The organism is Prevotella sp. P6B4, from assembly GCF_000619985.1.
Lineage (GTDB): Bacteria > Bacteroidota > Bacteroidia > Bacteroidales > Bacteroidaceae > Prevotella.
The window spans coordinates 1-57,671 of record NZ_JHVE01000003.1 but is presented as its reverse complement, the minus strand read 5'-3'; the positions used below and the strand labels follow the sequence as shown (position 1 = coordinate 57,671).

47 protein-coding genes, 2 tRNA genes and 1 rRNA gene (1 of these 50 running past the window's edge) are annotated in these 57,671 nt (G+C 47.1%); 19 read left to right on the top strand and 31 right to left on the bottom strand.

Annotation, left to right across the window (positions count from 1 at the left end; translation table 11 throughout):
• From aat to lptB, 16 genes are all read right to left on the bottom strand, one after another.
• Nucleotides 1-179: the 5' portion of a leucyl/phenylalanyl-tRNA--protein transferase gene (aat, locus tag T491_RS0102605; RefSeq protein WP_028902491.1), read on the bottom strand. It extends 475 nt beyond the left edge of the window; the window shows 179 of its 654 coding nt (coding positions 1-179); it begins with the start codon at nucleotides 177-179; the stop codon falls past the left edge of the window.
• The gene (gene clpA / locus T491_RS0102600; protein WP_051522928.1) at nucleotides 157-2,370 is read right to left on the bottom strand and encodes an ATP-dependent Clp protease ATP-binding subunit ClpA; all 2,214 of its coding nucleotides are present in this window, start codon (nucleotides 2,368-2,370) and stop codon (nucleotides 157-159) included. Before clpA ends, aat begins: the two co-directional genes overlap by 23 nt.
• 2 nt (nucleotides 2,371-2,372) lie before the next feature.
• The gene (locus tag T491_RS0102595; RefSeq protein WP_028902489.1) at nucleotides 2,373-2,681 is read right to left on the bottom strand and encodes an ATP-dependent Clp protease adaptor ClpS; all 309 of its coding nucleotides are present in this window, start codon (nucleotides 2,679-2,681) and stop codon (nucleotides 2,373-2,375) included.
• 617 nt (nucleotides 2,682-3,298) lie between these two features.
• The gene (locus tag T491_RS0102590) at nucleotides 3,299-4,687 is read right to left on the bottom strand and encodes an MATE family efflux transporter (protein ID WP_028902488.1); all 1,389 of its coding nucleotides are present in this window, start codon (nucleotides 4,685-4,687) and stop codon (nucleotides 3,299-3,301) included.
• A 57-nt stretch (nucleotides 4,688-4,744) separates the two neighbouring features.
• Nucleotides 4,745-4,819, bottom strand: a tRNA-Val gene (locus T491_RS0102585).
• 95 nt (nucleotides 4,820-4,914) lie between these two features.
• A complete protein-coding gene (mutL, locus tag T491_RS0102580) occupies nucleotides 4,915-6,747 on the bottom strand; it encodes a DNA mismatch repair endonuclease MutL (protein ID WP_028902487.1) in 1,833 nt (610 codons plus the stop codon).
• Nucleotides 6,744-8,324 (bottom strand): OstA-like protein, encoded by a 1,581-nt coding sequence (locus T491_RS0102575; protein ID WP_231480164.1) that lies wholly within the window; start codon nucleotides 8,322-8,324, stop codon nucleotides 6,744-6,746. The genes mutL and T491_RS0102575 overlap by 4 nt, the downstream gene beginning before the upstream one ends.
• Nucleotides 8,321-9,652 (bottom strand): peptidylprolyl isomerase, encoded by a 1,332-nt coding sequence (locus tag T491_RS0102570; RefSeq protein WP_231480171.1) that lies wholly within the window; start codon nucleotides 9,650-9,652, stop codon nucleotides 8,321-8,323. The genes T491_RS0102575 and T491_RS0102570 overlap by 4 nt, the downstream gene beginning before the upstream one ends.
• A gap of 44 nt (nucleotides 9,653-9,696) precedes the next feature.
• Nucleotides 9,697-11,133 carry a peptidylprolyl isomerase gene (locus T491_RS0102565; protein WP_028902484.1) on the bottom strand — a complete coding sequence of 479 codons (1,437 nt, stop codon included), beginning with the start codon at nucleotides 11,131-11,133 and terminating at the stop codon, nucleotides 9,697-9,699.
• Nucleotides 11,134-11,135: 2 nt separating this feature from the next.
• Nucleotides 11,136-12,617, bottom strand: a complete 1,482-nt coding sequence (guaB, locus tag T491_RS0102560; protein ID WP_028902483.1) for an IMP dehydrogenase — start codon at nucleotides 12,615-12,617, stop codon at nucleotides 11,136-11,138.
• An 85-nt stretch (nucleotides 12,618-12,702) separates the two neighbouring features.
• Nucleotides 12,703-13,746: a hypothetical protein gene (locus T491_RS0102555; RefSeq protein WP_155949999.1), complete on the bottom strand. Its 1,044-nt coding sequence runs from the start codon at nucleotides 13,744-13,746 to the stop codon at nucleotides 12,703-12,705.
• A gap of 13 nt (nucleotides 13,747-13,759) precedes the next feature.
• Nucleotides 13,760-15,940, bottom strand: coding sequence for a DNA helicase RecQ (gene recQ, locus T491_RS0102550; protein ID WP_028902481.1), 2,181 nt, complete (start codon nucleotides 15,938-15,940; stop codon nucleotides 13,760-13,762).
• Between the two features lie 12 nt (nucleotides 15,941-15,952).
• Complete coding sequence (clpX, locus tag T491_RS0102545; RefSeq protein ID WP_028902480.1) at nucleotides 15,953-17,191, bottom strand: ATP-dependent Clp protease ATP-binding subunit ClpX; 1,239 nt, start codon at nucleotides 17,189-17,191, stop codon at nucleotides 15,953-15,955.
• Between the two features lie 12 nt (nucleotides 17,192-17,203).
• The gene (clpP, locus tag T491_RS0102540) at nucleotides 17,204-17,872 is read right to left on the bottom strand and encodes an ATP-dependent Clp endopeptidase proteolytic subunit ClpP (RefSeq protein WP_028902479.1); all 669 of its coding nucleotides are present in this window, start codon (nucleotides 17,870-17,872) and stop codon (nucleotides 17,204-17,206) included.
• Nucleotides 17,873-17,998: 126 nt separating this feature from the next.
• A complete protein-coding gene (gene tig / locus T491_RS0102535; protein ID WP_028902478.1) occupies nucleotides 17,999-19,360 on the bottom strand; it encodes a trigger factor in 1,362 nt (453 codons plus the stop codon).
• Nucleotides 19,361-19,444: 84 nt separating this feature from the next.
• A complete protein-coding gene (gene lptB / locus T491_RS0102530) occupies nucleotides 19,445-20,248 on the bottom strand; it encodes an LPS export ABC transporter ATP-binding protein (RefSeq protein ID WP_028902477.1) in 804 nt (267 codons plus the stop codon).
• 149 nt (nucleotides 20,249-20,397) lie between these two features.
• Between lptB and T491_RS0102525 the strand changes: the two genes are divergently transcribed.
• The 5 genes from T491_RS0102525 to T491_RS0102505 all read left to right on the top strand — a co-directional run bounded on the left by T491_RS0102525 (nucleotide 20,398) and on the right by T491_RS0102505 (nucleotide 23,716).
• A complete protein-coding gene (locus T491_RS0102525) occupies nucleotides 20,398-21,144 on the top strand; it encodes an ABC transporter permease (RefSeq protein ID WP_028902476.1) in 747 nt (248 codons plus the stop codon).
• Entirely contained in the window at nucleotides 21,141-21,914 is a 774-nt protein-coding gene (locus T491_RS0102520) for an ABC transporter ATP-binding protein (protein WP_028902475.1), read from the top strand. Before T491_RS0102525 ends, T491_RS0102520 begins: the two co-directional genes overlap by 4 nt.
• 122 nt (nucleotides 21,915-22,036) lie before the next feature.
• Nucleotides 22,037-22,456, top strand: a complete 420-nt coding sequence (locus T491_RS0102515) for an ATP-binding protein (RefSeq protein ID WP_028902474.1) — start codon at nucleotides 22,037-22,039, stop codon at nucleotides 22,454-22,456.
• A gap of 24 nt (nucleotides 22,457-22,480) precedes the next feature.
• Nucleotides 22,481-22,792: an STAS domain-containing protein gene (locus T491_RS0102510; protein ID WP_028902473.1), complete on the top strand. Its 312-nt coding sequence runs from the start codon at nucleotides 22,481-22,483 to the stop codon at nucleotides 22,790-22,792.
• Between the two features lie 3 nt (nucleotides 22,793-22,795).
• On the top strand, nucleotides 22,796-23,716 hold the full coding sequence (locus T491_RS0102505) for a sensor histidine kinase KdpD (RefSeq protein ID WP_081773205.1): 921 nt from the start codon (nucleotides 22,796-22,798) through the stop codon (nucleotides 23,714-23,716).
• A gap of 121 nt (nucleotides 23,717-23,837) precedes the next feature.
• Here the strand turns inward: T491_RS0102505 and T491_RS0102500 are convergent, their stop codons facing one another.
• From T491_RS0102500 to surE, 4 genes are read right to left on the bottom strand one after another with little or no spacing between them, the layout of a single operon-like run.
• Nucleotides 23,838-24,554, bottom strand: coding sequence for a DUF5020 family protein (locus T491_RS0102500; protein ID WP_028902471.1), 717 nt, complete (start codon nucleotides 24,552-24,554; stop codon nucleotides 23,838-23,840).
• A gap of 2 nt (nucleotides 24,555-24,556) precedes the next feature.
• A complete protein-coding gene (locus T491_RS0102495) occupies nucleotides 24,557-25,864 on the bottom strand; it encodes an NCS2 family permease (protein WP_028902470.1) in 1,308 nt (435 codons plus the stop codon).
• 15 nt (nucleotides 25,865-25,879) lie between these two features.
• On the bottom strand, nucleotides 25,880-26,995 hold the full coding sequence (gene lpxB / locus T491_RS0102490) for a lipid-A-disaccharide synthase (RefSeq protein WP_028902469.1): 1,116 nt from the start codon (nucleotides 26,993-26,995) through the stop codon (nucleotides 25,880-25,882).
• On the bottom strand, nucleotides 26,992-27,759 hold the full coding sequence (gene surE / locus T491_RS0102485; RefSeq protein ID WP_028902468.1) for a 5'/3'-nucleotidase SurE: 768 nt from the start codon (nucleotides 27,757-27,759) through the stop codon (nucleotides 26,992-26,994). Before surE ends, lpxB begins: the two co-directional genes overlap by 4 nt.
• Nucleotides 27,760-27,880: 121 nt before the next feature.
• Here surE and T491_RS0102480 point away from each other — a divergent pair, with 121 nt between their 5' ends.
• The 7 genes from T491_RS0102480 to T491_RS0102450 are packed head-to-tail and all read left to right on the top strand — an operon-like array spanning nucleotide 27,881 to nucleotide 38,097.
• Complete coding sequence (locus T491_RS0102480; protein WP_028902467.1) at nucleotides 27,881-28,648, top strand: ParA family protein; 768 nt, start codon at nucleotides 27,881-27,883, stop codon at nucleotides 28,646-28,648.
• A 2-nt stretch (nucleotides 28,649-28,650) separates the two neighbouring features.
• Nucleotides 28,651-29,580, top strand: a complete 930-nt coding sequence (locus T491_RS0102475) for a ParB/RepB/Spo0J family partition protein (protein ID WP_028902466.1) — start codon at nucleotides 28,651-28,653, stop codon at nucleotides 29,578-29,580.
• A complete protein-coding gene (locus T491_RS0102470; protein WP_028902465.1) occupies nucleotides 29,577-30,257 on the top strand; it encodes a DUF5683 domain-containing protein in 681 nt (226 codons plus the stop codon). Before T491_RS0102475 ends, T491_RS0102470 begins: the two co-directional genes overlap by 4 nt.
• Nucleotides 30,258-30,260: 3 nt before the next feature.
• A complete protein-coding gene (locus T491_RS15510; protein ID WP_081773204.1) occupies nucleotides 30,261-31,568 on the top strand; it encodes a lytic transglycosylase domain-containing protein in 1,308 nt (435 codons plus the stop codon).
• 16 nt (nucleotides 31,569-31,584) lie between these two features.
• Nucleotides 31,585-33,858: a RelA/SpoT family protein gene (locus T491_RS0102460; protein WP_028902464.1), complete on the top strand. Its 2,274-nt coding sequence runs from the start codon at nucleotides 31,585-31,587 to the stop codon at nucleotides 33,856-33,858.
• A 14-nt stretch (nucleotides 33,859-33,872) separates the two neighbouring features.
• Complete coding sequence (locus T491_RS0102455) at nucleotides 33,873-34,850, top strand: pectinesterase family protein (RefSeq protein WP_028902463.1); 978 nt, start codon at nucleotides 33,873-33,875, stop codon at nucleotides 34,848-34,850.
• A gap of 49 nt (nucleotides 34,851-34,899) precedes the next feature.
• Entirely contained in the window at nucleotides 34,900-38,097 is a 3,198-nt protein-coding gene (locus T491_RS0102450; RefSeq protein WP_028902462.1) for a DPP IV N-terminal domain-containing protein, read from the top strand.
• Nucleotides 38,098-38,152: 55 nt separating this feature from the next.
• Here T491_RS0102450 and T491_RS0102445 read toward each other — a convergent pair whose 3' ends face one another.
• Nucleotides 38,153-38,500: a MerR family transcriptional regulator gene (locus T491_RS0102445; protein ID WP_028902461.1), complete on the bottom strand. Its 348-nt coding sequence runs from the start codon at nucleotides 38,498-38,500 to the stop codon at nucleotides 38,153-38,155.
• A 101-nt stretch (nucleotides 38,501-38,601) separates the two neighbouring features.
• On the bottom strand, nucleotides 38,602-41,265 hold the full coding sequence (gene alaS / locus T491_RS0102440; protein ID WP_028902460.1) for an alanine--tRNA ligase: 2,664 nt from the start codon (nucleotides 41,263-41,265) through the stop codon (nucleotides 38,602-38,604).
• A 160-nt stretch (nucleotides 41,266-41,425) separates the two neighbouring features.
• On the opposite strand from alaS, the gene T491_RS0102435 reads away from it, so the two are divergent.
• The 7 genes from T491_RS0102435 (at nucleotide 41,426) to T491_RS0102405 (ending at nucleotide 50,598) form a co-directional block, all read left to right on the top strand.
• Nucleotides 41,426-44,095, top strand: coding sequence for a DNA gyrase/topoisomerase IV subunit A (locus T491_RS0102435; protein ID WP_028902459.1), 2,670 nt, complete (start codon nucleotides 41,426-41,428; stop codon nucleotides 44,093-44,095).
• The gene (locus T491_RS0102430) at nucleotides 44,079-44,846 is read left to right on the top strand and encodes a DUF3316 domain-containing protein (protein ID WP_036915164.1); all 768 of its coding nucleotides are present in this window, start codon (nucleotides 44,079-44,081) and stop codon (nucleotides 44,844-44,846) included. The genes T491_RS0102435 and T491_RS0102430 overlap by 17 nt, the downstream gene beginning before the upstream one ends.
• Complete coding sequence (locus T491_RS0102425) at nucleotides 44,843-45,835, top strand: S41 family peptidase (RefSeq protein ID WP_028902457.1); 993 nt, start codon at nucleotides 44,843-44,845, stop codon at nucleotides 45,833-45,835. Before T491_RS0102430 ends, T491_RS0102425 begins: the two co-directional genes overlap by 4 nt.
• A gap of 97 nt (nucleotides 45,836-45,932) precedes the next feature.
• Nucleotides 45,933-46,013 (top strand) — tRNA-Leu (locus T491_RS0102420).
• 210 nt (nucleotides 46,014-46,223) lie between these two features.
• Complete coding sequence (locus T491_RS0102415; protein ID WP_028902456.1) at nucleotides 46,224-48,212, top strand: hypothetical protein; 1,989 nt, start codon at nucleotides 46,224-46,226, stop codon at nucleotides 48,210-48,212.
• A gap of 41 nt (nucleotides 48,213-48,253) precedes the next feature.
• The gene (locus T491_RS0102410) at nucleotides 48,254-49,387 is read left to right on the top strand and encodes an OmpA family protein (RefSeq protein ID WP_369699736.1); all 1,134 of its coding nucleotides are present in this window, start codon (nucleotides 48,254-48,256) and stop codon (nucleotides 49,385-49,387) included.
• An 80-nt stretch (nucleotides 49,388-49,467) separates the two neighbouring features.
• On the top strand, nucleotides 49,468-50,598 hold the full coding sequence (locus T491_RS0102405) for a hypothetical protein (RefSeq protein ID WP_028902454.1): 1,131 nt from the start codon (nucleotides 49,468-49,470) through the stop codon (nucleotides 50,596-50,598).
• 95 nt (nucleotides 50,599-50,693) lie between these two features.
• On the opposite strand, the gene T491_RS15505 is transcribed toward T491_RS0102405, so the two are convergent.
• The 9 genes from T491_RS15505 to rrf all read right to left on the bottom strand — a co-directional run bounded on the left by T491_RS15505 (nucleotide 50,694) and on the right by rrf (nucleotide 57,576).
• Entirely contained in the window at nucleotides 50,694-51,764 is a 1,071-nt protein-coding gene (locus T491_RS15505; protein ID WP_155949998.1) for a hypothetical protein, read from the bottom strand.
• 23 nt (nucleotides 51,765-51,787) lie between these two features.
• On the bottom strand, nucleotides 51,788-52,171 hold the full coding sequence (locus tag T491_RS0102395) for a hypothetical protein (protein ID WP_028902453.1): 384 nt from the start codon (nucleotides 52,169-52,171) through the stop codon (nucleotides 51,788-51,790).
• Entirely contained in the window at nucleotides 52,171-53,484 is a 1,314-nt protein-coding gene (gene der, locus T491_RS0102390; RefSeq protein ID WP_028902452.1) for a ribosome biogenesis GTPase Der, read from the bottom strand. Before der ends, T491_RS0102395 begins: the two co-directional genes overlap by 1 nt.
• Before the next feature lie 9 nt (nucleotides 53,485-53,493).
• On the bottom strand, nucleotides 53,494-54,381 hold the full coding sequence (gene era / locus T491_RS0102385) for a GTPase Era (protein ID WP_028902451.1): 888 nt from the start codon (nucleotides 54,379-54,381) through the stop codon (nucleotides 53,494-53,496).
• Between the two features lie 31 nt (nucleotides 54,382-54,412).
• Nucleotides 54,413-55,417, bottom strand: a complete 1,005-nt coding sequence (locus T491_RS0102380; protein WP_028902450.1) for a beta-ketoacyl-ACP synthase III — start codon at nucleotides 55,415-55,417, stop codon at nucleotides 54,413-54,415.
• Nucleotides 55,417-55,608, bottom strand: coding sequence for a 50S ribosomal protein L32 (gene rpmF / locus T491_RS0102375; RefSeq protein ID WP_028902449.1), 192 nt, complete (start codon nucleotides 55,606-55,608; stop codon nucleotides 55,417-55,419). Before rpmF ends, T491_RS0102380 begins: the two co-directional genes overlap by 1 nt.
• A 45-nt stretch (nucleotides 55,609-55,653) precedes the next feature.
• The gene (locus T491_RS0102370; protein ID WP_028902448.1) at nucleotides 55,654-56,175 is read right to left on the bottom strand and encodes a DUF177 domain-containing protein; all 522 of its coding nucleotides are present in this window, start codon (nucleotides 56,173-56,175) and stop codon (nucleotides 55,654-55,656) included.
• 113 nt (nucleotides 56,176-56,288) lie between these two features.
• The gene (locus T491_RS0102365; protein WP_028902447.1) at nucleotides 56,289-57,404 is read right to left on the bottom strand and encodes a PAS domain-containing sensor histidine kinase; all 1,116 of its coding nucleotides are present in this window, start codon (nucleotides 57,402-57,404) and stop codon (nucleotides 56,289-56,291) included.
• A gap of 59 nt (nucleotides 57,405-57,463) precedes the next feature.
• Nucleotides 57,464-57,576, bottom strand: a 5S ribosomal RNA gene (gene rrf / locus T491_RS0102360).
• Nucleotides 57,577-57,671 lie beyond the last annotated feature (95 nt).

The following is a 57,671-nucleotide window of genomic DNA, read 5'->3' as shown; positions in this document are numbered from 1 at the left end:
GGACAATACCATAGAGGCTCGTCTTGATGTTTAAACGAAAACCAAGGGAAAAAACCATTGGAATAGGCCAATATCAAGCGATCGACCGATAAGTCACCGCCAATAGCCACCAGTCCATCTTCCTCACCCAAATGCGGGTCAGGGAACCACAAATCGTTATCCAATTGATAAACTGCCATCGCGCGTACCTATTATAACTGAGCCACCTTGTTTCAGACTGCCAAACAGTATCTCGCGCATTAGCAACGGTTTCAGCCGCTGGGCTATCACACGATCCATCTCGCGAGCACCATACTCGCGGGTATAGCCTTCTTTGAGTAACAACTGGAAGGCGTCGTCGCTCAGCGTCATCTCCACCTGCTTGGCAGTCAGTTTCTCCTGTAGTTCACCCAGTTTCTTACGCAGAATCAGGGTCGCCATTTCACGATCCATATCGTTGAACACCACAGTTCCGGTCAAGCGATTGATGAATTCAGGTTTGAACAACCGCTTCACCTGCTTCAACATAGCTTCGCCGCGCGTGGTACTGCCAACAAAGCCGATATTGGCCTGACCAGCATATTGGGCACCGGCATTCGAGGTCATAATCAAAATGACATTACGGAAGTCGGCCTTACGTCCCTTGTTGTCTGTCAGCCGGGCATAATCCATTACCTGCAACAGAATATTGTAGATGTCCTGATGGGCCTTTTCAATTTCGTCGAGCAGTAGCACACAATTAGGCGTCTTACGGATAGCATCGGTCAGCAATCCACCGTCCTCGTAGCCCACATAGCCTGCTGGCGAGCCTATCAGCTTAGCCACGGTGTGCTTCTCAGTATATTCACTCATGTCGAATCGTAGCAGGGCAATACCTAACTCCGTAGCCAGAACACGAGCCACCTCAGTCTTACCCACACCGGTAGGTCCTACAAATAGCAGCGATGCCAAGGGTTTATTGTCGTCGAGCAGTCCAGCCTTCGATAGCTGTACCGACTCTACCACCTGACGGATAGCCTCATCTTGACCATAAATCTTCGATAACAGACGTGGAGCCAACGTCTCCAACTGACTATTATCGTCATCCTCAGTCATTACCATCGCTTCAACCTTGCAGGTCTTTGCCAACACATCCGAGATATCAGTCTTCGTGACACGCCCCTCATTAGTATTACTTCTTACTTCTGCCATAGCACCAGCCTCGTCAATGAGGTCGATAGCCTTGTCGGGCAGATAGCGGTCGTTTACATATTTAAAGCTGGCATCCACGGCAAAGTCGAGTGCCGCCTCATCGTAGATCACATGATGAAACGTTTCGTACTGTCCGCGCAGCTGTCGCAGGATGTGTTTGGTCTCCTCGGGTGTAGGCTCAGTGATGTCAATCTGCTGGAAACGACGTACCAATCCTTTCGAGCGAGAGAAATGACGATTGTATTCCTCGTAGGTAGTCGACCCGATAAAACGGATACTACCACTCTCCAGATAGGGTTTCAACATATTCGAGGCATCCATAGAACTATCACCGATAGCGCCCGCTCCTACCAGCGTATGTATCTCGTCGATGTACACGATATTTCGATCAGACTCTTCCTGAATGCCATCCATAATGAGCTTGATTCGATTCTCAAAATCACCACGATACTGTGTACCAGCCAACAGGGTTCCTATATCGAGCTGGTAGATCCGGCTACCCTTCAGTCTGTCAGGCACGTTACCTTCGGCTATCAGTCTGGCCAGTCCCCAAACCAGAGCGGTCTTGCCAACACCAGGTTCGCCAACATGCAACGGGTTATTCTTATCCTTGCGACACAGCACCTGGATAGTGCGCTGCAGTTCAGACTCACGTCCTATCAACGGATTGTGCTGATGATACAGATCGTTCATACAGGTCACCAGACGTCGCCATGCACCTTCTTGCCGGTTCGCGCCAGTCTCAAGTTCCAGATGGTCAGCCACCTCGTAGGCGCTAATCAGTTCGCTCATAAAATCGCTCTCGTTATCACCCAACGCATCTTTTAGCAGATAGGCTGCCCATGACTCCTTGAGTTGTAACAGTCCCATGGTCAGATGCGGAGCATCGAGGGCTGTGGCTGAGCTATTGACAACCTGTAAGCAGGCCAACTCCAGCAGCTGGCCCATTTGTACAGAAGTCTCTGGCTCATAATCACATTCCTCGGGCACCATTTCGATTTTCTCCAAACAATCCTCTAAACGGTCCTGAAACAGATCGGCCGAGTAATAGGTATCGAAGGTTTGATTGAACTCATAATCATCCAACAGCACCATCAACAGATGCTCTGGCATCAGGAACTCATGACGATAGCCCTTACAGCATTTCAGACTGTTATGCAACAGTTTGATAGCGCGAGGTGATTGCTGTATTTCTGCCATATTTATGCCTCCTCTGGTTCTACTGTCAGTCTAAGCGGGAATCCCTCTTCGCGAGCCATATTGCTAGCCTTGCGCACCTTCGAGGTTGCTACATCGTAACTATAAATGCCCACCACTGCTTTATCAGAATGATGCACCTGCAACATCAGCGCCTCGGCCTCAGCCTCACTCTTGAAAAACACCTGGGTCAGAATCTTCACCACAAACTCCATCGTCGTGAAGTCATCATTATAGATGGTCACCTTATATCGCTGAGGCTCACGCAGATCAGTGCGCTGCCGCTCTTTTGTAGCCGATTGTTGCTTTGCCATACACTCTAAACCATTTTGGCTGCAAAGATACACAATAATTTCCAATATACAAAATGAATACCCACAATACAATCTAAAGGTGTATTCTATATATAAATAGGTATAATAGAATACGTAGGTGTTTTTAAGACTTTTGTGAAGAAGTGTCAAAACTACCCGTTTTCGCACACAATTTGATTGTGTTCGCACACAATGACTTGATGTATATCAAAAGAAGGGCACTTTTTTTAGGAAAATAGAGCATAAGTATTGCGAGATTGCAAAAATCGTCGTACCTTTGCAACGTCAAAAGACAACAAGAGTTCTTCAATAGAAGCATAGAAAGATAATACAGAGGTATTAGTTAAGGTAAAATAAAGATTGATTGATTTAGGTTTTAGTTAGAGTTAATAGTTAGTTAGAATTTGGTTTTAGGTTTATTAGTTAGTTAAATTGGAGATAGGTATTTCTAAGGTGTTAGAAAAGATTTGTTAGTAAGGATAACAAAGACGCAGTGGTGACACTCCGTTTTTTCTCAGAAAAAGGTTTTTAGTTATTCATAGATTGTTGGTGCCGCCCTCGAGTCGTTGATGACCCTTGAGCGGCTTTTTTTATGTCTATACACTATAAATCTTATACTATTTGGTTTTTAATTTCAACTTATCGGCCCAGCTACCACGGAACAGTCGTACCAGAAAAATCATGCCACGGAATGTCAGTTCGATGGCCATAGCCGTCCATACACCGCGTAACCCCCACTTAGGTGCCAGAGAGGCTGCTAATGTGAGCCTGACGCCCCACATCGAAGCCAGACTCATGATGGCAGGGATGATGGTATCGCCCGCTCCCACAAAGATGCCGTTGATTACGATGGCAGCCGCAAACATGGGTTCGGCCCAAGCCTCAATGCGCAGCACCTGTACCCCTAAAGCAATTACCTCGTCGACAGGCGACATGATAGCCATCAGTTGAGGAGCAAAAACCCACATCATCACACCCATCAGTGACATAACGGCAATACCCAAGCCCACAGACATGCGGGCAAACGAGCGAGTGAGCTGACGCTGACCAGCACCAATCCCCTGTCCTACCAGCGTGGTGGCAGCCTCAGCAATGCCAAAGCCTGGCATATAGCAGAGACTCTCGACCGTGATACCCAATGAGTGGGCAGCGATAGCTATCGTACCCAAAGGGGCCACAATGAGCGTGCTTACCATCTGAGCCGATCCCATCAGAAGGTGTTGCAGCCCCATGGGAGCACCGATCCTAAAAGCATTACCAATAGTGTCAGCCTTAGGCTTGAATGATCCAGGACGCCCCACCAACGATAACATCTTCGACTTGACCAGCAGAAAATACAGCATCAGACTGGCCGTAACCAGCATAGCCATACCCGTACCGATAGCAGCCCCCATTACCCCCAAACCTAGAATATATATAAAGAGGAAGTTAAAAACAACATCCATCACACACATTCCTATATTCAGCACGGAGGGTATCTTCATGTTGCCAGAACACTTTAACATGGATCCGGCCAGACCTTCCATCTGGAAGAAGATACCACAGGCACCGAAAATAGCAAAATAGAGCGAAGCATCGCGCGCTATTTCGGCAGATCCTCCCATCCAGTAAGGCAGAAAAGGACTAATGGCAAGCGAGGTAAGGGATATGAACAACGCCCAAAGCAGACAACACACTAAAGCCTGTCGCAATACCCGGCGCGCAGCTTCAAAATCGTTGGCACCGATAAAATGTGCCACCTGAACCGAGAATCCCATGTTAGCAGCAGAGGCCAAACCGCCCAACAACCAACCAGTGGTCTCAACCAATCCGATAGATGCCGACGCATTAGCCCCCAGATGGCCCACCATTGAGGCATCAATAAAAAACATGACCGTTGCGGAAATCTGTGCTAAAATAGAAGGTATACTCAAACTAACGATTAACCAAAGCTTCTCCCTTTGGGTCATCGTTCGGCCCTCGCGTATGTACGAAAGCAGCAGTTCGCTGTTCTTAACCTTCTTCATACAGACTTTCTTAAACTAAAAAAGGATGTGATTTCTCACATCCTAACTCTGTTTTCGTGGGCGTTGACGGATTCGAACCGCCGACCCTCTGCTTGTAAGGCAGATGCTCTAAACCAGCTGAGCTAAACGCCCTCATTTCTTGTAAGCGGGTGCAAAGGTAAGAAGATTTTTTGAGACCGCCGCATGTTTTATCAAAAAACTGTCAAATTTTAACACTCATTCACTATTTAACCCAATAAATGTTCGATATCACCTTGCGGAAGGATGCAAAGAATAGCTTTTCCGTCGGGTGTATAATTCACATTCGAGCAGGTAAAAAGATCATTAATCATACCTTCCATCTCGTCGTTATTCAGAATCTGGCCATAAGGAATGGCAGCACTCTGTGCCAACCGCAATGCTAATGACGAGTGAATAGATGATAACGACTCGTTAGCATTTGTACCCGAAACCATTTCGTGAAGTAACGATTGGGGACTGAGTCCTTCAAGTCCTGAAGGCATACCATTCACTGCATAAGTATTACCACCAAGATCACTCAGATCAAATCCAATAGCCGACAACTCAGGAAGTAGTTGCTGCATAGTTACCGCATCGGCTGGTGAAAACTGAATAGTCTCTGGGAAAAGCAGCTTCTGCGTGCTGATAACACGACTATCGAACTGACTCATATAACGATCGTAGAGTACGCGCACACTGGCACGATGCTGGTCAATAATCATCAGTCCAGACTTAACGGCAGTCATCAGATACTTGCCTTTATACTGATAATGGGCAGGCGACTTCTCAGAGAGAATCTCAGTGGCCGACTGCGGCTCTACCGTATTATCATCCTCGAACATCAAGGACTGCTGGGCAGGTTCTTCGCGGAAACTTCCATGTTCCAACCCATCATAAAGTGTTTCCCACTGAGAAGCCACAGTTCTACTACCACCACTACTCTGCTTGAATGGGTTGTACTCTGGATTATAATTGACACGAGGTGACGAATAGCTCTCATGCACATTAGAATTGTCGAAGACTGGAATATCGGGCTGTCCTTGGGTATCAAAGTCTATTGAAGGAACCTCGCAGAACTTCCCAATACCATCACGCACAGCAGCTGCCAATATCTGCCAGATGGCCTGTTCATTCTCGAACTTAATCTCAGTTTTGGTAGGATGGATGTTAACATCAATCTCACTAGGTTCAACCTTTATATATAAGAAATAAGGTATAGACATACCCTCGGGCACCAGGCGATCATAAGCTTTCATCACCGCCTTGTGGAAATAAGCATGCCTCATGAAGCGACCATTGACGAAAAAATAGTCACAGCCACTCTTCTTACGTGCAGCCTCGGGCTTACCCACAAAACCGCTGACATCACACATGGCTGTATGCACTTCAACGGGCAACAAATCCTGACTATACTGCTTACCAAACACATCTGCAATACGCTGGCGCAGACTGCCTGCACGCAGATTCAGCATCTCTACTCCATTGTGATGCAAGGTAAAATGGATATCAGGATAGACAAGCACGATACGCTCAAATGCCGTGAGGATATTATTAAGCTCGGTAGCATTGGTCTTGAGGAACTTACGACGGGCAGGCACATTGAAGAACAGGTTATCAACCTTGAAATTACTACCCACCGGACACGACACTGGTTCCTGCCCGGTAACCCTCGATCCCGCAATAGTGAGCTTAGTACCAACCTCATCTTCCTGCCGACGTGACTGCAGCTCTACCTGAGCGACAGCAGCTATCGAGGCCAGTGCCTCACCGCGGAATCCCATCGTACGCAAGGCAAACAAATCGTCAGCCTGCGAGATCTTCGAAGTAGCATGACGCTCAAACGACAAACGGGCATCAGTAGGACTCATACCCTTACCATCGTCGATAACCTGAATAGAGGTACGCCCCGCATCAACCACAATCACGTGGATGGTAGTGGCACCGGCATCAACAGAATTCTCGACCAACTCCTTGATGACAGAAGCAGGACGTTGTATCACCTCACCAGCAGCTATCTGGTTGGCAACACTATCGGGAAGAAGATGGATGATATCACTCATTTCTTGGATCGCCAATTAAAAATGTCATAACGGTCAGTTGGACGCACATCATCATACCAAGCAAAGTTGGGCAGATGCTTGCGGTCATGCGGTATCTGGTTGAGCGGGTACATGGTTCCACTGCTCTTAGGCGTCCACACTTTCTGTAGTTTGCGGTCCTTCAGATACATACGCAGTTCAGAAGTTTCCTGATAATTATAGATAATTGCCACACTGTCGCCTTCCTCGAAGTAATAGCCAATCAGCACATTACCCTTGGCCTGGGTCTCACGAATGGCACCATCAACAAAATAGGCAAACATCTCTTTCGCCGACACCTGATTGAATAAGGTGGTATCGCTACGGAGTTGCTGGATGGAGAAACAGTTATCAATGACATGGGCATGGTCAACGACAGAATCCTTCATGAACACGTCGATACGGTCGCCCAATAGTTGCTGGTTATTGTTCCATACAATCGGCTCGTGATAAAGGGTCATGCAGGAGTCGAGAGAGTTATAGATAAGCGAGTCGCATACAGCTTGCACATCAGTACGGTACGCACGCACATGATGAAAAGCATATATCTTACGATAAACAGAGTCGGTCTCAATATTATACGTCACCACTTTGAAAGTGTCGGCATGCATAAAGAGCGAGTCGCCCTGTGAATAGTCAATAGCCAACGCACTATCAGTACACAGCGCATAGCCGGTGTGCTCCCAGTATTCGCCATAGTTGCCTGTCAGCTTATTCTTGTTAACCGAGTCAACATATACCACATTACGGAAAGCCTGCGAGAAACCATCTTTACTATCATAGTAAACACTATCACCCACCATCATCTTGCCTTGATTAGTAAGAACCGAACGGTTCATCAGGCGGGCACGGTCATTCTTTGTATCGTAATAACCTTGTTCGGAGTAAATATGACTCTCGCCAGAAGTGATATTCGAAGGTCCTACAATATGAGCCATCGAAAGACGGGTATCGTAATAAAGAGTATCGGTAGTGAGGAAGAACTTAGGGCTCTTCATCTTCACATCGTAGTTGAACACCGACATCTTGCTTTTAGTGTTATACTCTCCCCAGTCAGAGGTAAGCGTGGTCTTACCATCAATCATCTTACCACCCTCGAAGAAATAAGCATTATCGTATAGACGATCAAAATCCAGGCTATCTGTATAAAGGGTGGTCTTCTTATGCTTTAAAATCACATTATAACGAGCACGAGCCATCTGCTCATTACCATCGTAATAGGCATAGTCGCTGAACAACGAGAGAGTGTCGCCCTGATACATCTTCACGTGCCCGAAAGCCTCGAACGAGTTACTGGCCTCGTAGAAGTAGGCACTGTCGCAATACAAGCGAGCACCCTGATGGGTGAAGTGCACCTTACCATTCAGAATGGTGGCATCAGGATTCTTCAGTTGGTCATAATGCAACACATCGGCATGCACCAGATAAACGCGCGAATCCTTAGTTTTTGCAGTTTTCCGGACAGCAGGACGACGGCGTTGCTGCTTTTGTTGTGCAAAAGCAGACGCCAAACCCACCAAAAGGGCGAGCGAAAGGGCTATAGTAAACGATTTCCTCACTTAATCCAACCTTCGAATTCGAATTGACAATCCTTGTAATCATCGTTCAAACGGGTATAGGTACTCTTGATCTTATCAACCACCCACTGATGAATACGATCCTCACGACGTTTGTTTAACACCACATCCTTCAGAATCTGGAAGTCCTCTGTTACTGTAGCTTTATGACCATCTATACGATTCTTAAGTTTAGCAATAACACAGACGGTTTTGCCACGCTGGTTAATCATCTTGAACGATTTAGAAATCTGTCCCACCTTCATCGTATCAACCACCTTAGCAATCTCTGGTGGAAGGTCCTGCATGCGGAACTTAGAAGAGGTTTTACCAGTCTTCATCATATCTGTAGACAGCAATCCCTTGGCATTACGGGTATCTTTATCATCCGAAATAAGCGATGCAGCATCCTCGAAAGTAAACTTCTCGGCTCGCAAATCGTCGGCAATAGAGTCCAAACGTCCCAAAGCACGGTCAACAGCCTCGTCAGAAACTACAGGCTTACGTAGAATATGGCGGACATTCACCTTATCACCACGCTTCTCAATCAACTGTATGATATGGAAGCCGAACTCAGACTCAACAATCTTCGACACCTTCTTGGGATCCGTAAGGTTAAAAGCCACCTGAGCAAAAGCAGGATCAAGGGTACCTCGCCCCATCAGTCCTAACTCTCCACCACGACGGGCAGAGCCAGGATCCTCAGAATACAACTGAGCCAAAGTCTGAAAACGAGTCTCACCTTTGTTCACACGTTCGGTATAATTACGGAGCTCGTCCTTGACGCGGTTCAACTCCTCGGCATCAATCTTCGGGGTCAACTGCACAATCTGCACTTCGACCTCGGTGGGCACGAACGGCAAACTATCCTGTGGTAATGCAGCAAAATAGCGACGTACCTCAGCAGGGGTCACAGTGATATCTTCGACAAGTTTCTGACGCATCTTCTGCACCATCTGACGATCTTTCATTTCCTCGCGCAAATCAGCACGGATCTGAGACAGAGGCTGATGCTTATATTCCTCCAGACGCTCACGAGAACCATCAACCATCTCGAGCCAGTAGTTAATCTGCTGCTCGACTTCCTGAGCCACATCAGCATCAGTCACCTCGATACTATCGATCTGAGCCTGATGCTTGAACAGTTTCTGAACAGCAATCTGCTCTGGGATGGTACAGTCAGGATTACCACTCCACTTCACGCCTTCCATCGCTGCCTGCATACGCATGGTTTCGACATCAGAACGAAGAATAGCCTCATCACCAACTACCCACACCACCTCATCAACGATGGTGCCAATAGAATCTTTCTTCTCGGCATTTGCCACCATGGGCAATGCGAAAAGAGCCAGTGTCATTACCTTTTTTATAATACTCATAGATGTTTATTTACTGTTTTCAATATATCTTGATTTATCTCTACTTGATAACGTCGACGCAGACTATCCACCCACTCTTTCTCCAGATAATCTTGCAGGTCCTCCACCACCCGTTCGCGCACATCCTGATAGTTATCTGGACGTTTGAGTTTCTTGCCAAAAACCGCATCGATGGGATAGTCAGGATTGCTGACAGCATCATCACTGCCAATTTTGAAGACCAGGCGATCGATGGTTGCATTATCACCAGGTTTAAATAATCCTTTCTCCACACGGATACGGATGACAGAATCCGGATTGAAGGTGGTGCGCAATGCCTCGGTCCATTCATCGAAAGGCAGTTTTTTAACACACTTCTTCACAGCCTTCACATCTTTCTTTGTCTTTACATGATAGGCCATTCCCCTATAACGGGGTTCATTCCAAGCATAATCCTTCTTGTGGGTATCAAACCATGTTTTCAAAGCCACCTCGTCGGATGAAGCCTTGTCCCAGACCTCACGGCTACTGATTTCATAAAGCAACAGTCCGTCGTGATACTCCTGAAACAGATATTTCAAATCCTGATTAACTGCAGCCAACGAATCTGCTTGTTGCTGCATAACCTGCGCGGCATTTTGCTGACCAGCCGACATACTCATTTTCCGACGCAGTTTCATTTCGGCAATCTTCTCACGAATGCCACGACGTTCTAATGAGGCTACAATAGCAGACTTCAACGAGTCGAAGGGTTCCAGCTGCTTACGTTCCTTCAGCAAAACAATATGGTAGCCTACCGGACTCAAGAAAGGCTGACTCATCTCACCTGGGGCGAGGGCAAAAGCAACGTCCTCAAATTCCTTCAAGGTCTGCGAAGGAGCAATCCAAGGCAACTCACCACCGTGCTTGCCCGAACCGACATCGTCGGACAACTTTTGTGCCATCTCTGCAAAATCGGCTCCACCCTTCAAAGCTTGATAGACAGAGTCAATACGCTGTTTGATTTGTTCCTGCAGCTGAGGTGTTGCCTTGGTTGACAACTTCAACAGGATATGGGCAGGGCGCACCAGACCACGTGGGCCAACCATTGCCTTAGTACGCTCATACATCTCGCGAGCCTCCTTCAGCACATCGGCATCGGTCACCATGGTAGGCTTCACTTGTTGGTCACGATACATCACATATTCCTGACGGAACGATGACAATGTATCAAGTTTCGCATCAAGAGCCGCAGCCACTTTTAGCTTGTAGTTAATAAATAAGTTGACGTATTCATCGACCGATAGCTTATCGATCACCCCTTCGCCGTTATTCTTGTTATACGAATACTCGAACTCCGAGCGCAAAACAGGAACACCGGCCACGGTCATAATGACCGGGTCGGTAGTCTGTGCCCATGTTGGCTGCGACGTCATCGCTGCAAACATAGAAAGGGCTATGGTGAGTTTTCTCATCATTAATCGTTAGGACGACTGTAGTTAGGAGCCTCACTAGTGATAGTGATATCATGTGGATGAGACTCGTTCACGCCTGCATTGGTGATGCGGGTGAACTTGGCATCATGCAACTTCTCGATGGTCTGGGCACCACAATATCCCATACCAGAGCGCAGACCGCCCACCATCTGATAAATCACCTCCTGAACGGTTCCCTTGTAAGGTACACGACCAGCAATTCCTTCGGGCACCAGTTTCTTCACATCCTTGGTATCGGCCTGGAAGTAACGGTCCTTTGAGCCATGTTCCATAGCTTCAAGCGATCCCATACCACGATAGCTCTTGAACTTACGACCATTGTAGATAATAGTATCGCCAGGACTCTCCTCTGTTCCAGCCACTAACGAACCTATCATCACACTGCTACCACCGGCAGCCAGTGCCTTCACAATGTCACCTGAATAACGCAGACCACCATCGGCAATCAGAGGTACATTAGTACCCTTCAGTGCGCTGTACACATCATAAACGGCACTGAGCTGAGGAACGCCCACACCTGCAACTACACGTGTAGTACAGATACTACCTGGACCGATACCTACCTTCACAGCGTCTGCACCATTATCTACCAACATCTTTGCGGCAGCACCTGTAGCAATGTTTCCGACAACGATATCGATATTGGGGAATGAAGCCTTTGCCTCACGCAGTTTTTCAATAACACTCTTTGAGTGGCCGTGAGCTGTATCAATGACAATAGCATCAACACCAGCATTCACCAGTGCCTGCATACGGTCGAGAGTATCGAATGTCACACCAACACCAGCAGCAACACGCAGACGGCCCTTGTCATCCTTGCAAGCCATGGGTTTATCCTTAGCCTTCGTAATATCTTTATAGGTAATCAGACCTATCAAACGGTTGTCCTTATCAACAACGGGCAACTTCTCAATTTTATTTTCCTGCAAGATCTGTGCAGCAGCGGTCAAATCAGTCTGCTGATGGGTGGTCACCAGATTCTCCTTTGACATAATCTCATCAACGGGACGATCCAGACGACGCTCAAAACGCAAGTCGCGGTTGGTTACGATACCAACCAGACGCTTATCATCATCAACTACAGGAATACCACCGATATGATACTCCGACATGATGTCAAGAGCCTGAGCTACAGTGCTACCCAAAGGAATCGTGATAGGATCATAAATCATACCGTTCTCGGCACGCTTAACAATAGCCACTTCACGAGCTTGGTTGTCAATCGACATATTCTTATGGATTACACCAATACCTCCCTCACGGGCAATGGCAATAGCCATCTGGCTCTCGGTGACAGTATCCATAGCTGCCGTTACAAAAGGCACGTTCAGTTCGATGTGCTTCGAAAAGCGGGTTTTCAACTCTACCGTTTTGGGCAGCACTTCAGAATAAGCTGGAATCAACAGGACGTCGTCGAATGTCAGGCCGTCCATCACAATCTTGTCTGCAATAAATGATGACATAAATATACTCCTTTAAAATTTATTGCGTGCAAAATTACTCATTTTTTCCGAGACAGCAAGCATTTTATCCTATTATTAATAGGATTTAACGTAGTGTAAGCACAACCCTACCCTGTTTATCGGTTGTTACCACAGCAGTCATCTTTCCTTGGCGCCATGTTTTCTGATCATCAGATGTAAAACCGTAAGTCCTCAAATCCTTACAGACAGCCTCTTGATCATCGGTAGCCGACAATGAGATGACTGCAATTGCTTGCTTACGACGTGTCAGCGAAGCGATGGCCTGATAGTCATTCATCTTAAAGGTAGCCGGCACAACTTTGGGCGTTGCCTTACCTAAGGTATAGTCATAATTGCGCAATACGGTCTGAGAACCTTTAACGGTACGATTTTGTAATAAGCGCACACCCAACCCGACCAGATCGGTATGATTACAAGGAGCAGCCAGGCCGGACTCTATCTTCCGAGGAGCTGCCTCATACTCCTTATCATCCATCTCCGAATATGCCATCTGGTAAGCCTTAGCATCGTCGAGTGCGAAACCCAACGAATAGCTGCTGGTAAGAGAACCACGCTCGTAATGCAGATTGATGGTACCTAATTGAGTTTTAATGGTATAGGCTTCGCCTTGATTATCCACATAGCCCAGACCATAAACCTTCTGCAATTCACGCTTTACCTGAGCAAAACGCGCCTTGACTTCTGCTTCAGAACCATAAATAGTCTCGTCTGTCACATCGACAGCATATACACGTTCTGTCAGATCCGAAACCGCCAGCATCACCGTGGCACGAACACCATATACATCACCATCATAAATATAAGCCTTAGCTGTCTGCTTCATCTCTGCTTTACGCTCGGTAAAACCTTTCTCCAGCAACAACTTCTCAAAACGATCACCTTTAATTCCCAACGGGATACCCAAAAAGGCATTACGGTTATTGGAATGATCGGTCAACGCTGCGATATCGAGCATAGCCGTCTGAGCATCATCATCAATAGCATCAGACTTCTTCGATGCCTTTTTCTCCGTCTTGGCCTTCTTCTTGAACAGTTTCTTCAAGAACTGTGCGTCGGCAGACTGACAAACCAGCGACATGCCCAGCAATGCTAATACGATCCTCTTCACCTTACTTATATTTTTAATTTGCCATTTCAGAAATAAACTTGATACGTACCAGTCGGATCTCATCCTCAGAGTAATCCTCGCCAAGTTCCTCTTCAGCAACACTCAGCTTATCTGTTTCACTCTCAGAGAAATAATCGTATATATCATCGACATGATCCTCATCCATCACTTCCTCGAGGAAGTAATCAATATCAAGTTTCGTACCGCTATAAACGATAGCCTCTACTTCATCAAGCAGTTCCTCAAATTCGAGACCCTGAGCCTCCGCGATATCATCGAGAGCTATCTGACGGTCGATACTCTGAATAATCTTCACCTTCAGCATCGACTTCTTAGCCACAGTACGCACACGCATGTCAACCTGACGCTCTATATTGTTCTCCTCACAATAAGTCTTGATCAGCTCAACAAATTCCTTGGCATAAGGTTGTTTCACCTTACCCTCACCTACTCCCTGAATATTCTTCAACTCTTCAAGGGTGATAGGATAGTCAGTAGCCATCTGATCGATAGACACATCCTGGAAAATAACATAAGGTGGACGGCCGAGTTGCTTCGACACCTTCTTACGCAAATCACGCAGCATGGCAGTCAGAACAGGATCAAGTGAACTAACACCACCTTCATGGTCAACCGAGTCATAATCATCATTGAACTCTGCATCTTTCACAATCATAAACGACTTAGGAGCCTTAAGGAACTTCTTTCCTGCAGCCGTCAGTTTCAAAAGTCCGTAGTTTTCCACCTCCTTACGCAGGTAGCCTGCTATCAACGCCTGACGAATCACTGGATTCCATATCTTTTCATCATCGTCAGCTCCTGCACCAAAAAGTTCCTGTTCATCATGATGATGAGCCAGAATCTCTTCGGTAGGTTTGCCAATAATAAAGTCAATCACATAGTCCGAGCGGAAGTTCTCCTTGATAACCTGGATCGTCTTCAGTACAATAACCAGCTGTTCCTGAGCCTCGATTTTAGTCTTTGGATGCAGACAGTTGTCGCAGTTACCACAGTTATCCTTCTCGTAGGTCTCACCGAAATAGTGTAACAACATCTTACGGCGACAAACCGACGTCTCAGCATATGCAGCGGTCTCAACCAACAACTGACGACCGATATCCTGTTCTGCCACAGGCTTACCTTCCATAAACTTATCAAGTTTCTGCAAGTCCTTATTCGAGTAGAAAGCCAGACAGATACCCTCGCCACCATCACGACCAGCACGGCCAGTCTCCTGATAATAGCCTTCGAGCGACTTAGGAATATCGTAGTGAATCACAAAACGCACATCGGGCTTATCGATTCCCATACCAAAGGCGATGGTAGCCACAATCACATCGATATTCTCCATCAGGAATTCGTCCTGTGTATTCGAACGGGTATTACTATCCAAACCTGCATGATAGGCAGCAGCCTTGATATCATTGGCACGCAGGATTGCAGCCAATTCTTCTACCTTCTTTCTCGACAAACAATAGATGATACCACTCTTGCCTGGATGTTGTTTAATAAACTTAATGATATCCTTGTCAACATCCTTGGTCTTCGCACGCACCTCATAATAAAGGTTAGGCCGGTTGAACGAACTCTTGAACTCTGCAGCATCAACAATTCCTAGATTTTTCTTGATATCTGTTCGTACCTTATCGGTAGCAGTAGCTGTCAGGGCAATAATCGGCGCCTGCCCAATCTCATTAACAATAGGACGAATCTTACGATACTCAGGACGGAAATCATGTCCCCATTCTGAAATACAGTGAGCCTCATCGATAGCGTAGAATGAAATTTTAACTGATCGCAAAAACTCCACATTCTCTTCCTTTGTCAAAGATTCAGGAGCTACATACAACAACTTCGTACGTCCCGACAGCACGTCAGACTTCACCTGATCGATAGCAGCCTTATTCAGCGATGAGTTAAGATAGTGAGCCGTGCCCTCATCCTCGCTCATACTAGTGATGACGTCAACCTGATTCTTCATCAGCGCAATCAATGGTGATATCACGATAGCCGTACCCTCCATCAGCAGCGAAGGCAATTGGTAGCACAGCGACTTTCCACCACCGGTAGGCATCAGTACAAAGGTATCGTTGCCAGCCATCAGGTTCTGTATAATACGCTCCTGATCTCCTTTGAATGTATCAAATCCAAAGTACTTCTTCAGGGCTGCAGTGAGATTCAATTTTTCGTTCATATTATTAGTTAGTTAGGCTTCCATGCTTTGGAGATGCGACTTATCCAACTGTTTCTTCACATAATCGGCAGTCACATTAAATTTCTTTGTTCGTTTAGATGGCAGATCAAACATGGCATCCATCATCACGTTCTCAACGATAGAACGCAATCCACGGGCACCAAGCTTATACTCAACGGCCTTATCTACGAGAGTTTCCAGCGCCTCCTTATCAAAGGTTAGCTCCACACCATCCATCTCGAAAAGTTTCTTATACTGACGGATAATTGAGTTCTTTGGCTCTGTAAGAATCTTCTCCAAGGCTTCACGATCCAAAGGATTCAAGTGGGTAAGCACTGGCAGACGACCGATAATCTCAGGAATCAGTCCGAACGACTTCAGATCCTGAGGTACAATATACTGCATCAGATCGTTCTTATCAATCTTTCTGACGTTAGTCACCGAATTATAACCCACCACATGGGTATTCATGCGCTGAGCAATCTTACGCTCGATACCATCGAAAGCACCACCGCAAACGAACAGGATATTTCGAGTGTCCACATGGATATAATCCTGATCAGGATGCTTACGCCCCCCCTTGGGTGGCACGTTCACCATGGTACCCTCTAATAACTTCAGCAATCCTTGCTGCACGCCCTCGCCACTAACGTCTCGGGTAATAGAGGGATTATCACTCTTACGGGCAATCTTATCTATTTCATCAATGAATACAATACCGCGCTGAGCAGCCTCCACATTATAATCGGCTACCTGTAACAGACGCGACAAAATACTCTCCACATCCTCACCCACATAGCCGGCTTCAGTAAACACTGTGGCATCAACGATGGTAAAAGGCACATCGAGAAGCTTAGCGATGGTGCGTGCCAGCAGAGTCTTACCCGTGCCAGTACTTCCCACCATAATAATATTACTCTTCTCAATTTCCACATCATCATCGACAGGCTGCTGCAGACGCTTATAGTGGTTATATACGGCCACTGACAAATAGCGCTTGGCATCGTCCTGCCCTATCACATATTGATCCAGATACGCCTTAATCTCCTTTGGTTTAGGCACCTTCATTGGTTCGGGCACAGCTACGCCTTTCTTATCCTTGGCAACAGCCTTAGGGTTCTCCTTCAAGTTGTCCTGTACAATCTGATAAGCCTGACGTACACAATCACTACAGATATGTCCATTCAGACCACTTATCAACAGCGCAACTTCCTTATCGCTTCTTCCACAAAAACTACAAACGTCCTTCATCTAATCTTCTTATCACTTCTTCCTGGTGAGTACCTCATCAATCATACCGTAGGCCTTGGCCTCTTCAGCCGTCATCCAGTAGTTACGGTCTGAATCTGCATATACCTTATCATAAGGTGTATGCGAATGTTCTGAGATAATGGTATACAACTCTTTCTTGAATTTCAGGATCTCCTTAGCTTCAATCTCGATATCCGACGCCTGACCCTGAACACCACCCAGAGGCTGGTGAATCATGACTCGGCTATGAGGTAGCGCCGAACGCTTACCCTCAGCACCAGCTACGAGCAGCACAGCACCCATTGAAGCAGCCATTCCTGTACAGATTGTAGCCACGTCGCTGGTAATAAACTGCATAGTATCATAGATACCCAAGCCAGCAGTCACACTACCACCAGGCGAGTTAATATAAATAGAGATATCCTTTCCCGGATCGGTCGAATCAAGGAACAGTAACTGAGCCTGCAGCGTATTTGCCGTATAGTCGTCAATCTGTGTTCCGAGGAAGATGATACGATCCATCATCAGACGCGAGAACACATCCATCTGAGTTACGTTCAACTGGCGTTCCTCAAGAATATAAGGATTCATATACTGGTTTTGAGCCTTGATAACATCATCAAGTACCAGACCGTTCATACCTAAATGCCGGGTAGCATATTTTCTAAATTCATTATTCATACTCTATATCCTTTCTTATACATAAGAGAAAAGGTTATCGACCTTTCTCATCTTCATTTGGGACACAAAGATAATAAAAAAGTCGATAACCCTTCTATTTTAGGGGTTATTTTTTCCTAAAAAAGCTTATTTTTCTTGCATAAGCTTATTAAACTCCTCGAAAGTAACCTCTTTTTGATTCAACTTAACTACATTTTTGAGAGCTTCAGTCAGCTTCATGTCAACAGCGCGATCCACGAAATTGTCAACATTCTCACGTTTCTTCATCTGCTCGTTAGCATAGTTCTCCAAAACATCATCGGGTACATTGCTCATACCATACTGGGCGAACTGAGCACGGATAGCCTCCTTGGCAACAGCCTTCAGATCAGCCTCCTCAACCTTAATGTTCTGAGCGGCTACCAGCTGCTCCTTAATCAGGTGCCAAGCCAACTCTTTAATGCTACCCTCGAAATTCTTCTCAACGAAATCAGCACCCTTATCCTGATTATTCTGAAGCATCACACGCTTCAGCAGAGCCTCTGGAAACTCAAGTTTACCAACCTTCTTCTCCATGTGCTTACGAACATCGAGCAGGAACTTGAAGTCGCTATTCTGCTGCAACTGAGGAGCAATACTCTCGGCAATCTTAGCGCGGAAAGCCTTCTCATCCTTCACCTCACCCTCACCGAATACACGGTCGAAGAGTTTCTGGTCAACCTCTGCAGGCTGGAAGTGACGAATCTCAGTAATCTGGAAGCTGAAGTCAGCATTCAAATCCTTTACATCCTCCTTCTTAACCTTCAACAGGGCAGCAACCTCAGCATCGTTATCGGGATAAGCCTTCTTGGGATTGAAAGTAATGATATCACCGGGCTTAGCACCATCGAAGAGCTTTTTCTGATCATCGGCTTTGATGTAAGCAGGCATAACCATAGCAGCCTCGGTAGTGATACCACCTTCCTTGGTGTTACCATTCTCGTCAAGCTCGCGCATATCACCAGTCAGTGTATCGTTACCGCTGAACACCTCAGCCTTTACGAACTCGCCTGCCTGTGATGCATACATCTGCACCTGCTCGTCAAGCATCTTATCATCAACCTTGATGGTGTAATAGTCAATCTTATCTCTGCCAGTCAGCTCAGCCTTGAACTCGGGAGCAACAGCAATATCGAACACGAATGTCAGATCATCTGCGTTCTCAAAGTCCTGGGGTACCTGCTTCTCCTGATTTGGAAGGGGCTCACCCAACATCTGAATCTTGTTCTCACGAACATACTCATACAGCTTCTCGCCCAGCAACTTGTTAACCTCGTCAACCTTCACTGCTGTGCCATACTGCTTCTTAATCATTCCCATGGGAACCATACCTGGACGGAATCCAGGAACCTGTGCCTTCTTACGATAATTTTTCAGCTGCTTCTCTACTGCATCCTGATAATCTGCCTTCTCAACAGTCATAGTCAACAGACCATTGATTTTGTCGGCGCACTCAAACGAAATTTTCATCTTCTTATGTACTTATTTATAATATATATTCAAAAATATTGGGGTGCAAAAGTACAAAAAAACGGCGTAACCAACGTCGTTTTTTCAATTTTTAACTTTTTCAGCCAGTTCCTTAGCATTTCGTTCCATCTCTATCTGTTGAAAATTCTTTTTTCTTAATTCGAACGATTCAGTCAAATATTTTTCACGAACAATCTGATTCGCAGCCAACTCTTCTGGCGTCCCCTGAAACAAAATCCTACCTTCAAACAACAGATAAGCACGGTCGGTAATAGCCAGTGTCTCATCCACATTATGGTCCGTAATCAGAATTCCTATGTTCAGATATTTCAACTTATAAACTATCTGCTGAATATCTTCTACAGCAATAGGGTCAACGCCTGCAAAGGGTTCATCGAGCATGATGAATTTCGGTTCAATAGCCAGACAACGCGCAATCTCCGTACGGCGGCGCTCACCACCCGACAGACGATCACCTAAGTTCTTACGAACCTTCTCTAAACGGAACTCACGAATCAACTCCTCCAGCTTATCCAACTGATAATCGCGAGGTTTTCCTGTCATCTCCAGCACTGAGAGAATATTATCCTCAACACTCATCTTACGGAACACACTGGCTTCCTGTGCCAAATAGCCGATTCCAGCACGAGCACGCTTATAAACAGGGAATTTTGTCACATCTTCATCACCTAAAAATATATGACCACCATTAGGCACGATCAGTCCTGTAGTCATATAGAATGAAGTAGTCTTACCAGCACCATTAGGTCCCAGCAGTCCCACAATTTCTCCCTGCTTCACATCGAAGCTAACATCATTAACCACCGTACGCTTACCATAGCGTTTCACGAGGCCTTCTGTCCGTAGTACAATACGATCTTCTTCCATAATCGGCTGCAAAGGTAATTAAAAAATGGAACACAGAGATACAAAGATACAGAGTTTTTTGTTTTTTTATTATAAATCTACGTGTCATTGTGCCTTTGTGTTGAAAAAAAATAGTAATTTTGCAGCCGAAATATATTAGTTTGTTTGCAATGTTATTACATAAATGGCTGACCACCTTTGGTCAATATCTGATGCTCATGGGACGTGTATTCTCTCGTCCAGAACGCATGAGGATGTTCCTCAAACAGTATGTCACCGAGATGACCCAATTGGGCATCAACTCTATCGGCATCGTACTCATCATCTCTTTCTTCATTGGCGCCGTCATTTGTATTCAGATGAAACTCAACATCCAGAGTCCTTGGATGCCACGTTGGGTAGCCGGATACACCACCCGCGAGATTCTATTGCTGGAATTTTCAAGCTCTATCATGTGTTTAATTCTGGCAGGAAAGGTTGGCTCCAACATTGCCTCTGAATTAGGAACTATGCGAGTTACCCAACAGATTGACGCACTTGAAATCATGGGCATCAATTCTGCATGTTATCTTATTCTGCCCAAAATCATCGGCATGCTCACCATCATGCCGTTCCTCGTCATATTCTCATCGGCCACAGGTATCATTGGAGCTTATGGCACTGCTTACTTAGGACACATCATCGCGCCCGACGACCTGACATCAGGACTGCAACACGCTTTCATTCCGTGGTTTGTATGGATGAGCATCATCAAAAGCCAGTTCTTTGCGTTCATTATCTCGAGCGTGCCCGCCTTCTGCGGCTACACCGTCGAAGGCGGTAGCGTCAATGTAGGCAAGGCATCTACCGACGCCGTTGTCACCTCAAGCGTACTCATCCTATTCTCCGATGTTTTCCTAACACAGCTACTATCATGATCGAAGTCAAGCATTTATATAAGAGTTTTGAGGACAAAGAAGTCCTTAAGGACATTAATACTGTTTTCGAGGACGGAAAGACAAACCTCATTATCGGCCAAAGTGGTTCCGGCAAGACCGTCCTAATGAAAAATCTTGTCGGATTATTCGAACCAACCAAGGGAGAGATACTATATGACGGCCGTAATTTCGTAAGCATGTCGAAACATGAGAAAGTCATGATGCGACGTGAGATGGGCATGATATTCCAAAGCGCAGCCCTTTTTGACTCGATGACGGTACTTGAGAATGTCATGTTTCCACTCGACATGTTTTCATCAATGACATTTCGAGAGCGTAAGCATCGTGCAAAAGAGTGTTTGGACCGCGTAAATCTTGGTGGTGCCGACGACAAATTCCCTGGCGAAATATCCGGCGGCATGCAGAAGCGCGTAGCCATTGCACGCGCCATTGCCCTCAATCCCAAATATCTGTTTTGCGACGAGCCAAACTCCGGACTCGACCCAAAAACATCGCTGGTTATCGACCAGCTACTACACTCCATCACGCAGGAATACAACATGACGACCATCATCAACACTCATGATATGAACTCCGTCATGGGAATTGGCGAGAATATTATTTTTATTTACGAAGGGAATAAAGAGTGGCAAGGCGTAAGTGCCGACGTCATGGGTTCATCCAATGCCCGCCTAACCGATTTTATATTCGCCAGCGACCTACTAAAAAATATGCGGAAAATCGTCATGGACAATGGTCTGACATTATAAACAAAAAGCGAAAATTACCTAATTATTAAATAAAAAATTCCAAAAAACTTGTGCGATTCAGAATTTTTGTTTACTTTTGCAGCAATAATCGAAATTATAACATCCAATTTTAGCAATTTTATATGAAAAAGGAAATTAAGATTAAGAATCAGGTTGGTGAACTGGAAAAAGTCAATACCTTCATCGAAGAAATCGGTGAAGAATTACAGCTCGACATGGAGCTCCTGATGAACTTGAACCTGGTTATGGAGGAAATGGTTTCTAACGTTATCTTCTATGCTTATCCTGAAGGGAAGACTGCTGACATCGAATTGTCTGCCGAGTGCATTGGCCACACGCTCACTTTCGTACTGAGCGACAAAGGCCGCGAGTTCGATCCTACCATGAAGGAAGATATCGACACCGCTACAGATCCAGCCGATCGCGAGTTGGGCGGTTTGGGTATCTACATCGTAAAGAACATCATGAACGAGGTTACCTACCAGCGTTTGGAAGGCAAGAATCTACTTACTATGAAGAAAGATTTAAACGAAGAAATTTAATAGAACTTTAGATAACACAGAATTATGACACAGATTATCAAAGAAGGTGGAAAAACCATTATTAAGACCGGTTCAAGAATCGACACTATGAATGCCAACCAATTCGAGCAGGACATCCAGCCCGCCTTGAAAGAGGGCGGTGTAGATCTCGAAATGGACTGCACAGAACTTACATACATGGCCAGTTCAGGTCTTCGCATCATCCAGAAGACTATGCGCACAGTGACACAGCTGAAAGGCCAGTTCAAGATAACCAACGTTTCGCCCGAGATCTATAAGATCCTGGCAATGACAGGTTTCACCAAGTTCATGAAGGTTGAACAGAAAAAAGCATAACATATGATCTGGGTGGTTATCATATTACTCTTAGCGCTCCTTGCCATCTGCGTGGTCCTGCAGATGAAAATTAAGCATATCCGCGAACAGGAGGCAGAAAGTAGTCAGTTACTCAATGACTACCAGAAGCGCGTCAACGAGATGGAGAAACTGCTGAAGGACTACCGTTCGCTCGAGCAGAACTTCGACAACGTTGGTCAAGGCTACGAAGAAGCCCTGATGGCCTTCGACAAGATGGAAGAGGAGAAGCAGAAGGTTCTGAAGGTCAAGGAGACCATTGAAAAGCAGGCGAGCGAGGTTATGGCCGCCAAGCAGAAACTTGAGGAAACCATGCTCAAAAAGAAGGATATGATAGAAAAGTATGCCGAGGGACTGAAACAGAAACTCGACTACACTCATCCTAATGCCGGCACCATCGCACTGATGGCCAACCAGATCCTGAATGTCAACGACATCGATATGGAGCAGGCCTTGAACAGCGAGGACAATGTCATGGCTCAAGATATTGCCGCACTGGCAATTCAGGAGTCAGGCATCAGCTCGTTTCAGAAGGCCGAATTCAAATGCCAGATGGTCGAGGAGGCTCAAGCAACTATGGTTTTCACCAGCAGCAAGCATGCTGTACGTGCGTTGGTATGCCTACTCGACAATGCCATGAAATTCACTACTCAGGGCCAGATTATCCTGCTCATCAACATCGAAGGCTCCAACCTCGAATTCTGCGTTGAGGACACTGGAACAGGTGTACTTTCAGAGTATGCCGAGAAGATTTTCGAGCCCTACGTAAAGCTGAACGACTTCTTCGAAGGCAATGGCATCGGTCTAACAGTAGCCCGCAGCATTGCCCGTCGTCTGGGTGGCGACATCAAGCTCGACACCGAGTATCATGGCGGAGCACGTTTTGTATTCTCACTGCCTATCTGATAAAGAGACAACAATACACAAAATCAAGCCCCTCCCTGCCAATCATGACACGAAGGGGCTTGTTCTTTTCTATGCACCGTCCATCTACCCTAAGAAGGGCATGACAGACTCGTGTGCATTTTTAGAAGTTCCACTTAACAGCGAGAGTCGGGTTAATAAAAAATGTTTTACTACTGGTTGGATCGGCATTATAAATGAAGTTATTGCTGATTTCAACCTCGCTACCCAAACTCAGATTATCAGTAACATTGTACCAGAACTGAGGCTCAGAGAGAATAACCAACTGACCATGCCCATTATCTTTCTCGCCTCGCCAGAAATCAATGAAACCCGAGAAAGTACACTTCTTCTGTGCAAAGTTCAATCCCCACACTCCAGTAAGCTGGAACGAGTTGTAAGCATGTGTATCGTGCAGATTCTTAAAGAAGCGCTTGTACATCAACTGCACACCATAAGTCTTCGAGAAGTCGCTACTATGACCATTCCAGGCACCACCCAACAAAGCGGCCTGCTGATAGCTGCCCACATAAGGCGAAGAAGACAAACCGCCATCATACTCGAAATGGGCAGCAAATCCCTGCTTACCAATGTTAATCTCTCGAGAAATCTCGGCATAGGCAGCCATTGTTTCTTTGCGATTTAAATCGAGATCAACGAAATAGAACCACGAACCCCACTTATCGGCCTTAAACTGCTCAAGAGTCAGCGTCACCTTCTGACGGCCAGCCTCCTCATTCGAATAGATGTTACGACCAAAATCATAATGCAACTGCACATTCTGTGCACTAACGCTCATGGCTGCTACAGCCATCAACATCAAACTAAAAAACTTTCTCATCATTATATAATATATTTAAGTACAAAGAATATCGAAAGAATATACATAACAGGCGACACTTCCCTAAAGCGGAAAGAGCAAACCTTAATAAACACATACGACAGGAGACCAAGCACAATGCCATCAGAGATACTTGCTGTAAAAGGCATAGACATAATCAGTATGAAACAAGGCGCCACCTCAGAGAAATCGCTAAAATCAATCTTTGTGATAGTCTTCATCATGAGCGCACCAACCAACACTAATGCCGATGTGGTAGCAGCACCAGGGATAACAAGAAATACCGGTGAGAAGAACAGCGATACAAAGAACAACATTGCAACCGAGAAAGAAGTGAGCCCCGTACGACCACCCTCAGCCACACCTGCCGAGCTCTCCACATAGGTAGTCACAGTCGAAGTACCACACAACGCGCCAGCAGTTGTACCGATAGCATCGGCCATCAGCGCCTTGCTCAAGCCATGAATTTTACCAGTTTTAGGATCTGCCATACCTGCACTGGTAGAAGTACCAATCAGAGTCCCCAGAGTATCGAGCAAATCCATGAATAATAGCGCAAATACAACTACATAGTAGTTAAAGTCGAGCGCGATGAAACGCGAGAAATCAATCTGCAACGCAATTGGCGCAATCGAATCAGGCCAACTCATCAACGAGAAATTCTCTGGCAGATGAGTCACACCAAAAGGTACACCAATGGCAGTAACAAGCAGGATGGTATAGAACAAAGCACCTCGGACATTCTGCGACATGAGCACACCGCCCAAGAGGACACCAAAAGCAGCAAGTACAGAAGTTGCTGTCCACGCCCCTAATGTAGTAACAGTAGCAGCACTTGTCACGATGATGCCACCATTCTTCAAGCCGATATAGGCAATAAAAAGTCCAATACCAACACTAATACTATAACGCAGATTCTGCGGGATAGCATTGACAATAGCCTCGCGTACTCGGAAAATAGTAAGGAGAATAAAGATAACGCCCTCGAAGAGCACCGCAGCCAACGCCTCCTGCCAAGTATACCCCATGGTAAGCACCAGCGTATAGGCGAAGAATGCATTTATACCCATACCTGAAGCAAGTGCGAAAGGCATCTTGGCATAAAAAGCCATGACCAAAGTTGCGACAGCAGCCGAGATGACAGTAGCCGAGAACAGAGCACCTTTATCCATACCAGTCTCACCCATGATCTGTGGATTCACAGCCAGAATGTACGACATCGTAAGGAAGGTGGTAAGACCCGCCAGAACTTCAGTTTTCACAGAATGTTTTTCTGCATCAAATCCCAGTAAAGAAAGAAATTTATTCATCATTTTATAGCTTTATTATTTCACATGCTTTAATTTCTCAACCATCAAACGCGCGGCGTTTTCGGGCGCTTTTTCCGAACCCAACGCGCACCACACTTCGTCATAACCTGCCAACATTCGATCACGCTCCTTACCCGATAAGATTTTACCAAGTTCAGTACGAATATTGTTCACAGAAAAGCTATCGGCCACCAGTTCACGAACCACCTCACGATTGGCAACAAGGTTTACTAACGAAATATATTTCACCTTTAGCAAATGTCGACGCAACCAACCAGCCAATTTAGGCAACGGTGTTTTGTAGCACACTACTTGCGGAACACGAAACAGACACGTTTCGAGTGTGGCAGTACCACTGGTCACCAAGGCAGCATAAGACCTTGAGAGTAGCTGATAGGTCTGGCCAAAAACAATTTTCGCCTGAGTTCCTCGCATAAACTGCTGATAATACTCTGGTTCAATCCCAGGAGCACCAGCCACAACCAACTGGTAAGTATTTTCATAAGGCTTTGCAGCTTCAAGCATGGCGGGCAGGTTATCCTTAATTTCCTGTTTTCTACTGCCTGCCAACAAGGCAACTGTATTCTCAGTCCCCATGCTGTGTTCCTCACTTCTCATAAATTCTCTCACCTCGTCAGCAGTGGGATTACCCACATAATGAATCGGATAATGATGTTTCCCCTCAAAAAACGCCACCTCAAAGGGAAGGATGGAAAAAAGTTCATCTACATCACGTTTGATCTGCTTAATACGATACTCCTTCCACGCCCAGATCTTTGGTGCAATATAATAATACACAGGGAAATCAGTCTGTGATTTCACGAACTTAGCTATCTTCAGATTAAATCCTGGATAATCTACAAGAATTACACAATCAGGTTGCCACGCGACGATATCCTGCTTACACATGCGCATATTTCGGAGAATGGTACGAAGATGTAATAACACAGGCACAAACCCCATATAAGCCAACTCTTTGTAATGCTTTACGCGAGTACCGCCAACAGCCGCCATCAGATCACCACCGAAAAATCTAAAATCAGCATCACTGTCAAATTGTTTCAGAGCACGCATCAGATGAGACGCATGCAAATCACCAGAGGCTTCACCAACTATCAGATAGTACTTCATAACTGCCAGTTTTTAATCTGTTCGATAGCGCGATAGGCGGTAACATCTATTTGAGTTGGCGTAATGGCAATGTAGCCATGCCTAAGTGCCCAGTTATCTGTATCCTCCGCATCGGGTTCATCGTTACGATAATGCCCAACCATCCACCAATAATCGTAGCCACGCGGATGATGGTATTTGGAGCACTCGTTATACCATGTTCCAAACGCCATTCGACACACCTTCACACCAGCGTAAGACTCCACCAAGGGAAAATTCACATTCAGGCAGACTCCTTTTGGCAGACTTTCAGCGAGTACACGCTGTACCACCTCACGAACATAATGCTTCAACGGACTAAAATCGGCATCGGGGCGCTGATCACACAGCGAGAAAGCTACCGAAGGAATATATTTCAGACATCCTTCGATAACAACACCCATCGTGCCACTATAGTGTGTATTTACCGAGGCATTATCACCGTGATTAATACCACCAATAACCATATCAGGCTGACGCTCACAAATATTTGCCAGTGCCATTTTCACACAATCTACTGGTGTGCCATTACAGCTCCACACCTCTACCCCTTCCTCTTTATGTCGTAGATTCAACCGTAGGGGAATACCAGCCGAAAAGGCACACGAGTAACCGCTACGGGCATCATCGGGGGCACAAACGATGATATCTGTGATATCCTTCAGCATTTCCACCAGACAATTGATACCCTTAGCCTGATATCCATCATCATTGGAAATGAGCAATAAAGGTCGTTTAATTTCCATAAAATATCAATGATTTGGCTGCAAAGTTACAAAAATCTCTTAATTCATAACGCCTAATTCTCTTTTTTTTAGTATCTTTGTGGCCAAATTTCTTATTTTTATCAAGATTAATTCAAATCAAATGGGAAAGATTATTGCATTAGCAAACCAAAAAGGCGGTGTAGGTAAGACAACTACAACCATCAACCTGGCAGCATCGCTGGCCACGTTGGAAAAGACCGTATTGGTAGTCGATGCCGACCCTCAGGCCAATGCATCAAGTGGACTGGGTGTTGACATCAAAGATGTAGAATGCTCACTATACGAATGCATTATCAACAAGGCTGATGTACGCGATGCCATCTATACCACCGACATCGACGGGCTGGACATCATACCCAGCCATATTGATTTGGTAGGTGCCGAAATTGAGATGTTAAACCTGAGCGACCGCGAAAAGGTGATTAAGCAGATGCTTGAGCCCATTCGTAATGAGTACGATTTCATACTCATCGACTGTTCGCCATCGCTGGGACTGATAACCGTTAACTCACTCACAGCGGCCAACTCGGTAATCATCCCCGTGCAGTGCGAGTATTTTGCCCTCGAGGGTATCAGTAAACTGCTGAACACCATCAAGATTATCAAGAATAAGTTAAACCCCACACTGGAGATAGAAGGATTCCTGCTAACCATGTACGATTCACGTCTACGTCTGGCCAACCAAATCTACGACGAGGTTAAGCGTCACTTCCAGGAATTGGTATTCAAAACTGTTATCCAGCGCAATGTCAAACTGAGTGAAGCACCAAGTCACGGACTGCCCGTCATCCTTTATGACGCCGACTCTACTGGTGCCAAGAACCACCTGGCTTTGGCTCAGGAAATTATCTATAAGAACAGAAAGTAATTATGGCTGTAAGAAAAAAATACGACCACAATGTTTTAGGTCGCGGATTAGACAACATCGGCACAGGCAGAGGCATGGGGCTCGATGCGCTTATCAACACCAATGATATTAACATCAAAGGCACATCCAACTTGAACGAGATTGCCATTGAACTGATAGAGCCCAACCCCGACCAACCACGCCATGAGTTCGACGAGAACGCCTTGAATGAACTGGCTGCCAGCATACGCGAGATCGGTATCATAACACCAATCACTGTTCGTGAGATGCCCAACGGACATTATCAGATTATTGCCGGCGAGCGCCGCTGGCGCGCCTCGCAAATAGTTGGACTTACATCTATTCCTGCTTACATCAAGACTACTGACGACAAACAGACCATGGAGATGGCCTTGGTAGAAAACATCCAGCGCGAGGATTTGAACGCCATCGAAATAGCGTTGGCCTACCAGCGTCTGTCAGAGTCGACAGGAATGACACAGGAACGTATGTCAGAGCGACTGGGCAAAAGTCGTACATCAATAACCAACTACATGCGTCTACTCAAGTTGCCCGCACAAATACAGATGGCTCTGAAGAACAAAGATATCGACATGGGGCATGCCCGTGCGCTGTTATCCCTTGAAAGTCCATCAGCACAGCTCAAGCTGTTCAAGGACGTACACCGCAACGGTTACTCGGTACGTAAAGTTGAAGAAATGGTACAGCTGGTGAAGAACGGCGAATCATTACAGACCGCTAAGAAATCTGTATCTCCACAGCAGTTACCATTGGAATATAGCATATTACGCGATCGCTTATCGCAAATGTTTAATGTCAAGGTTCAGATGACGTGTTCACCCCAGTCCAAGGGACGTATCACCATCCAGTTTGCTAACGACGAAGAACTGGAGTATATCATGAACGTCTTCGACAAGTTGAAGAAGAAATGAGAGGATTAGGCAAACTGTGTATCACGGCATTGCTCCTCTCGGCTATCGCTCAACGCGCCACCGCACAGGAGGTCCTGGAGAACGATTCGTTAACTCAGGCTATGAATCGCGAGGTGTCGCTTCTGGTTGATTCGGCTCGTCTACCCCAGAAGCCCATCAAGGATATGAGCCTATGGCGCCCAGACCCTAAGCGTGCACTCTGGTTAGCATTGGTCATTCCTGGTGGCGGACAGATTTACAACCGCAAATACTGGAAGCTACCATTGGTTTACGGCGGATTTCTGGGATGTCTGTATGCCATGAATTGGAACAACACCATGTACAAGGACTATTCTCAGGCCTATCTCGACCTGATGGATAACGACCCAGGTACGCAGAGTTACAATCAGTTTCTGCATCTGGGCACACAGATTACAGAGGCAAACATGCCTCGATACAAGCAGCTTTTCAAGCAACGTAAGGACCGTTACCGCCGCTGGCGCGACATGAGTTTCTTTGTACTGGTGGGCGTCTATGCTTTGTCGGTCGTCGATGCCTATGTAGATGCAGAGCTATCTGTATTCGATATATCGAAAGACCTGAGTCTACGCATTGAGCCAACAATACTCGATAATCACTCGTCACGCAATCCACTCGATGCAGGAGCAGTTGGCGTGCAATGCAGTGTAAGATTTTAGAATATGATGATAAAGAACAACATAAAGATTTTAAGTTTCGCAGCGATGTTTTTTACCAGTACATCGTTGACCGCACAAACAGTGATTAACAACCCCGATGACGACGAAGTAGAGGTTGACAGCCTATTCGTCCCCATCGAGGATGAAATCTCTGTACTAGACAAGGAAGGCAACGAGGAATTAATCGAGTTCCCCGAAGCTATGACATTCAATCTCGACAGTCTCCTCAGTTTATATATGTCGAAAGCCTATCTTAGTCCAGGCGACTGTCAGATGAAGGACGAGAACCCCACGTACAGCCCAGAAGAGTATATAGAACGTCTGCGTCGTATGCCAACCGTCATGGAGATGGGGTATAACGATATTGTACAACGCTTTATCGACCGCTATATGGGACGCTTGCGCCATTCAGTCAGTTTTATGCTGGGTGCAGCCAATTTCTACGTACCTATTTTCGAGGAAGCACTTGAAGCCTATCAGGTACCATTGGAATTGAAGTATCTGCCCGTGATTGAGAGTGCCCTTAATCCCAAAGCAGTTTCACGCGTGGGAGCCACTGGCTTATGGCAGTTCATGTTAGGTACAGGTAAACAATACGGACTGGAAGTAAATTCGCTGGTCGACGAACGCCGAGACCCTCTCAGAGCATCGTATGCTGCTGCGCGCTATCTACGCGACCTGTACCGTATCTTTGGCGATTGGAACCTGGTAATTGCTGCTTACAACTGTGGCCCAGGCAACATCAATAAGGCCATACACCGCGCTGGCGGTGAGAAGGACTATTGGCGCCTCTACCCCTACCTGCCCGCAGAAACTCGTGGTTATGTACCAGCTTTTATTGCAGCCAACTATGCCATGACATATTATTGTGAGCACAATATCTGCCCCATGAGTACACGTCTGCCACTACAGACCGATACTGTAGTAGTAAACCGCGATGTACATCTTGAACAGATTGCTGCCGTACTCGAACTGGATATTGAGATGTTACGTTCACTGAACCCTCAGTACCGTCGTGATATTGTACCAGGAAATACCAAGAAATACGCGATCCGACTGCCCATGGCTGATGCCGTGCGATTTATCGACATGCAGGACTCTATCTACAACTACCGTACCAGCGAATTACTGACTAAGCGTTCTGTTGTAGATGTTAACGACGACCAGCCCACTTTCCGCAGCAAAAAGAGTGTACGTCGTGGTCGTACAAGTGCCCGCAAGGCGCGTAATGCGCGCCGAGGCAGAGCTGCTGTATCCAAATCAAAGAAGCGCAGTTCAAAAGGCAGAAGCAGAAGCCGTCGCAGAAGATAACTAATTTTGTTCAAATATGATGGATGTAGAAGAGAAGCAGTTAACCCAGGAGGAAAAAGATGACCAGATGATTAATGCGGCGTTCGAACATTTGTTGAACGACTATATTTCATCGCGCCATCGCAAGAAAGTCGACATCATTACTAAGGCTTTCAACTTTGCACGCCAAGCTCACAAAGGGGTGCGCCGACTATCAGGCGAGCCCTATATCATGCATCCCATTGCCGTGGCACAAATTGCATGCTCAGAGGTGGGACTTGGCTCTACGAGTATCTGCGCCGCTCTACTGCACGACGTAGTAGAAGACACCGACTATACAGTGGAGGACATCTCGAACATCTTTGGCGCCAAGATTGCCCAGATTGTCGACGGACTAACCAAGATTAGTGGTGGCATATTCGGTGAACAAGCCTCTGCACAAGCCGAAAATTTCAAGAAACTGCTACTCACTATGAGCGATGACATTCGCGTCATCATCATCAAGATCTGTGACCGACTACACAATATGCGTACGTTGGATAGCCAGCCAGCCAACAAACAGTATAAGATTGCTGGCGAGACGCTATATATCTACGCCCCTCTGGCCAACCGCCTGGGACTGAACAAAATCAAGACCGAGCTCGAGAATTTGAGCTTCAAATTCGAGCACCCTGACGAATATGCCAACATTGAATCGAAACTGCAACTCTCAAGTGAGGAACGCGACACCCTATTCTCGCAGTTTACCTCACCCATCGAGACAGCCCTGCAACAAATGGGCATCAAATACGAAATAAAGGAGCGCGTCAAGACCCCTTATTCTATCTGGAATAAGATGCAGAACAAACATGTTAGCTTCGAAGAAATCTATGATATTCTGGCAGTACGTATCATCTTCACCCCCAATAACCGTGAAGACGAAGTTAACGAGTGTTTCAAGATTTATGTTGCTATTTCAAAGATATACAAATCCCATCCCGACCGTTTGCGCGATTGGCTTAGTCAGCCAAAGGCCAACGGCTACCAGGCCCTGCATGTCACACTGATGTCGAAAACCGGTCAGTGGATTGAAGTACAGATCCGTTCGGATCGTATGGACGAAATCGCAGAGCAGGGATTTGCTGCCCATTGGAAATATAAAGATGGTATTGAAGAGGAGTACACAGAGGACGAGAATGAGCTTAACGAGTGGTTACGTACAATCAAAGAGATTTTGGACGACCCACAACCTGATGCCATGGACTTCCTCGACACCATCAAATTGAACCTCTTCGCCAGCGAGATATTCGTGTTCACCCCCAAGGGAGAAATCCGGACCCTGCCTGCAGGATGTACCGCACTCGACTTCGCATTCTCCATTCACACCTTCCTGGGTAGCCATTGTATCGGTGCCAAGGTAAACCACAAACTGGTTCCCCTGAGCTATAAGCTACAGAGTGGTGATCAGGTAGAGATTCTTACCTCCAAATCGCAGCATGTCAATGCAGGTTGGATCAACTTCGTATCCACCGCCAAGGCTAAAGCCAAGATTCAGGCCATCCTGCGTCGTGATAACCGCGAAACGCAACGCGAGGGAGAGGACATCTTAAACGAGTTCCTGAAGAAAAATGGTTTTGAACCTACTGTAGCACTGACCGACAAATTAGCCGATTTCCATGAATACACCAAACGTACGGAATTCTTCCAGGCTTTGGGTGAGAAGATTGTGCTACTGGGCGAAAAGGATATCGATGAGTTGAATGGTAAGAACAAGGACGACAACAGCAACTCCGGTTGGCGTAAGTTTGTACCCTTTGTCGGAAAGAAAAAGAAAGAAGAGCATTCTCGTCAGGACTTGTTTATCGTTCCTGAGAAGTTTAACCGCAAAAAGCCCGTCTACATCGCTGAGGAGAATATCAAGCAGTTCAAGTTCATGGGATGTTGCCACCCCATCCCCGGCGACGATGCATTAGGATATATCAACAACAAGAATCAGATAGAAATCCATAAGCGTGCTTGTCCAGTGGCTGCTAAGTTGAAAACCAGCTATGGCAACCGCATCCTTGATATCAAGTGGGACATGCACCGAAAGCTTTATTTCGACGCCACCATCCGTATCAGTGGTATCGACCGTCTGGGCATGCTCAACGAAATCACGCAGGTCATCTCATCGCAGATGAATGTCAATATCCACAAAATCCTCATCACCTGCGAAGAGGGTATTTTTGAAGGAACCATCGAGATGCACGTACACGATCGTGAGAACGTAAAGGCTATCATGGAGAATCTGAAGAAGGTACCCGATCTGAAGGAGATCTCAGAAATTATGTAAAACTACTTTATAAAATGAAAAAACTACTGCTATTACTGGCTATCATGGCCACATCTCAGACCGGATTTTCTGCCGGCAAGTACGACAACCCCGACACCCTTGTGGTATCACGCGATGGAACAGGAGAATTCCGAAACATCGACGATGCCATCGAAGTGTGTCGCGCTTTTATGGACTACCACAAGGTCATCTATGTAAAAAAAGGCACCTACAAGGAAAAGCTCATCATCCCATCATGGCTTCAGAACATTGAAATCTGCGGTGAGGATGCCGAGAAAACCATTATCACTTTTGATGACCATGCCAACATCAAACGTACTGACAATGGCAAGCCCATGGGCACTTTCCGCACTTATACACTGAAGATTGAGGGTAATGCCATCACACTGAAGAATATAACTATCGAGAACAACTCTGCACGTTTGGGCCAGGCCGTAGCACTACATACCGAGGGTGACCGTCTGGTGTTTATCAACTGCAGGTTCGTAGGTCATCAGGACACAGTATACACAGGTACTGCCGGCACACGCCTCTATTTCAAGGACTGCTACATCTGTGGCACCACCGACTTTATCTTCGGTCCTTCAACAGCATGGTTCGAGGGATGCACCATTGAGAGTCTGGTAAATAGCTACGTCACTGCAGCCTCAACTCCTCAGGATCAGCCATTCGGTTATGTGTTCAACAACTGCCGGCTTATTGCAGGCGGTACTGCCGAACAGTGCTACTTAGGTCGCCCTTGGCGTCCGTATGCTTACACGCTATTCATGAATTGTGAGTTGGGCGGACATATCCGCAGCGAAGGTTGGGAAAACTGGCGTAACCCTGAGAACGAGAAGACTACCCGCTATTTAGAATACAACAATCGCGGTGCCGGTGCTCAGCCTCAGCAACGTGTAGCCTGGAGTCATCAGCTCACCAAGAAAGAGGCGACAAAGATTACCCCCCAAGCCGTTTTTAACAGAAACGACGGTTGGAATCCTTGGAAATAACCAACACCTACCGTCCAACACCACTTTACTAATATAATAAGGTATATATATGAAGAAATTACTCCTACTAGTTTTAACCACTCTGCTGTCGGCTACTGTGTCGGCTCAGGAGCGCCCACTGTGGATGCGATTCTGCGCCATCTCCCCCGACGGCAAAACTATCGCTTTCTCGTATAAAGGCGACTTGTACACAGTTCCAGTTTCCGGTGGTACAGCTAAACAGCTCACCAGTAATCCTGCCTATGATTCCAACCCAGTATGGAGTCCTGACGGCAGTAAGATAGCTTTCGTATCTGATCGTGAGGGAGGCGCATTGAACCTCTTTGTCATTTCACGCGACGGCGGTCTGCCTTCACAGATTACTACCAGCAGTCACAGTAAGACGCCACTGGCCTTCAGCGACAACGATCACTTGGTATTCAGCATGGCCGACATGCCAACACAGCAGTCGATTATTCCTGCAATGGCAAAATTTCCACAGCTCTACGAAGTGAGTATCAAGGGCGGACGTCCATACTTGTACTCTGCATTGGCAATGGCCGATATCAATATCAATCGCAAGACTGGCGATGTATTGTATCACAGCATCAAAGGTACCGAAGACCCCTTCCGTAAGCACCATCAATCGCCAGCCTGTCGCGACATTTGGATTTGGTCAAAGGGGAAATACACCAAGCTCACCACCTTCAAGGGTGAGGACCGTACACCTGTTTGGACTCCCGACGGCAAGGGATATTACTACCTGAGCGAGCAGGACGGTACTTTCAATGTATGGAAACGCAGTCTTGACGGTACGCAGACCCAACAGATTACACGTCATAAGACCAACCCTGTACGTTTCCTCACATCGTCTGCCGACGGCACTCTGTGCTACGGTTACGACGGTGAGATCTACACCCTCCGCGAAGGCGGGCAGCCTCAGCGTGTCAACATCAACATTGTCGGCGACCGCTCTGATCGTGATCTGATCCGACAGACACTCACAGGAGGCTGCACCGAGATATGCGCTTCCCCCAACGGTAAGGAGGTTGCCTTTATCGTGCATGGTGATATCTATGTAACTTCGGTCGATTATAAGACCACACGCCGTATCACCGATACACCAGAATTGGAGCGCAACATCACCTTCTCGCCCGACGGTACCCGTCTGGCCTATGCTTCTGAACGTAACGGCTGCTGGAACATCTACCAAACCAGCATCGTCAACAAGAAGGAAGAGAAATTATTCATCTATTCTACCGATTTGAAGGAAGAGCAGCTCACCAAGCATAACCACACATCGTTCTATCCTAAGTATAGCCCCGATGGTAAGGAGATTGCCTTCTTCGAGGATCGTGGTGCTGTACGTATCATTAATCTGTCATCAAAGCAGATCCGTACAGTGATGGATGGAAAGAACCTGTTCTCATACTCTGATGGCGACATTGATTTCGAATGGAGTCCCGATGGCCGCTATCTGCTGTCGAGCTATTACGGCGACGGTGGCTATCACCACGATGACATCGCCTTGCTCGATGCATCCGGCAAAAAGAAACCCTACAACCTCACCAATAGCGGTTATACCGATTTCAATCCTCATTGGGTGATTGGCGGCAAGGCCATGCTGTTCAAGAGCAACCGTAAGGGATATAAGAACCATGGCGGTCATGGCTATCATACTGACTATTACATCATGTTCTTCGACCTCGACGCTTACGAACGTTTCATGATGTCGAAGGAGGAAAAAGCGCTCTACGACAGCGAACAAAAGCAGAAGGGTAATACCAATACACCTTTTGAACTCGATCTGGAGAATGCACGCCAGCGTGTTGTTCGTCTTACTGCGCACTCTACCCGTCTGGGCGATGCTTTCCTTACCACAAAAGGTGATACTCTCTTCTATGAGGCAGCCTACGACGATGGCTATGATTTGTGGAAGTACAACTTACTAACCGACAAAAACGAGTTAATACTCAAAGGTTTAGGACAGGGTAACCTGATGACCGACAAAAAGCGCAAGAACCTATACGTGCTGAGTAAGGGTAACATCAGAAAGATTGATCTTGCCAAAGAAAGCCGTAGCGCCATCGACTTCGAGGCCGACTTCAACTATCGCCCATATGCAGAGCGCGAGTATCTGTTCAATCATATCTGGCGCCAAGTAAGCGATAAGTTCTACCGCGCCGACTTACATGGTGTTGACTGGGCTGGTTATAAGAAGATATATCAGAAATTCCTGCCTCATATCAACAATGAGTACGACTTCCGCGATATGCTGGCCGAAATGCTGGGCGAGCTGAACGCCTCACATACTGGTGCCCGCTACTCTGCCAGCATCAAGTACCGCACAGCATCATTAGGCGTATTCTTCGACCAGAAATACAAGGGTGATGGTCTGAAGATTGCAGAAATCGTGAAAGGTTCGCCCTTAGCTGTCCGCAACACTGGTGTAAAAGCAGGCGACATCATCGAAGCTATCGATGGCACTCTCATCAAGGCTAGCGACGATTTCTATCCTTTGTTGGCAGGCAAGACAGGCAAACAGACACGCCTCACCATCAATGGTCGTAACGTGAATATCAAGCCCATCTCGCTTACTGCTTATAACAATCTGCTTTACGATCGTTGGGTAGAGCGTAACCGCCATCTGGTGGATAGTCTTTCTAAAGGCAAACTGGCTTACGTCCACATCCGTCAGATGAATGGCGACCGTTTCCGTGAGCTCTTCGAGGAATTACTCAACGAAGACAACCGTGAGCGTGATGCTGTGATTGTTGACGAGCGTCATAATGGTGGTGGCTATCTGCACGACGACCTGCGCGTTCTGCTCAGCGGACGTCAGCATTCACACTTCGTAGCCCACGGAAAATATCTGGGTATCGAGCCATCTGCTCAGTGGAACAAGCCTTCATGCGTCGTGATCTGCGAGGACGATTATAGTAATGCCTGCGGTTTCCCACGTCTGTTCCAGGATATGAAGATCGGTAATCTGATTGGTACTCCTATGGCAGGAACATCTACCAGTGTATGGTGGGAAACACTCATCAATGGCATCGTGTTCGGTATTCCACAGGTTGGACGTATCGACGTACGCGGTGACTATGGTGAGAACACACCACTCTACCCTGACATCGAGGTATATAACGCACCTGAGGACTACCTTACCGGTCGCGACCGCCAGTTGGAGCGTGCCGTACAGGAGTTACTCAAGGAAGCTAAGGAGTTCAAAGAAAAAACCAAGGATGAGTTCGGAGGTCATAAGAAATAAATACAAATAATAATCCCCGCCGATTGGCGGGGATTATTATTATGTTCAAGTAGCATTACAACATGTCCAGATGCGATTTGAGTTTCTCAAGTTCTTCACGCACGCCAATCAGCATCTGCAATGCATCAGCCTTCGTCTGCGCACCTTGACGGTTTTTCTGCAACATCTCACGTGCAGCAGATATCTTGAAACCGCGTACTTTTACCAGATTATGGATTAGTCGCACCTGCTCAATATCCTTCTCTTGATACTGACGGATTTTGGCTGGTCCAGAAGTCTTTGGTCTCAGAAACGAAAACTCCTGTTCCCAGTATCGCAGTGTACTCTCATTCAGATCGAACATCTCCGCTACCTCTCTGATAGAGTAATAAAGCTTAAAATTCTTTTTCAGATTCAGTGCCATAATTCAACTATTTTGCCGCAAAGATAAACAATTATATTGAATAAAGAAAAGAATTAAGATTATTTAAATAGGGTTGGCGTTTGCCAACCCTATCAATATACTTAAAGCTTTGCTAACTCAAGCACCTTGTCGACAGCTGCACTCAGGCCGTCGGCGTTCTTACCACCAGCCTGGGCAAAGTGAGGCTGACCGCCACCACCACCCTGGATGAGCTTGGCGGCCTCACGTACCATCTGACCGGCATTCAGTCCGTGGTCGCTTACCATATCATCACTCATCATGATTGAGAGCTGTGGTTTATTATTATCATGAGTACCCAATACACAGAGCAAAGAGCCCTCTACTGCTGCACGGATCTTGAAAGCCAGGTCCTTAGCGGCTGCAGGATTCATGGGGAGAACGGCAGTTACAACCTTAACACCATTCACCTCGCGGGCCTTTTCAACCAGCTGCTTAGCAGCACGCTCTACAGCCTGAGCCTGGAAGGCTTCAATCTCCTTCTTCATTGAGTCGTGTTCCTCAATATACTTCTTGATTACACCCTGCAGGTCCTTGGCATTATTGAAGAATGCCTTGACAGCCTTCAGGATATCCTCAGTCTGATACAGCAGTTCCTCACACTCCTGACCGGTCTTAGCCTCAATACGACGGATACCGGCAGCCACACTGGCTTCTGAAATAATCTTGAAGAAGCCGATGCGACCTGTTGAAGAAGCGTGGATACCACCACAGAACTCACAAGAAGGACCGAAACGAACTACACGAACCTTATCTCCGTACTTCTCGCCAAACAGCGCGATAGCACCTAACTTCTTTGCCTCGTCGAATGGTACGTCACGGTGCTCGTCGATATGGATATCCTGACGGATCATATCGTTCACCATACGCTCTACCTCGCGCAGCTGCTCATCAGTAACCTTCTCGAAGTGTGAGAAGTCGAAACGCAGGGTGTCGGGACTTACAAACGAGCCCTTCTGCTCTACATGGTCACCCAGAATCTGCTTCAGCGCATAATCGAGCAGGTGAGTAGCAGTATGGTTAGCAGCCGAAGCGTTACGCTTGTCGGTATCGACACAGGCCATGAACTGAGCAGCAGGATCCTTTGGCAACTGCTTCACGATGTGAACGCTCTGACCGTTCTCGCGCTTGGTGTCGATGATGCTGACGGTCTCTGCCTCGTTAACGAGAACACCCTGATCACCAACCTGTCCACCCATCTCGCCATAGAATGGTGTGTTATCGAGAACCAGTTCATAGAACTCATTCTTCTTCTGTGTTACCTTACGGTAGCGGAGAATATGGCACTCGTATTCGGTATAATCGTAACCAACAAACTGCTGCTCACCGGCAGCCAGTTCTACCCAGTCACTGTTCTCAACGGCAGCAGCGTTACGAGCACGGTCTTTCTGCTTCTGCATCTCCACATTAAACTGCTCCTCGTTAACGGTGAAGCCGTTCTCACGACAGATAAGTTCTGTGAGGTCGAGTGGGAAACCATAGGTGTCGAACAGACGGAAGGCCTGTACGCCATCGAGCTCAGTTTTACCCTCAGCCTTCAGCTGGCTCATAGCATCACTCAACATACCGATACCCTTTTCAAGCGTGCGCAGGAATGAATCTTCCTCTTCCTTGATAACCTTGGTGATGAGCTGCTGCTGGGCCTTCAACTCTGGGAAGGCATCACCCATCTCAGCTACGAGTGTGGGCACAAGCTTATGCAGGAAACCGTCCTTCTGACCAAGGAAGGTGTAGGCATAGCGTACAGCACGACGCAGAATACGACGAATCACATAGCCAGCCTTAGCGTTTGAAGGCAGCTGACCGTCGGCAATCGAGAAGGCAACGGCACGCAGGTGGTCTGCACAAACGCGCATGGCAACATTGATGTCATCCTGCTCCTTGCTGATGGGATTCTCGGTCTCCTCTTCGAAGGTGAAGTACTTCAGTCCGGTAATCTGCTGCTCGGCCTTGATGATGGGCTGGAACACATCGGTGTCGTAGTTGGAGTGCTTACCCTGCATCATGCGAACCAGACGCTCAAAGCCCATACCAGTATCAATCACGTTCATACCCAGTTTCTCAAGACTACCATCAGCCTTGCGGTTAAACTGCATGAACACCAGGTTCCAGATCTCAATCACCTGTGGGTCGTCCTGGTTCACCAGCTCACGACCGGTCTTGCCGCTGGCAGCCTTCTGCTCAGGTGTACGGCTATCTACATGGATCTCTGAACAGGGACCGCATGGACCTGTGTCACCCATCTCCCAGAAGTTATCGTGCTTATTTCCGTTGATGATGTGGTCCTCGGGCACGTGCTTAGCCCAATATTTAGCGGCCTCATCGTCACGAGGAATATTCTCTTCGGGCGAACCCTCGAATACGGTTACATAGAGATCCTCAGGATTCAGTTTGAGCACATCAACCAGATACTCCCATGCCATATCGATGGCGCCCTCCTTGAAGTAGTCGCCAAAGCTCCAGTTACCGAGCATCTCGAACATGGTGTGATGATAAGTATCGTGTCCTACTTCCTCAAGGTCGTTGTGCTTTCCTGATACGCGCAGGCACTTCTGTGTATCCGCTCGACGGCGTGGCTCTGGATCGCGAGTACCCAGAATGATATCCTTCCATTGGTTCATACCTGCATTCGTAAACATCAGCGTTGGGTCATCCTTGATTACCATAGGTGCTGATGGTACGATAGCGTGCTGCTTCGACTCGAAAAACTTTTTGAATGAGTCGCGAATCTCATTTGCTGTCATCATCTTAATTTGACTATTTTACTATTTACTATTTATCAAATTGTTATTTGGGGTGCAAAGTTACGAATAAACGAGCGAAATACAAAATTTTACCCGCCTTTTTTATTGACTTTCAAAAAAAAATAGTACCTTTGCAGGCAAACTGAAAACCCCGTATTAAAGAATGGACGACGAGATAAAAGAAGTACAAGAGTCGGACCAGCACTCCGACTATAAGCCAAGTAACCGCTTTGATGCCGCAGCGGTTCATCATCTCAGCGGCATGTATCAGAACTGGTTTCTGGATTACGCCAGCTACGTAATCCTGGAGCGTGCCGTACCCCATCTGGGCGACGGTCTGAAACCAGTACAGCGACGCATCCTGCACTCCATGAAGCGCATGGATGACGGACGCTATAACAAGGTGGCCAACATCGTTGGTCACACCATGCAGTTCCACCCACATGGCGACGCCTCTATCGGCGACGCGCTGGTACAGTTGGGTCAGAAGGATCTGCTCATCGACACACAGGGTAACTGGGGTAATATTCTCACTGGTTCAAGCGCAGCTGCACCACGATATATTGAGGCACGACTGAGTAAGTTCGCGCTCGATACGGTATTCAACCCGAAGACTACCGAATGGAAGATGTCGTACGATGGTCGTAACAAGGAGCCTATCACGCTCCCCGTCAAATTTCCATTGTTGTTGGCGCAAGGTGCCGAAGGTATTGCCGTAGGACTGAGTTCCAAGATCCTGCCCCATAACTTCTGCGAAATCTGCGATGCAGCTATCAGCTATCTGCACCAGCAGCCGTTTGCATTGTACCCCGACTTCCCCACCAGCGGTAGCATTGATGTGTCGAAATATAACGACGGTCAGCGTGGTGGCGTCGTTAAGGTACGCGCTAAGATTGAGAAGATAGACCAGAAGACCTTGGTCATCCGTGAGATACCCTTCTCCAAAACCTCAGAAACCCTTCAGGATTCTATCGTAAAAGCTATCGAGAAGGGAAAAATCAAGGCCCGTAAGGTTGAAGACCTGACAGCCGCCGAGGTAGAGATTCAAGTACATCTGGCCCCCGGCGTATCAAGCGATAAGACGATTGACGCCCTCTATGCCTTTACTGATTGCGAGGTAAGCATTTCGCCCAACTGTTGTGTTATTGAGGACAACAAGCCACAGTTCCTCACCATCAGCGATGTGCTGCGCCACTCTGTCGACCGCACCAAGGACCTTATCCGTCAGGAGCTGGAGATCCGTAAGGGCGAACTGTTAGAGCAACTGCATTTCCAGTCGCTGGAGCGTATCTTCATCGAGGAACGCATCTATAAGGACAAGAAATTCGAACAGGCACCTAATGTTGATGCTGTCTGCGAACATATCGACGAGCGATTGACCCCCTACTACCCACAGTTCATCCGCGAGGTAACGAAGGACGATATCCTGAAACTGCTTGAAATCAAGATGCAGCGCATCCTGAAGTTCAACAAGGATAAGGCCGACGAACTCATGGCACGTCTGAAGGCTGAAATCGAAGAGATTGACCGCGATCTGGCCAACCTGGTAGAGGTGACAGCCAACTGGTTTCAGTTCCTCAAGGACAAGTACGGCAAGGATCATCCACGTCTGACCGAGATCCGCAACTTCGACACCATCGAAGCCTCGAAGGTGGCCGAGGCCAACCAGAAGCTCTACATCAACCGCAATGACGGCTTCATCGGTACCGGTTTGAAGAAAGACGAGTTTGTTTGCAACTGTTCTGACCTCGACGATGTCATCATCTTCTACAAGGATGGTAAATACAAGATTGTACGTATCGCCGAGAAACTGTTCGTGGGCAAGAATATCCTGTATGTCAACGTGTTCAAGAAGAACGATCAGCGCACCATCTATAATGCCGTCTACCGCGACGGCAAGAAGGGACCGTACTATATCAAGCGTTTCAATGTGACCAGTATGACCCGCGACAAGGAATACGACCTGACGCAGGGCACCGACGGCTCACGCGTGATGTATTTCACTGCCAATCCGAACGGCGAGGCCGAGATCATCAAGGTCACACTCGATCCTTCACAGAACATCAAACGTGTATTCCTGGTAAAAGACTTCTCCGAAGTGCTCATCAAGGGACGCGCCTCAAAGGGTAATCTGCTCACGAAATATCAGGTAACCCGTATCGGATTGAAGAGTCATGGGCACTCCACACTGGGCGGCCGCAAGGTATGGTTCGACCCCGATGTGAACCGTCTGAACTACGATGATCACGGACAGATGTTAGGCGAGTTCTACGACGACGACCAGATTCTGGTCATCCTTACCAACGGCGACTATTATCTGAGTAACTTCGACTTGAACAACCACTACGAATCCAATATCCTGCGCATCGAGAAGTACGATGCCGACAAGGTCTGGACAGCAATTCTCTACGATGCCGACAACCAGGGTTACCCCTATCTGAAGCGTTTCCAGATGGATGCCTCGAAGAAGAAGCAGAACTGGCTGAGCGACAATCCGTCATCACAGCTCATCCTGCTCACGGATACGCCATTCCCCCGCTTGTTAGTCACCTATGGTGGTGTCGACGCCTTCCGCGGCAGCGAGGAGATTGATGCCGAGCAGTTCATTGCGGTGAAAGGTTTCAAAGCCAAAGGTAAGCGCCTCACCACCTACCAGTTGGAGAATATCGAGGAGCTGGAGCCTACCCGATTCCCCGAGCCGGTATCAGAACCGAAAGAGGACGAGGGTGAAGAAGAAGAAAGCCTCGACCCCGACGCCGGAAAATCAGAGCAACAGGTACGCGATGAGATTACCGGCCAGCTAAATCTATTTGATAATGAGGATTTTAAATAGTATCGTATTTATTTTGTGCGTTGCGGCTTCTACCGCAACCGCACAGAATAGAACGCACCTCATCGGCGCGGGCCCATCACGTCTGCTCGACACTTACCTCACCCCCGAACACTTCAGCGGCACGGGATTTACCTATCTCTACATCCGCGACACCGCACCCACCGACACTATCCGTCGCTGGACCACCACCTACGAACACGAGACTGACTTCTCGAATACCAAGGATCGCAGTGGGAACACAGGACTCATAGAGGGTGCATACCACTTCTACTGGGCGCGTTACTATAACTTCTCGCCCATCAAAGACCTACGTCTGCAGGTAGGTGCCGCAGCCAATGCCAGTATTGGGTTTATCTACAACATGACCAGCAGCAACAATCCTGCACAGGCACGGGCATCGCTGAACATCACGCCGAGTGCTACTGCCAACTACCGCTTTCATATCCGTAAGCAGCGTTTCACCGCACGCTACGAACTCAACCTGCCATTGGTAGGCATCATGTTCAGCCCCAACTACGGTCAGAGCTATTATGAGATCTTCCAATTAGGCAACTACGATCATAACGCAGTGCCTACCACTTTCATCTCTGCTCCCACCTTCCGCCAGATGCTCTCTGTCGATTGGCACTACAGCACCCACTGGGCACTCCGTGCGGGCTATCTGGGCAACTACCAGCAGAGCAGAGTGAACAACCTCAAGAACCACATCTACACACACCGGTTTCTCATCGGTCTCACCCGCAGCCTATGAAAAAGTATATCCTTCTGTTCTTCTGTCTGATCAGTTTCTGTGCATGCGTGGATGAAGACGAATTTCCCGACACCCCGCAGGGCAACTTCGAGGCTCTTTGGCAGATTCTCGATGAGCACTATTGCTTCTTCGATTATAAGGCTATCGACTGGGATGCCATCCATGAGACATATAAGGTACGCGCGAACGACAACATCAATCGCGAACAGCTCTTTGAAGTGATGGCCGATATGCTCAGCCAACTGCGCGACGGTCATGTCAACCTCTACACCGCCTTCGACAACGGCCGCTACTGGAGCTGGTACGAAGACTACCCTACCAACTTCAGCGACTCATTGCAACGCCGATACTTAGGGACCGACTACCGTATTGCCTCCGGACTGCGTTATAAGATTCTCGACGACAACATCGGCTATGTGTATTACGGCAGCTTTACCAGTCCCATCGGCGAGAGCAATCTCGATGAGGTTATCGATCATCTGATGTTTTGTCAGGGCATGATTCTCGACATCCGTGGTAACGGTGGCGGCACCCTCACCACTGCCGAACAGTTAGCAGCACGCTTCTGTTTTGAGAAAACACTGGTAGGCTATATCCAGCATAAAACCGGAAAAGGACACAACGAGTTCTCGGCCGAAGAGCCGCAATACATCGAACCGTCGAGCAACCTGCGCTGGCAGAAGCCTGTGATATTGCTCACCAACCGAGGCGTGTTTAGCGCTGCCAACGAGTTTACAAAATATATGAAGTGCATGCCGCAAGTCAAGGTGGTGGGCGACCGGACCGGCGGAGGCAGTGGACTGCCCTTCACGGCTACACTTCCCAATGGCTGGACGGTGCGCTTCTCGGCTTGTCCCAGCTACGACCGCAACCACCAGCAGACAGAATTCGGCATTGCCCCCGACTACCAAGTAGGTCTTACAACCGAAGATTTCGTCAAAGGGCGCGACACAATCATAGAATTTGCCAGAAAACTTTTGGCGGAATAAAAAAAAAGTATTATCTTTGCACCCGCAATTCAATCAAATTGCGAATTGACTAACGTCGATTACACTTCAAAGAAGCGAATTGACTAACGTCGATTCTGCGCCTGTGGCGGAATTGGTAGACGCGCTAGACTTAGGATCTAGTGTTTACGACGTGCAGGTTCGAGTCCTGTCAGGCGCACAATTACTCATAATCCATTAACAATTGACAGTTATCAAGGCCCATACCACATTCTTTGTATTTTAAGCATGAATTTGCGCCATTTTGAAAAAAAAACCACAAAATGCTTGCAAGTTTCGGATTTATTTCCTACTTTTGCCTCGATTTATATAAATTAACGTAAGACATTCTATATTTTTATTTATTGTTTAATTATAATTTTTTAGTTCAATGAAAAAGAAAATTATCAATGGTATCATGATGGTAGCGCTGTTGTTCGCTACTGTTACCTCATTTGTTTCTTGTAAGGACAATGATGAGGACTTGAAAATTGATGTAACAGCAACCCTGCTGCCCGACATCCAGAAGGCACAGCAAGACATTACTAACCTTCAGACCTCAAAAGCTGATGCTTCAACCGTTACTACTTTAAGTGGTCAACTGACAACCCTTCAGAATACAGTTAACAATCTGAAGTACGCTACTCCAGAGCAGTTCCAGTCTCTGAAAGACGAGCTCGCTGCCATTCAGGCACACATCAAGGATCTTGTTTACGCTCTTGAGAATATGGTAACCAGCGTAACTGTTAACGCTACCGCTACCAGCATTATTCCTAACAGCAAGATCTTCCCAGGCATCAACATGCAGCTGATCGGTGCTGCTTACGGTGACCCCGTTAAGCCTGCTGGTGAGTTCCCATCAACCGACGCAAGTCTCTATGTTGACGGTAACGCTCTGCCTGCAGCTCTTATTGCCGGCGATACATACAGCTGGGATGAGAACACCAAATACATCGGTGCTGAGAATGGTAACGAAGCTGGTAAGGTTTACTTCACTCTGAACCCATCTAACGTTGACCCCGCTAATCTGAAGAGCCTGAAGCTCGTTAACAGCAAGCAGGAAGATATTGCTACTTTGGGTGAAGCTAAAGTTTGTGAGGATGAGCTCACATGGGGACAGACCCGTGGTATTGGTTATGACCAGACTCACGCAGCAAAGCTTTGGGTTGCCGACGCCACCATGGATGTTAACAACGTAAAGCAGGCTATCGACCTCAAGAAGATCATCGACTTCAAGTCTATCAAGAACAGTGTTGAGACTATGATTAACACTGCTAAGACATCTGGTGTCAAGACCGCTGGTAAGACTGTTCTGCAGGAGAGTGCAAAAATTGCTACCACCCTTATAACAGCTCCATCTAATATTGAGCCTATGACTGCAGTTGCTCTGAAGGCAGAGTGGAACGACACTATTGGTACACGCAGTGTATTGTCTGACTATTCTATCGCTGCTACTGCTTATAAGCCATTGTCATTCGCTGAGTTCAAGGATGTTCAATTCACTGCAAATGTCGACTTGTCAAAAATTGACAACGCAGTCTACAAGTTTGCAAACAAATTCCATAAGACTATTGACAATATCATAGCAAAGGTTAAGAAGACTAACGTTGATTTCTCTATCGACCTCTCAAAGCTGGATCCAAATAAGTTTAACGTTAAAAAGACTATTTACGTATTCGTTAGAACTGGTGAAGAGACTGCTAAAGATGCAGAAAACAAAGACGTTAAAGTAGTTACCATCAAGAAGATTTACTTCTCAACTGAAGAGCAAGATCCAGAAGAAAAAGGTTATATTGACATCCACAAGGTCGATAACTTCGCTGCAAACGAGGTATACTATACCACAGTATCTGTAGGAGAGAATCTGACTGATGAAATTAAGGATCTTAAGAAAGCTGTAGAGAATGGTTTTGACACAAGTAGCATCCAGGATCTGTTGAAGCAAGCTATTACTTCTTTGAGAGACGTTGAAGATGGTGTTGATGATATTGTATCACTCGCAGACCGTGTTACAAACTATCTGTCAACCATTATCAACAAGTCTATCAACTTCATCGGAACAGGTCGCGTTCTTGAGCCAATTCTGCTCGTTAACACAGACAACGGTATTCAGCGTGCTACCGGTAACTACACCGCTGGTACATACACCTTCATTCCTACCACACTGAACTACGAGGTGCTTGCTCCTGCATACAAGAAGTACATCGCTGTTGTTGACGCTAATGGTGACGTTCGCTACAAGACTCTCAAGACCAAGGGTGAGGAAGGCTTCAAGAACTTGGAGGTTGAGCTGAAGGCCAACGATACCAAGATTGTATATGCTGCTATGGACTTCCGCGGTTACCAGATCGCTAAGGTTTATGACATCACCGTGAAGTAATTAACATTTGTGGATTAAAAATGATTTTACAGAATATGAAAATGAAGAAAACAATATTGTCTTGCCTGATGCTGTTAGCTGGTCTTTCAGCATCTGCTCAGGAGCAGAAGGGCACGACTGAATACGTCTTCGAGCCACACTGGTATATTCAGGTACAGCCTCTGGGTGGACAGTACACCCTCGGTGAGCGTGGTTTCGGTAAGCTGCTTTCATACAATGTTCAGGCTGCTGTAGGCCGTCAGTTCTCTGAGCTGTGGGGTGCACGCCTCACTGTAGGTGCTTGGCAGAGCAAGGGCGGTAGCAAGTACACTACTGTAGGCAAGGAATATGGCTGGAAGTGGAACTATATAGCTCCTACTGTTGACGCTACCCTGAACCTCTCTAACCTCTTCGCAGGTTTCAACCCCAACCGTGTATTCAACCTGACCGCATTTGCTGGTCTGGGCGCAAACATCGCTTGGAACAACAAGGAGGCTGCTGCCGCTGATGCTGCTATCGCATCTGATCTGAAGTTCCCTGCAGGCACTCAAATGCTTGCTTACCTGTGGGACGGCACCAAGGTTCGCCTGGTTGGTCAGTTCGGTGCTCTCGCTGATTTCAAGATCAACGATAAGTGGAGCATCAACCTCGAGTTCAGCGCAAACACTCTGAACGATAAGTACAACTCTAAGAAGGCTGGTAACTGGGATTGGTACTTCAATGCCCTCGCTGGTGTAAAGGTTAACTTGGGTAAGACCTACTCTACCCGCTTTATCCCTGCTCCAGAGCCAGAGATCCGCTATGTAGAGAAGATTGTTGAGAAGATTGTAGAAGTTCCCGCTCCTGCACCAGCCGAGACAGCTGAGACAGCCGCTGAGCCTCTGCGCCGCGATATCTTCTTCACCATCGGTAAGACTGTTATCCGCAAGAGCGAGCAGCAGAAGGTTAACGACGTTGTTGCTTACCTGCAGGCTAATCCTGAGGCTAAGGTTAACGTAACTGGTTACGCTGACGCTGGTACAGGTAACGACCGTATCAACGATCGTCTGGCCGCAGCTCGTGCCGACGTTGTTGTTAAGGCTCTGAAGAAGGCTGGCGTTTCTGCAAGCCGCATCAGCTACGACAGCAAGGGTGCTCGTGTTCAGCCATTCGCTGACAACGACAGCAACCGTGTATCTATCGTTATCGCTGAGTAAGCTTTAGATAAGATAACATTCAAAATCAAGCCCAGTCCCACCATGGGGCTGGGCTTTTTCTGAAACAAGAGGATAACCAGATGAAGACATTAATTACAGCTATCCTGGCTTTTATCACAGTACCTATGATGGCCCAGCTGTCAGAAGGGTATTACCGCGTACAGAACAACGGTTCTGAACGCTACATCACCATCACTGATGATGTCATCACAAACGTAGATATCAACTCATCTATCCTGGACTATAACAATATCACCACTTGGACAGGATTCGACAAAGTAAAAAGCAACCCGGGCTCGGTTATCTATATCAAGCCTGTTAATAACCAATATAACCTGGCTGCGCAGGGCATCAGCGTTTACGACATTGCTGGTGGCAGAACGTACATTGATATGACATACTGCGGCACAAAAGATGGCGTAGGTATATATATCATTTCGGCTTCTGCAAAATCAGGCGGCATCACCGTGACCAAAAAACTCTACGACGGATCCTCCACACGCGAGAAAGACTATGTAGGCGACAGTGGTGCCGCTACGCACCAATACTGGCGCGTGAAACCCATGAACACCACCGACAACTATATCGGCATCACACCAACCGTGGAGACTAACGACGGATGGTATGGCACCATCTATGCATCCTTCCCTTTCAAGACCGTATCAGAGGACATGAAAGTGTATTATGTGGACGGTGTCTGCGATGGCGAGTTCCGACTGCAGGAGATTATCGACGACATTAAGCCGGCTGCTACCCCACTCATCGTGAAGTGCAGCAGCAGCGATGCCGCAAACAATATGATACTGCCCGTGGTAGGCAATGGCACAGCAGTCAGTGGCAACCTGCTGAGAGGCACCTATTTCGACAGTAGTCTGCGTAATCATATCCGCCGTGTAGAATACGACGCAAATACCATGCGCGTACTCGGCAAGGACGATCAGGGTAACCTGATATTCACCACAGCCAAGAACAGTGATCTCACAAACAGTGCGTATATTCCCAAGAACACCTGTTGGTTGCAGATACCCGGGTGGCTTACTGGCGATTTGAAACAGGTAAGCCGCGAGGCGTTTACTGGTATCCAGAATATCAACACCGATGCCACCACCAGAAAAGGCACCTATACGCTCTCGGGCATGCGCGTGGAGAAGAGCGAAAACCTTCGTCCCGGCGTCTATATCCAAGATGGAAAACTGGTTGTGATTAAATAGAAAAAAGTTCCCTTTTACGGGAACTTTTTTTCTAAGTACTTTGCAATTGCAGCCTAAGTACTTTTCAATTGCAAAGTACTTAGAGAAAAACCGACCTAAAAAATGGTCTTTGTAAACCTTACATTCAGTACCGGATACACCTTAACACCGCCCACGATATCAACCCAGTCGCCAACCTTACCACGGATACCTTCTACATCCTTAGTGAGGTTAATACCATCATGGGTATAGAGGTCAGGAGTGCCGCCCCAGAACATGGCACCGGCATCGAACGACACCTGCCAGTCGTCACGGTTCTTCAGCAGTCGGCCACCATAGCCAAAGCCCAGATAAGGCTTAAAGTTATTAGCCTTGGCATATACCTTCACCATGCCATCAAGACCAGGTTCCATCATATAGGTTTCACCAGCCTGATGAATCACACCATATTCGCCCTTATGATGAAGAATATCACCAAATTCGCCATATACATCCTGAGCATAGGTGCCATAAATATCATGCTTGAACTTACCGATGGGGAAGCCCATACGACCATAATTCATCAGTGCGCTACGTATCTCCTCGCCAATGCTGAAGCTGGAGCCTTCATAGAGCGGCAGACGATTCTCTGCACGATAATAGATGGTGTTATACATGCCCACTGCCAGCAGTGAGGTCATGGCCTGCGTAGAGTTCTCGGCATAGCCGAACTGCGAGGCCCCCCAGTAGAAACCTGCCGTAAAATGCCAATGACGATTATGCTTGAAGGGGAACACATCAACCAGGAGCTTGAAGTTGTTAACCGTAGGCTTGCCTACCATCTCAACCTCATCAGTCACCTGATAGCCGGTGACCTGGGTAAGAATCTTCGACAGACGGTCGAAACGCGTCTCCACAGGATTACCCTGGGCATCGTACTTCTTGGCAGGCTCACCACCAACCTCTACAGGGAAATAGACGCTCTTATGGAAGCGGGGCATGTAGTCGTAGCCTGCACGCAGTTGAACATAGTCGCCTATTCTGCTGGCCACATCGATACCTATTCCGGTGGTACCAGCCACAACAGAAACGTCGAGATTCCGGAACACGCCATAGTGCTTGGAGCACGAAGCCGTCTTGATACTATCCTGTGCCTGGGCAGCAGTCAGCATGCAAGCAGCGGCTATCAGTAATACCATCTTTTTCATATTCATTATAAAAGGGATTGACATTATTTCATCATCCAGCGTCCTTCACGCTCCACCATGGGCACCACCACCTCCTCGGTGGTCGAGTCGCCATAACAAAGCATCAGGAGCACGCTGGTGTACTGCAGTGTACTATCAGTGAAAGCACGCGAGATACGCACCTCCTGGATGCCCTTACGAACCTGCTGCTGAGCGATGAACTGCTTGTAGCTCTCCACCAGCTGAGCACGGTAGTCGTCAGGCAGACTATCTGCCATCAGGCGCCCTTCCACGAAATGCGCATAATCGCCCTCTATCAGATGCTGATAGTAGCCCTTGGCGGCCAATGCCGCCAACTCCTCTTTACTGGGCTCACTACAAGCAATCACACAGAGGGCGATTAACGCCAGACAGATCAGTTTACGCATCACTTCTGACGGATGAATACATTAATAGGCGAACCTGTCAGCGTCCAGTTCTCACGGATTTTGTTCTCGAGGAAACGCTTATAGGGTTCCTTGACATACTGAGGCAGGTTGGCATAGAACACGAAGGTAGGAATCTGCGTATCGGGCACCTGAGCCACGTATTTAATCTTAATGTACTTACCTTTGACTGATGGTGGCGGGAACGCCTCGATGAGTGGCAGCATCACCTCGTTGAGCTTCGAAGTACCAATCTTAGCCTTACGGTTCAGATAAACCTGTTTGGCTGTCTCAAGTACCTTGAAGATACGCTGCTTGGTAAGCGCTGAAGCGAAGATGATGGGGAAATCAACAAACGGCGCCATACGCTGACGGATGGCATTCTCAAAAGTAGAGATGACAGCCTGCGACTTATCCTCAACCAGATCCCACTTATTAACAACTACCACCAGTGATTTATTATTCTTCTGGATAAGCTGGAAGATGTTCATATCCTGTGCCTCGATACCACGGGTGGCGTCGAGCATCAGCACACACACATCACTATTCTCGATGGCGCGGATAGAGCGCATCACTGAATAGAACTCCAGATCCTCAGTGACCTTGTTCTTACGACGGATACCGGCAGTATCAACCAGATAGAAGTCGAAACCGAACTTATCGTAACGGGTATAGATAGAGTCACGGGTGGTTCCGGCGATATCGGTTACGATATTACGATCCTCGCCGATAAAGGCATTGATGATGCTCGACTTACCGGCATTAGGACGACCAACCACCGCAAAGCGGGGAATACCATCCTCCAGTTCGTCCTTGGGTTTCTCGGGCAACATCTCGAGCACCTTGTCGAGCAGGTCGCCTGTACCGCTACCGGTAGCAGCGCTGATACACCAGGGATCGCCAAGACCTAACTTATAGAACTCGTACTGATCATAGAGATTCTTGCCGTCGTCGGCCTTGTTGGCTACCAGCAGAACAGGCAGTTTAGCGCGGCGCAGAATCTGCGCTACGTCCATATCCCAGCCGGTAACACCATTATTGATATCGCAGAGGAAGAGTACGAGATCAGCCTCTTCGGTGGCAATAATCACCTGCTTGCGGATCTCCTCTTCAAATACATCGTCGCTGTTGACGACCCAGCCGCCGGTATCGACAACTGAGAACTCACGACCGTTCCACTCACACTTGCCATACTGACGGTCACGTGTGGTACCGGCCTCGTCGCTGACAATAGCCTGACGGGTTTTTGTCAGTCGGTTAAACAGTGTGGACTTTCCCACATTAGGGCGTCCTACGATTGCTACTAAATTTCCCATATATGATCTTTATTCGGGGTTATAACCGAAGTGGTTTAATTCTTTTTCAGATGAACGCCAATCCTTGTCGACTTTCACGAAAATCTCAAGGAAGATAGGCTTGTCGAAGAATTTCTCGAGCGATTTGCGAGCCTCGGTACTCACCTTCTTGAGGGCTACACCCTGATGGCCGATGATGATACCTTTCTGCGAGTCGCGTTCCACATAGATGATCGCATTGATGTGGATATGCTTATCATCCTCCTTGAATCGCTCTACAGCTACCTCTACACTGTAAGGAATCTCCTTATCATAGTAGAGCAGGATTTTCTCACGGATAATCTCCGACACGAAGAAACGTGCCGGCTTATCGGTGAGCTGGTCCTTATCGAAATAAGCCGGGCTCTCGGGCAAGAGTTCCTGAATACGCTTTAACAGCATATCCACACCGAACTTGTTCTTTGCCGAGATAGGCAGGATCTCTGCCTTGGGCAGCAGGGCATGCCACTTATCAACAATGGCTGCCAACTGGGCATTACCACCAGTCAACTCATCAATCTTGTTGATGAGCAGGATGATGGGAGTATCCAGTTTCTGCACTTTCTCCAAGAACTCCATATTCTTCTCGGGGTTCTCTACCACGTCGGTCACATAGAGCAGCACATCCGCATCCTGTAGTGCCGACTCAGAGAACGCCAACATAGACTCCTGTAGTTTGTAGTTTGGCTTGAGCACACCCGGTGTATCCGAAAAAACGATCTGCATCTCGGGTGTATTCACGATGCCCATGATGCGATGACGGGTGGTCTGAGCCTTAAAGGTGGCAATTGAAATACGCTCACCAACCAGCTGGTTCATGAGCGTACTTTTGCCTACGTTGGGATTTCCAACAATATTTACGAATCCTGCTTTATGCATTAATTCTCAATTGTCCATTATCCTTTGTCAATTACTTACTGCCATCATAGGCCCACTTGTAATAAGAAGCGCCATGAACAAAGCCGGCACCAAAGGCCGTCAGAATCATGTTGTCGCCCTTCTTCAACTTACTTTCGTACTCCCAGATAGCCAACGGTATCGTAGCAGCACTCGTGTTTCCGTAGCGCTCAATGTTCACCATCACCTGCTCCATTGGCAACTCCAGACGCTTAGCTACTGCCTCAATGATACGCATGTTAGCCTGATGAGGAACCACCCACTGGATGTTGTCCTTGTTCAGACCATTGCGCTCAGCAATGATAGCGCAGTCGTTACTCATGTTAGTCACCGCATAACGGAACACGGTACGTCCCTCCTGATAGAGGTAGTGCAGACGATGATCAACAGTGAAATGCGACGGAGGGCAGACTGAACCTCCAGCCTTCAGGTGCAGGAACGGCAGTCCCTTACCATCAGTGCGGAAGTAAGAGTCCATCACACCGATATTCTCTTCCTCAGTAGCTTCAAGCATCACGGCAGCTGCACCATCTCCGAAGAGAGGACAGGTCTGACGGTCCTTATAGTCGACTACCGACGACATCTTATCGGCACCAATAACGATAATCTTCTTGTAGCGTCCGCTCTGAATCATCGTCGCTGCCACGTCGAGTGTGTAGAGGAATCCACAGCAGGCACCCCAGAAATCGAATGCGAAAGCATTCTTCAATCCAAGCTTGCCTAATACGATAGAGGCTGTGGAAGGGAACTTATAATCAGCTGTAGAGGTGGTAACAATGAGGGCATCGATAGAATCGGGATCGGCGCCGGTCTTCTGCATCAGCTGCTTGGCAGCCTTACGGGCCATGTAGCTGGTGCCGAGACCTTCCTCCGTAAGAATGTGACGCTCCTTGATACCAACGCGCGTCATAATCCACTCATCGTTGGTGTCGACCATACGTGACAACTCATCGTTGTTCAGAATATAGTCGGGCACGTAGCCGCCTACACCAGTGATTATCGCATTGATTTTACCCATTACTCAGCTACTTCTTCCTCAATCTTGATAGCTACCTTACCACGATAGTAACCACAGGTGGGGCATACAGTGTGATATACATAATATGCACCACAGTTAGGACATACTGCCAGTGTAGGAGCTACTGCCTTGTCATGAGTACGACGCTTGAGTGTACGAGTCTTTGATTGTCTTCTTTTAGGATGTGCCATAATTCTATTACTTTTTAATTGTTACTATTTTACTTTTTTACCTTTTTACTCTTTTAATTTCAAGAGTGCTTCCCAGCGGGGGTCGATGGGCTGGTCGGACTCCTCATCGCTGCTTCGGTCAGCTGACAGCTCTTCCAGAGCTTTCGTCATGGCAGGGTTGCACTTGCCAGGTGCATGCACATGCCTGATGGGTATTACCAACGCCACAAACTCATAGATGATCCACGAGGTGTCGAGTATTCCTTCGTCCTCAGGCACTACGATGATATCATCTTCCTCTGAGTATTCGCTTCCGAGCTTAACAATCAGACGATTATCGGTTTCTACCGGCTGGTCCATATCGTCGAGACATCGGTCGCATGGTACAATGATGGTGCCAACAGTATGGAATAAGAGCTCAAAAAAGCCGGTTGCCTTGCGTATAGACACCGACACATGCAAAGAACCCTTCTTCACATCAGCACCGTCAAGAGTTGCGAAGTAGGAATCATCGAGATCGAAAGACAAGGTTGTTTCCTCGTCTGTCAAACTCTTCAAATCTATCTTCAACATCTCTAAACTACTCATTTGGGGTGCAAAGTTACAAACTTTTTTCCAATTAAAGCGCGGTTATTTCAATTTTTTATCATTTCTATGTAAAATAGTTGACTAACAGCGCCTTATATTACACAAAAACAGGGTTATTTGTGCAATTCTATCCGGAAAGTAGTACCTTTTCCGAGCTCCGACGACTTCACGAAAATGCGGCCTTTATGATAGTCCTCAACAATACGTCGCGCTAAAGAAAGGCCCAATCCCCACCCACGTTGCTTGGTGGTAAAACCAGGCGTAAACACATGGCTGATATCCTTCTTACGGATACCCTTTCCGGTATCGCTCACCTCAAGAATCACACGATGGTCATCGTCTATCAGCTGCATGACAATCCTGCCACTGCCTTCCATGGCATCAACAGCATTCTTACACAGATTTTCAATCACCCATTCGAAGAGTGAAGCATTGATATTGGCAATGACTTCATGTTCAGGCAGGTGAGTCAGGATTTCAACCTGATTTGAAGTTCGCCGACGCATATAGTCAACCACATGTTCTACCACCTCATTCATTGAACTTTCTTTAGGTTCCGGCAAGGATCCTATCTTTGAAAAACGCTCTGCAATACGCTCCAGACGCTTCACATCCTTATCCATCTCAGGTATGAGTTCATCGTCAGGATGATTATCCTTGAGTATCTCTATCCACGCCATCAGACTGGAGATGGGCGTACCTAACTGATGGGCTGTTTCCTTCGACAGTCCAACCCAAACCTTATTCTGTTCCGCCTTCTTTGAAGATAGCAAAGCGAAGATGGCAACTACTACAAAAATCATGACGACGCCTAACTGCCAATAAGGATATTGTGACAGACGTTTCAGCAGGACCGATTCATCGTAACATACCACCTGACTACCTACCACAATCGTATCGCCAGCTTTCCGCATACGCAGGGCATACTGTTCAAGATGTAGTGTATCTTCGATATTACGATAATCATCTATTCCACCCTTATCGTTCATCACTATCACAGGAATGGTGGTATTACCTTGCATCACATCGAGCACTAAAGACAGATCGGTATGCTCATCGGCATGATTCAAGGCATGCAGCGCCTGTGCCCATACCTCCATTTTCTTACGTTCCTCGTTAGAGAGGTCTTTCACCAGAAAATGAGATACCAGAAGCGAAGTGACAGCAATCAGAATTGCTGCTATCACCAGGATAATTTTGGTTTGTCGGATTCTATCAGTCCACTGCATACATAGATAAAACGAAAAAGCCCCGAGAATATTGTATTCTCGAGGCTCTTCTTGAAAAAAGACGGCGGCTTCCTACTCTCCCGCATTGCATTGCAGTACCATCGGCGCAGGTGGGCTTAACTTCTCTGTTCGGAATGGGAAGAGGTGGGACCCCACTGCAATAACCACCTGATATAGGTTATTGACATTGTCGACACAAGAAACCTCCGTAGAAGTTTGTTTCAGATACTAGATTACATCTGATAATATCAGCATGAAGCGAAAGAT

What these genes read in the sequence shown, in the direction of transcription:
- tig (WP_028902478.1), bottom strand. Translation starts at nt 19,360, where the DNA reads ATGAAAATTTCGTTTGAGTGCGCCGACAAAATCAATGGTCTGTTGACT.
- guaB (WP_028902483.1), bottom strand. Translation starts at nt 12,617, where the DNA reads ATGTCATCATTTATTGCAGACAAGATTGTGATGGACGGCCTGACATTC.
- T491_RS0102425 (WP_028902457.1), top strand. Translation starts at nt 44,843, where the DNA reads ATGAAAAAGTATATCCTTCTGTTCTTCTGTCTGATCAGTTTCTGTGCA.
- T491_RS0102455 (WP_028902463.1), top strand. Translation starts at nt 33,873, where the DNA reads ATGAAAAAACTACTGCTATTACTGGCTATCATGGCCACATCTCAGACC.
- T491_RS0102565 (WP_028902484.1), bottom strand. Translation starts at nt 11,133, where the DNA reads ATGAGAAAACTCACCATAGCCCTTTCTATGTTTGCAGCGATGACGTCG.
- T491_RS0102435 (WP_028902459.1), top strand. Translation starts at nt 41,426, where the DNA reads ATGGACGACGAGATAAAAGAAGTACAAGAGTCGGACCAGCACTCCGAC.
- T491_RS0102525 (WP_028902476.1), top strand. Translation starts at nt 20,398, where the DNA reads ATGTTATTACATAAATGGCTGACCACCTTTGGTCAATATCTGATGCTC.
- T491_RS0102405 (WP_028902454.1), top strand. Translation starts at nt 49,468, where the DNA reads ATGAAGACATTAATTACAGCTATCCTGGCTTTTATCACAGTACCTATG.
- T491_RS0102590 (WP_028902488.1), bottom strand. Translation starts at nt 4,687, where the DNA reads ATGAAGAAGGTTAAGAACAGCGAACTGCTGCTTTCGTACATACGCGAG.
- T491_RS0102570 (WP_231480171.1), bottom strand. Translation starts at nt 9,652, where the DNA reads ATGGTGGCAAATGCCGAGAAGAAAGATTCTATTGGCACCATCGTTGAT.
- clpP (WP_028902479.1), bottom strand. Translation starts at nt 17,872, where the DNA reads ATGAATAATGAATTTAGAAAATATGCTACCCGGCATTTAGGTATGAAC.
- T491_RS0102505 (WP_081773205.1), top strand. Translation starts at nt 22,796, where the DNA reads ATGATCTGGGTGGTTATCATATTACTCTTAGCGCTCCTTGCCATCTGC.
- recQ (WP_028902481.1), bottom strand. Translation starts at nt 15,940, where the DNA reads ATGAACGAAAAATTGAATCTCACTGCAGCCCTGAAGAAGTACTTTGGA.
- T491_RS0102510 (WP_028902473.1), top strand. Translation starts at nt 22,481, where the DNA reads ATGACACAGATTATCAAAGAAGGTGGAAAAACCATTATTAAGACCGGT.
- T491_RS0102445 (WP_028902461.1), bottom strand. Translation starts at nt 38,500, where the DNA reads ATGGCACTGAATCTGAAAAAGAATTTTAAGCTTTATTACTCTATCAGA.
- T491_RS0102520 (WP_028902475.1), top strand. Translation starts at nt 21,141, where the DNA reads ATGATCGAAGTCAAGCATTTATATAAGAGTTTTGAGGACAAAGAAGTC.
- T491_RS0102495 (WP_028902470.1), bottom strand. Translation starts at nt 25,864, where the DNA reads ATGAATAAATTTCTTTCTTTACTGGGATTTGATGCAGAAAAACATTCT.
- lptB (WP_028902477.1), bottom strand. Translation starts at nt 20,248, where the DNA reads ATGGAAGAAGATCGTATTGTACTACGGACAGAAGGCCTCGTGAAACGC.
- T491_RS0102410 (WP_369699736.1), top strand. Translation starts at nt 48,254, where the DNA reads ATGAAGAAAACAATATTGTCTTGCCTGATGCTGTTAGCTGGTCTTTCA.
- T491_RS0102450 (WP_028902462.1), top strand. Translation starts at nt 34,900, where the DNA reads ATGAAGAAATTACTCCTACTAGTTTTAACCACTCTGCTGTCGGCTACT.
- era (WP_028902451.1), bottom strand. Translation starts at nt 54,381, where the DNA reads ATGCATAAAGCAGGATTCGTAAATATTGTTGGAAATCCCAACGTAGGC.
- mutL (WP_028902487.1), bottom strand. Translation starts at nt 6,747, where the DNA reads ATGAGTGATATCATCCATCTTCTTCCCGATAGTGTTGCCAACCAGATA.
- T491_RS0102480 (WP_028902467.1), top strand. Translation starts at nt 27,881, where the DNA reads ATGGGAAAGATTATTGCATTAGCAAACCAAAAAGGCGGTGTAGGTAAG.
- surE (WP_028902468.1), bottom strand. Translation starts at nt 27,759, where the DNA reads ATGGAAATTAAACGACCTTTATTGCTCATTTCCAATGATGATGGATAT.
- T491_RS0102430 (WP_036915164.1), top strand. Translation starts at nt 44,079, where the DNA reads ATGAGGATTTTAAATAGTATCGTATTTATTTTGTGCGTTGCGGCTTCT.
- lpxB (WP_028902469.1), bottom strand. Translation starts at nt 26,995, where the DNA reads ATGAAGTACTATCTGATAGTTGGTGAAGCCTCTGGTGATTTGCATGCG.
- rpmF (WP_028902449.1), bottom strand. Translation starts at nt 55,608, where the DNA reads ATGGCACATCCTAAAAGAAGACAATCAAAGACTCGTACACTCAAGCGT.
- clpX (WP_028902480.1), bottom strand. Translation starts at nt 17,191, where the DNA reads ATGAAGGACGTTTGTAGTTTTTGTGGAAGAAGCGATAAGGAAGTTGCG.
- clpA (WP_051522928.1), bottom strand. Translation starts at nt 2,370, where the DNA reads ATGGCAGAAATACAGCAATCACCTCGCGCTATCAAACTGTTGCATAAC.
- T491_RS0102415 (WP_028902456.1), top strand. Translation starts at nt 46,224, where the DNA reads ATGAAAAAGAAAATTATCAATGGTATCATGATGGTAGCGCTGTTGTTC.
- der (WP_028902452.1), bottom strand. Translation starts at nt 53,484, where the DNA reads ATGGGAAATTTAGTAGCAATCGTAGGACGCCCTAATGTGGGAAAGTCC.
- T491_RS0102470 (WP_028902465.1), top strand. Translation starts at nt 29,577, where the DNA reads ATGAGAGGATTAGGCAAACTGTGTATCACGGCATTGCTCCTCTCGGCT.
- T491_RS0102595 (WP_028902489.1), bottom strand. Translation starts at nt 2,681, where the DNA reads ATGGCAAAGCAACAATCGGCTACAAAAGAGCGGCAGCGCACTGATCTG.
- T491_RS0102460 (WP_028902464.1), top strand. Translation starts at nt 31,585, where the DNA reads ATGATGGATGTAGAAGAGAAGCAGTTAACCCAGGAGGAAAAAGATGAC.
- T491_RS15505 (WP_155949998.1), bottom strand. Translation starts at nt 51,764, where the DNA reads ATGAAAAAGATGGTATTACTGATAGCCGCTGCTTGCATGCTGACTGCT.
- alaS (WP_028902460.1), bottom strand. Translation starts at nt 41,265, where the DNA reads ATGATGACAGCAAATGAGATTCGCGACTCATTCAAAAAGTTTTTCGAG.
- T491_RS0102395 (WP_028902453.1), bottom strand. Translation starts at nt 52,171, where the DNA reads ATGCGTAAACTGATCTGTCTGGCGTTAATCGCCCTCTGTGTGATTGCT.
- T491_RS0102365 (WP_028902447.1), bottom strand. Translation starts at nt 57,404, where the DNA reads ATGCAGTGGACTGATAGAATCCGACAAACCAAAATTATCCTGGTGATA.
- T491_RS0102500 (WP_028902471.1), bottom strand. Translation starts at nt 24,554, where the DNA reads ATGAGAAAGTTTTTTAGTTTGATGTTGATGGCTGTAGCAGCCATGAGC.
- T491_RS15510 (WP_081773204.1), top strand. Translation starts at nt 30,261, where the DNA reads ATGATGATAAAGAACAACATAAAGATTTTAAGTTTCGCAGCGATGTTT.
- T491_RS0102475 (WP_028902466.1), top strand. Translation starts at nt 28,651, where the DNA reads ATGGCTGTAAGAAAAAAATACGACCACAATGTTTTAGGTCGCGGATTA.
- T491_RS0102380 (WP_028902450.1), bottom strand. Translation starts at nt 55,417, where the DNA reads ATGGGTAAAATCAATGCGATAATCACTGGTGTAGGCGGCTACGTGCCC.
- T491_RS0102515 (WP_028902474.1), top strand. Translation starts at nt 22,037, where the DNA reads ATGAAAAAGGAAATTAAGATTAAGAATCAGGTTGGTGAACTGGAAAAA.
- T491_RS0102370 (WP_028902448.1), bottom strand. Translation starts at nt 56,175, where the DNA reads ATGAGTAGTTTAGAGATGTTGAAGATAGATTTGAAGAGTTTGACAGAC.